This window comes from Streptomyces sp. NPDC031225 (assembly GCF_055570355.1).
The window spans coordinates 204,885-259,487 of record NZ_JBVIHJ010000007.1; the positions used below are offsets into that span (position 1 = coordinate 204,885).

The following is a 54,603-nucleotide window of genomic DNA, read 5'->3' on the forward strand; positions in this document are numbered from 1 at the left end:
CCCGAAAGCCGGCGAGTTCCTCGACTCGTCCGTCGATGTCACCGCGGTCGGTGTGGACATCCTCGCGGACCTCGCGGGGATCCCGGCGGCCGAGTGGGTCGGCAATGTGCCTCTGACAGAGGAACATGCCGAGCGTGTCCGGCAGTTGACCGGGATCACGCTCGACCTGGAGCACTACGACTACTTCCTGGAACCCAGCGCCGGCTGAACCCTTCAGTCGAACCAGCGGTCCCTCGCCAGTTCCTCCGTCCGGGACGGGTCCTCCAGGAGGGCCGCGACCTCGAAGCGCCGGGGCCACTGGCCCGCCGCCCAGGTGAGGCCCGCGGCCACGCCCTCCAGGGTGGCCGCGTGCAGGACGCCGTCGCTGGTGAGGCGCCAGTCGATCTCCACGCCGTCCACGACGAGTTCCTCGTGCTCGACGTACGAGGACGGGGTGTCCGGGCCCAGCAGTACCCGTACCGACTCCGGTACGTCGTGCTCGGTGCCCTCGGAGTCGACGGAACCGGTGACGGACTCGCTGAGTCGGCGGACCTGGAAGAGCTCGGCCAACTCCCCTGCCCGCGACGGGCGTACGGGAAGCAGGGGGACGCCCTGCGTGAAGGGCAGCAGGTCCGGTGAGTCGACGACCACCGCGTCGGCCGCGTCCACGACCTCGACCCGGCCGTCGGTGACCGCCCGCAGCTCGTCCGGCAGGGTGACCTGTTCGGGGTCCAGGTCGGCCAACGCTCCGTAGAGGGCGTGGAGTTGAGCGCCCGTCACCGTGCGGTCGGGGTCGGCGAGGCGGTCGAGGAGCTCCGCCGCGCCGCCAGGCTCCTCCAGGAGCGCCGCCACCGACGTCCGTACGCCCAGGGCCCGCAGCACCTGCTCGTCGTCGAACCCGGTCGCGTCGGCCTCGTCGTACAGGCCGCGCAGGAGGGGGTCCCCCCCGGCCGCCAGCAGACCGGCGGGGCGGCGGCCGTCGAGCACCGGGTTCCCGCGCAGCCACCAGGCGGTGTAGGGCCGTACGACCTCGTGCGTGCCGTCGGGCAGCAGGATGCGGACCTGCTGGGTGATCGCGTCACGCAGCGGCGGCCGGGCGAGCATGGCGAGGGCCTCGGGCCACTTGTCGTCGTCGACCAGGTCGAGATCGCGTACGGCGACCAGTTCGGTGGCGACCGGCGGTACCGGTGTGTCCGGGAAGCGGTCGAGGATGTCCTCGCACCACACGTCCACGGCGTCCAGGAGCCCGGCGTCGTCCGGTTCGGCGAAGTCGCCCTCGCGCGGCTCCAGTTCGTCCGGGTCCAGGACGACGTCGGCGGCACGGACCAGGGCGAAGTTCGCGAGCACACCGCAGGCCGCGAGGGGCTGTTCGCCCCACTTCCCGGCCAGTTCGGCGTCCACGAAGGCGAGTTCGTCCTCGCGCATCACCTGCGCGAACGGGCTCCCGGGGAGCACGAGTTCGCCCGCGGGGACCAGCTCCCCCTCCTCGTCGGGCAGGGCGAGCGCACCCAGCCAGGGCTCCTCGCCTGGCTCCAGGCCCGCGTCCCGGACGAGCGCGAGGACGGTGTCGGCCAGCTCCTCGGCGTCCGGGGTGTCCTGCTCCCAGTCCAGTGCGCCGTCGTCGTCCATGGAGGCGGCCACGGCGGCCCTCACCTGGGGCGTGGTGAGCACCGCGCGCGGCGTCGCGGGCAGCGCGCCCAGCTTCTCCAGGAGCGGGTGGGCGGCGTCCGGGTGGGCGACCTTGAGACCGAGCCGGGCAAGGATCTCGGGGTCGGTCAGGGACCCGTCCGACGGGGGCAGCAGCACCTGCCGGGGCCCGATGGTCGTCCTGCCGTCGGCAAGCGGGACCGGCAGGCCTGAGAGCCGCTCGGGGTCGACGCCGGCGAGGCTGTCGTAGAGCCGCTGCCACCACTCCGGCTCCTTCTCCAGCCCCGCGAGCCGGTCCACGGCGTCGGCCAGCGGGACCCGGGCGACACCCAACGTCCGCAGCTCCACACGCCGTTCGAGACCTGCGGGCAGGAGGGTCGGCAGCACCTCGGCGAGCACCCGCACGGTGTCGGCGCCCGCGCCCTCGACGACCTCGGCCTCGCGGGGCCGCAGCGTCTCGGGCAGGTCCGCGTCGCCGTCGGGCTCCAGCGCGGGCGGGAGAAACGCGGTGCGCGGGAGGCGTTCCAGGATCGCCTGCCGCAGGCCGCCGTCCAGCTCCCCCTTGCCCAGCGGACCGGGCACGAGAGCGATGATGCCGTCGCCCACCGGCCGCCAGCCGGCGAGGAGTTCGGCGTACGTGTCCGCCGCGCGCTGCACGAGGAAGTCGGTGAGCGGGCCGGGCGCCGCGTGCCGGCGGGTGGTGTCCAGCGGGAACGACGCGATCAGCAGCGCGGGCACGCCGAGGGGTTCGTCGCTGGGGGTCGGGGCGTGCACGACGGGGCTGGTGCGGGGGTGGGCCGGAGAGCCGTCGGCGTCGACGGGCACCGCCCAGGTGAGGGACCAGTGCGGCCGCAGCCGTTCCTCGACGGGCCGGTCGGCGAGCAGCTCCGGGGTGAGCGGCCCGTGCGCGGACGCCGTACGCCACCGGGTCGTACCGTCTCGTGAATCCTCCACGACGGTGAGGACGCCGTCGGTGCGGCGGCTGATCGTCCGGGTCGTGTCCGTCTCGATGACGACCTCCTCCAGCCCGGGGAGGGCGAGGAGGAGGGCGTCGTCGACGGCGCTCAGGAGACGCTCGGCGAGGTCGGTGGCGGCCGGGTCGCGCAGGGGGAGGATGACGACGGTGTCGTACGGGTCCGGGGCGGTGCCCTCGGCGGCGAACGGGAGCCGCAGGAGCGGGACATGGCCGTCGCGGCGGCGGATCTCGTCGCCGAGCCCGGGGCTGTGGCGGGCGGTGTCCGCGGCGTGGTCGCGGGCCTCGGCGAGGGACCAGCGGACGCCGCCGTGCCGGCCGATGAGCGCGGGTTCGTCGGTGACGGCGAGCACGGAGGCGAAGCCGACGCCGAAGCGGCCGACCGAACTCACCGCGCCGGCCTCGTCCGCGGAGCCGGTCCGGGGTGCGCGCTTGGCGGAGGCGCGGAGGGTGGAGAGGGACTCGACACCGGTCGCGTCCAGCGGGGCGCCGGTGTTCGCGGCGAAGAGGACACCCTCGCGGAGGGTCAGCCTGAGCCGTCCGGGCACCCCCGCCCTGGCCGCCGCGTCGGCGGCGTTCTGCGCGAGCTCGACGACCAGCCGGTCCCGGTACCCGCCGAGAACGAGGTCCTCCTCGGCGTTGGCGTCCTCCCGGAACCGGGCCGGGCTGGTGGCCCAGGCGTCCAGCACACCTCGCCTGAGCCGGGCGGTCCCGAACGGGTCGGCACCCTCGGCTGCGGGCCGCACGAACTTGCTCACGTTGACTCTCCTCATCGGCGTGACGACGAAGGTACCGCGACGAGGGAAGACGTCGGCTCCGCCCCCGTGGCCCCGCGCCCGGCCGCCGTGGGGAACCCGATTCCCGCGAGCGGCGAAGTACAGGTGAAAGCCCGAGCTTCAGAGCGTTACAGCGACGAAAGGAGCCCCGATGACCGTCGAACCGGGCGTCAGGATGGGGCAGGACAGGGACGCCGCGGTGATCGAACGGTCGTGGGACGAGCCCGAGGCGTTCGCCGTCCTCTTCGACCGCCATGCCGACTCGGTGCACCGTTACGCGGCACGCCGGCTCGGCGCGGAGGCGGCCGAGGACGTGATGGCGGAGACCTTCACCACCGCGTTCCAGCAGCGCTTCCGGTACAACACGGACTCGGCCGACGCCCGTCCGTGGCTGTTCGGTATCGCGACCAACCTCATCGGCCGCCACCGGCGTGCCGAGGCCCGGCGGCTGAAGGCGTTCGGGCGGCTGCCCGCCGCCCCCGGCGGACAGGCCGAGGAGACGGTCGCGGACCGGGTGGCGGCACGGGTCAGCGCGGAGGCCGTGCGCAGCGAACTCGCGGGCGCCCTGGCCCGGTTGCCCGCCCGGCACCGGGATGTGCTGCTGCTGGTCGCCTGGGCCGACCTCGGCTACGAGGAGGTCGCCGCGGCCCTCGGCGTGCCGGTGGGGACGGTCCGGTCGCGGCTGCACAGGGCTCGCAGAAAACTTCGTGAGGCATTGGGCGGATCCGATCCGACCGCTCTTCGAGAGGAATCCGGCAATGAATGAGATCGAGCTCCTGAGGGAGTGGGACGCGGACGCGCCCCCTCTCTCGGACACCGCCCGCGCCCGTGCCCGCTTCCGCCTGTACCAGGCGATGCAGGCCCCCGCCGCACCCGTCGCCGTCGGCCGCCGCCCGCTGCTGCGGGTCGCCGTGGCCGCAGTCGCCGCGGCGGCCGTCACCGCGACCGTGGTGGTCGCCCAGAACACCGGGGACAGCGCGCCCCGGACCCGGACGGTGAGCGCGACCACCGTGCTGCGGGGGGCGGCGGCCGAGGCCCTGCGGACCGAGAAGCCCGTCGCCCCGCGCGACGACCAGTTCATCTACACCAAGGAGGTCATCGAGCGCAGGCCGGTCGGCGGCGGTCCTGTGAAGAGGTACGTCGACGAGAGCTGGAGCTCGGTCGACGGGTCCAAGAAGTCCTACGTCAGCGAACTGGGCACCAAGCAGTGGGTGCCGCCGGCCCAGAAGGGTCAGTACTCCTGGCCGCCGCAGGAGTGGTCGAAGCTGAAGAAGCTGCCCCTCGACCCGGCCAGGCTGACGATCGTCCTGCGCGAGGCGGGCACGAAGCCCGACTTCGGCCGGAAGACCAGGGCCGACGAGTGGCCGATGATCCAGATTTTCCTGTCCGGGCTGCTCCGCCACTCGATCCTGCCCAAGGGCCTGCGCTCCGCGGCGTTCGAGGCGCTCGCCGCCGTCCCCGGGGTCGAGGTGCTGCCGGGCCGGACCGGGTTCAACGGACACACGGCCATCGGCGTCCGGTACGTCGGCCCGCCCGGCACCCCCTGGGAGGACGGCAGGCGGGTGCTGCTCTTCGACGCGAAGAGCTACCAGTACCTGGGGTTGCGTGAGCGGACCACGGTGAAGTTCACGACCCGTGTGGTCGTCCAGTCGCAGTACGTCGTCGACAGCGGCGTGGTGGACCGGGTGTTCCAGCGCCCCTGAGCCGAAGGGCCCTACGAGTGGCCCAGTTCCGCCGCCGCCTCGTCCGCGGTCTCCGGCACCGATCCGGAGTCGCGGGCGGGGCGCAGCGGGAACGGGTCCACTCTGGTCTCGTCGATCACCGGCTGGGCCGGCTGCGGGGGCTTCGGCATGACCGCCGCCTCCGAGTGGCCGCCGCAGCCGTAGGCCAGGGACACCACGCGGCCGTCCGCCGGGGCGAACTCGTTGGCGCACAGACCGAAGGCCTGGCCCAGGGAGCCGCCCAGCGGGACGAGGAAGCCGCAACTGACGCACGGCGCGGGGGCCGCCTGCGCCATCGGGGTCTTCGCCCCGAAGGAGTCCTCCCAGCGGTCGGCCGCGACATGGAGGCCGTAGCGGGACAGAACGCGGGCCCGGCGCATGCCCAGTTCCTCGGCGACCGCGGCGATCGAACCCCGGGACGGGACCACCGGGAGATGCGACGGGCTGCCCGCGGTGAGGTCCGCGTCCTCCGCCTCGGCCAGCTCGGCCATCTCCTCGGAGACGGGCGCGCTCGGCAGCGGCTCGTCCTCACCGGAGTAGCCGGGCTCCAGGCGGAGGTCCTCGGCGTCGGTGGGGAGCAGATCGCCGGGGCCCATGTCACCGGGGCGCAGGCGCTCGCTCCACGGCACCCACTCGGGGGCCAGCAGCGCGTCCGAGCCGGGCAGCAGCACGACCTCGTCCAGGGTGACGGTCTTCGCGCGGGAGGCGCGGGCGACGGTCACCGCCCAGCGCCAGCCCCGGTACCCGAGTTCCTTGCACTCGAAGTAGTGCGTGACGACGCGATCGCCCTCGGAGACCAGGCCCGCGTGCTCACCCACCACTCCGGGCGCGGCGGCCTCCTCGGCTGCGGCGCGTGCGAGGTCGACGGCCTCGGCGCACTGGCGGTCGGGGGTGCGGCTTCGCGTTGTCGCTGCGCTCACAGGTATCGCTTCTCTCCTACGCCGTCACTCGGGTGCGCCGGCCTGAAGGCGGCGGATGCGGACGGAGCGGACCGAAGGGCCGCGTCGACGTCCGCGCCCGATCGCGCTCGGGCGCACCTGCTCCCATCCATTCTGCGGGATGTTTGAGAGGCGCGCGGCCGAGAACGTTCGCCACGGCGCGCTACGCACGCTACCTGTTCGCCGCCGCTCGGCCTACACCGACGTGATGGTTCGTTGCCTCCGACGGCACTTCATATGCGTTCATACGCGCGGTAACCGCGCTACTCACAGCTTTCTCGGGGCACTATTGCGGGGTGGCAGCCGCGAGGACACCCCAGGGAGCCACCGGAATCGGTGGCGGTTCGGGCCGGATGACAGGGTCCGTCCGTGCTGTCGGGCGTGCCCTGCACTTTCCGTTCACCGGTACGGCGCGCGGGATCCGCAAGGCGACCCACGCGCACGGGGCGGGCGAGTCCGGTCTCGGCAAACTGATCGAACTGCACGCGGTCAACGGCGCGGGTGACGTGATGATCACCGTGGCCCTCGCGTCCACGGTGTTCTTCTCCGTCCCCACCGACGAGGCCCGCGGGCGTGTCGCCCTGTACCTCGCGATCACGATGGCGCCCTTCACGGTCCTGGCCCCCGTGATCGGCCCGCTCCTCGACCGCCTCCCGCACGGCCGCCGTGCCGCCATGGCGGGCGCCATGCTCGCCCGGGCGATGCTCGCCCTGATCATCTCCGGGGCGGTCGCCACCGGCAGCCTGGAGCTGTATCCGGCGGCCCTGGGCGTACTGGTCGCCTCCAAGGGGTACGGCGTCGTGAGAAGTGCCGTGGTGCCACGGCTGCTCCCACCACATTTCTCCCTCGTGAAGGCCAACTCCCGGGTCACCCTGGGCGGGCTCCTCGCGACCGGTGTGGCGGCGCCCATCGGGGCGGGGCTGCAGGCCATCGGACCGAGCTGGCCGCTCTACGGCGCGTTCGTGATCTTCATCGGCGGTACGTTCCTGTCCTTCTCCCTGCCGCCGAAGGTCGACTCCGCCAAGGGCGAGGACGTGGCCCTGCTCGCGGCCGACGAGGAGCACCTGCACGGGCCGCACCGAAAGGAGGTCAAGCGGCCCGGACTGCGCACGGTCGGCACCGCCGTCACACACGCCCTCGGCGCGAACGCCGCCCTGCGCTGGCTCTCCGGCTTCCTCACCTTCTTCCTCGCCTTCCTGCTGCGCGAGCACCCCCTGACCGGGGAGAGCGCGGCGGTGTCCCTGGGTCTGGTGGCGGTCTCGGCGGGCGTGGGCAACGCGCTGGGCACGGCGGTCGGGGCGTGGCTCAGATCGAAGGGGCCGGAGATCATCATCCTGACGGTGGTGGCGTTCGTGCTGGGCGCGGCGATCACGGCCGCGATCTTCTTCGGGGCGTTCCTGGTGGCCTGTCTGGCGGCCGTCGCCGGGTTCGCGCAGGCCCTGTCCAAGCTGTCCCTGGACGCGCTGATCCAGCGGGACGTGCCCGAACTGGTCCGCACCTCCGCGTTCGCCCGCTCCGAGACCCTGCTCCAGGTGTCCTGGGTGTTCGGCGGCGCCGTCGGCATCGTGATGCCGCTCAACGGCTACCTCGGCCTGTCCGTGGCCGCCGTCGTCGTCGCCGTGGGCTGGCTGGCCACCGCCAAGGGGCTGCTGAGCTCGTCCCGGCACGGGGGCTCGCCCAAGGCGCGGGTGGCGTGACGGGCGGATCACACCGCGTGTGGCGTAACGAACCGGGCACGCCGGACCCCGCGTAAGGGGACGGCTGTACCCGCCGGATAACCTTCCGCCATGACCACGCTGCCCCGCGGCGAAGCCGCCCCTGTTCACCGCGCTGTGCGACGCCGCCGCGCCGTCGCCGCCGCCGGCCTCGTTTCCGCCGGACTGCTCGTCCTGTCGGCCTGCGACAAGCCGACGCCGCGCGTCACCGTCACGGTCGGTTCGGCCTCGGTGAGCTCCGAGGCCACCTGCTACGACGACGGCAACGACCTCGGCCAGACCAAGGCCGCCAAGTGCGCCCTCCAGAAGGCCGACGTCGAGACGATCAAGGTCAAGCAGGGCCAGACCCTCCGCGTCGGCGTCGACAAGAAGATCGCGGACACCGGCTGGGCCCTGTGGATCAACGGCCAGCAGATGACGTACGTCTACAAGAAGTCGTACTACTCCTTCGACGGCGTCGACCTCTTCGCCCAGCAGCAGGGCCAGGCCCCGCAGAAGACGCTGAACATCAGCATCGTCGAGCAGGACAAGACGACCTCGGGCCAGAGCAAGGCGCACAAGGGCGTCTGGAACTTCAAGCTGGAGAACGCGGACTACTGATCCGCCGCCGCCCATGATGCGCATCCTCGTGGCCACCGCCGTCCCGGCCGAACGGGACGCGGTGGCCCGCGCGTTCACGGGCACGCACCTCACGGTCGACGTCCTCGCCGCCGGTGTCGGGCCCGCCCTCGCCGCCGCCTCCACCGCCACCGCGCTCACCAGGGCCGCCCTGGCAGGCGCTCCCTACGGCCTCGTCGTCTCCGCCGGGATCGCCGGCGGGTTCCTGCCTCACGCGCCGGTCGGGTCGCTCGTCGTCGCCGACGAGATCACCGCGGCCGACCTCGGGGCCGAGACCGCCGACGGGTTCGTGCCGGTGACCGAGCTGGGGTTCGGGACCGTCACCCACCGTCCGCCCGCGGCACTCGTACGGGACGCCGTGGCCGCGACCGGGGCACGGGCCGGGGCCGTGCTCACCGTCTCCACGGTGACCGGTACGGCCGTCAGGGCCGCGGCGCTGCGGGAACGCCACCCCACCGCCCTCGCCGAGGCCATGGAGGGTTTCGGCGTCGCCGAGGCGGCCGGGGCGCACGGGGTGCCCGTGCTGGAGATCCGTGCCGTCTCCAACCCGGTCGGCCCGCGCGACCGGGCCGCCTGGCGCATCGGCGACGCGCTCGCGGCCCTGACGGCGGGATTCGGGAAGCTGGCACCCGTACTGGAGAGTTGGAAGCAGCATGACGACTGAACCCCTGCAGCCCTTGCAGATCGCGTACTCGCCCTGCCCCAACGACACGTTCGTCTTCGACGCTCTCGCGCACGGCCGCGTCCCGGGGGCACCCGCGCTGGACGTGACCTTCGCCGACATCGACATCACCAACGGCATGGCCGAGCGCGGCGAGTTCGACGTCCTGAAGGTGTCGTACGCCGTGCTGCCGTACGTCCTCGACGAGTACGCGCTGCTGCCCTGCGGGGGCGCGCTGGGGCGGGGCTGCGGGCCGCTGGTGCTCACCCGGGACGCCGGGGCGGACCTGACCGGCGGCAGGATCGCCGTGCCGTCCGAGAGGTCGACGGCGTATCTGCTGTTCCGGCTCTGGGCCGCGGACGTCCTCGACGGCGGGGTCGGGGAGATCGTCGTGATGCCGTTCCACGAGATCATGCCCGCCGTGCGGGACGGGAAGGTCGACGCGGGGCTCGTCATCCACGAGGCCCGGTTCACGTACCAGAACTACGGGCTCCACAAGCTCGCGGACATGGGCGAGCACTGGGAGTCGACGACCGGGCTGCCGATTCCGCTGGGCGCGATCATCGCCAAGCGGTCGCTGGGAGCGGAGAGGCTGTCATCGCTCGCCGACTCCATCCGCGCCTCCGTGCGGGCCGCTTGGGACGAGCCCGAGGTTTCCCGGCCTTATGTGATGGCGCATGCGCAGGAGATGGATCCCACTGTCGCCGATCAGCACATCGGTCTGTACGTCAACGAGTTCACCGCGGACCTCGGAGAAGACGGATATGCGGCGATTCGGGGGCTGTTGACCCGCGCGGCCGCAGAAGGCCTTGTCCCGGCTTTGCGACCCGACGCCCTGGCATTTGCCTGACGCATCATTGCGGCCGGCCGCGCAGTTCCGTGAACTCCTTTGGGAGGTTCGGCCATTGAGCCAGTTTCAACATGCCCAGGACCCGGTGGATCAGGAAACCCGCCAACGGGAGTTCCACACACACCGCCAGTGCCGCCGACCACCACACGTCCGGGGTGCCCAGGGCCAGGGACACGTCGAACCACGCGTCGCACACCAGAAGCGCTCCCGTCGCGACGGCCGCCACGACCACCGCCCGGTGGCGGCGCCAGCCGAGTACGGCCGTGGCGGCCATCGCGAGCAGGAGCAGGACGTCGAAGCCGACCCAGGTGGTGCGCCACTGGCGGACCGTGTAGCCGCTGGGCAGCGTGAAGGCCAGCAGGACCGTCCACGGGACGAGCCCCACCGCACACACGGTCAGCAGTTCCAGGGTGTGGCGCCGCTGCCGTCGGATCTGCTCAAGCAGTTGGGGCGACGGCGCCTCGGTCCGTATGTCGCTCATTAGACGTCGAGCTGGTCGGCGACCGCCCTCAGCAGACCGGCGATCTTCCCGCCGGCGACCTTGTCGGGGTAGCGGCCGCGCTCCAGCATCGGCGTGATGTTCTCGAGAAGAGTCGTCAAATCCTGGACAATGGACGCCAGTTCGTCCGGCTTCTTGCGCTGGGCCGCCGCGACCGAGGGCGCGGGTTCCAGAAGAGTCACCGAAAGCGCCTGGTCACCGCGCTGACCGGCGACCACTCCGAACTCCACCTTCTGGCCGGGCTTCAGCGCCTCGACTCCGGCGGGGAGGACCGAGGAATGGACGAAGACGTCACCGCCGTCGTCGCGGGAGAGAAAGCCGAAGCCCTTCTCACTGTTGAACCACTTGACTTTGCCGGTAGGCACGTCTGTCCTCGTCCTCGTACTCGTCGGAAAACTGCATCTGAAACGGCTCTTGATAGCACTGGGGCGGGTCGTCGGGACCCGCCGGTTCCAAGGCTAATGGTGAACGGGCCTGTGACAAGACGTCGCCCGGTTGTTCCTTCGGGCAGGGAACTACCCTGGTCGGGTGCGTGACAAAACCCCATCGAATTCCGCCGCTCCCGGTGACCGACTGATCCGTGCCGGAGCCATCGTCTTCTTCGTCGGCGCGGTGGCCACACTCGTCACCGTGGCCCCGTTTCTGCTCGGAACGACGCCATTTCCGACGTACATGTTCGGATTGAGCATGCTCATGGCCGTCGGCTTCGTGGTGGCCGGCGCGGGAGTGCTGCAATCCGTCGCGGCGGGAAGGCGTCAGGCGCGGGCCGGAACACAGCCCGGACGGTAGTCCGAAAACCACCCGGGGAACTCGGTGAGGTCGCCCAGCACGACATCCGCCCCGGCCTCACTCAGTTCCTCGGCGCTGCACGGGCCCGTGGGCACCGCGACCGAGAGCGCCTCGGCGATCCGCGCCCCGCGCACGTCGCCGATGTGGTCGCCGACGTACACGCTCGCGCCGTGCTCGCGCAGCGCGAGCGCCTTCTGCTCGGCCCACAGGTTGCCGATCACCGCGTCGGGCGCCATGCCCAGGTGCTCCATGTGCAGTTCGGCGTTGGGCTGCCACTTGGCCGTGACGACGATCGCCCGCCCGCCGGCCGCCTGTACGGCCTCGACGGCCTCGCGGGCGCCGGGCATCGCGAGGGTCCCGGTGATGGCGTACGACGGGTAGAGCTCGCGGTAGAGGTCCGACATGGCCGGAATCCGGTCCGCCGGGAACCAGTGCGCCATCTCCTCCTCCAGCGGCGGGCCGAGCCGTGTGACCACCAGGTCGGCGTCGACGTACGCCCCTGTCCGCTCGGACAGCTCCACCCAGCAGGCGCGGATGCCGGGACGGGAGTCGATCAGTGTCATGTCGAGGTCGAATCCGACGGTCGGGGCGGAGATGCTCGCAGAGGCCATATGGGCCATTGTGCCCGGCGGGCGGGGCGGGCGGACAGCGGGTTTTCCGGGCTGCCGGGGGCGTCGGGGCCGGGTTCCGCGTGGCTCACCGTCGCCGTTGCGAGCGCCACACCAGGAACAGCGCCGAGGCCACGGCCGCGCCGCGCACCACCCACGGCCAGGTCTCGGAGACGGCATCGCTCATGTGGCCCTGGGCGATGGGCTCGCCCCAGCGGCCCTCGTTCCTGCCCCACAGCCAGACGAGTCCGGCGGTGAGGGAGAGGCCGGGCAGGATGACGACCGCCCACTTCGTCTCCGCGTCGCTGAGGCGGCGCGAGGCCCAGGCGATGAGCCAGCCCACGACGAGGACGATCAGGTTGCCGAGTACGGCCCCGGCGACGAGGAGGGCCGCGGCGAGCAGGAGAAGGGGGTTGCTCCAGCCGCCCGCGACCGCGCCTTTGGCGCGGGAGAAGGGGCGCCGGCGGACCGGGGCGGCCTCGACGACCGGTTCGACGGCCCGCACGACCCGCTTGCGCTTCCACCAGGCCGTACGCGTGCTCGCCGCCGGAACCTCCGCCGCCCGCTCGACGGCCGGCGCCGGTTTCTCCTCCGGCTTCTCCTTCGGTGGCGGGGGCTTCAGCAGTTCGGGGATCTCCACTCCGCCCACGAAGCCCGGCACGCTGTCGCCGACGCCGAAGGGGCTGCTGTCCACCCGCCACCAGTCGGGCTGCGAGGCGCTGTCGCCGAGTTCGTCCAGGCCGGCCTGATGAGGGCCGAAGGACGTGTCACGGTCGGTGGCGGGAGCGGGCTGCGGCGGCACGGCAGGGCGCGGACCCGGTACGACCTTGCGCAGCCCCTTCCGGCGCCACTCGGTGTCCTGCGACTCGCGGTCCCGCTGTACGGGCATCGAGACGACCGGCGCCTGCGGGGCGCTGCCGGCCGCGCCTCCCGCGGCGGCGACCACCTCGTCGGGGCTGCCCAGTCGCGCGATGATCCGGCGGACGGCGGCGGGCGAGTCCACGGTGACCTCGGCGCGCCGCCGGTCGATCTCGCCCCGCAGCTCCGAGACGAGCCGCATACGGGTGGACGACGGCAACTGCCGCTGCTGCGCGACGTCTCCGACGCGGCTCAGATACTCGTAGACGACCTGGTCGCTCTCGATACCCACGAAGTCCCCTCCGGGGCGGGTGCGTTCGGTACCCCGTGGGACGACGTTAGCGCAGGCGGCTGCCGGGCGGACGGGCCCGGGCGGCCAGGTCGGCCCGCGCGCGCGTGTCCGCGGGACGTTCCGGGCGGCGGGAGCGGTGCCGATGCCGCCGGTCGGGACGCCGTGGGCGCCCCTGGCGCGGTCCGGCACCCGCTACCGTTGGTCGGATGAGCAACCCGGCCGTACCGCCGCGCTCCCTCGCGGAAGCGCTCCGGGCCAGGGACGACGTCTCCCTGGCCGCGCTTCTGCGTGCCCGACCCGACCTCATCACCCCCGTGCCCACGGACCTCACGCAGCTCGCGACCCGGGCCGGGACGCGGGCGTCGGTGGTGCGGGCGCTGGAGCGGCTGGACCGTTTCACGCTGCAGACCGCGGAGGCGCTGGGCGTCGCGTCGGAACCCGCGACGTACGCGGAACTGCTCGCCCTGCTGACCGGGGACGCGGGCGACCCGGCGGTCTCGGCGGCGCTGCCGCACGCCCTGGCGACCCTGCGGGAACAGGCCCTGGTGTGGGGCGACGACGACCGGCTGCGGCTGGTGCGCACGGCCCGTGAACTGCTCGCGCCCTCGCCGCAGCATCCGTCGCCGACGGGGCTCGGTCCGACCGTGCAGGAGGCGACGGCGGGGATGTCCCCGGGCCGCATCCAGGAGATCGTCACGGCGGCGGGGCTCGGTTCGACCCACGACGCGGTGTCGGCGGTGGCGTCGCTGACGGCCCTGTTCACGGACCGGAAGCGGATGTCGGCGCTGCTCGCCGGGCTGGCGGAGGAGTCCCGGGAGGTGCTCTCCCGGCTGGTCTGGGGGCCGCCGTACGGCCAGGTCACCGCCGACCCGGCGCCTCATCTGCGCCGCCTGCTCGCCCTGGGGCTGCTGGTGCCGACGGCGCCCGGGACGGTCGTACTGCCCCGGGAGGTGGCCCTGCATCTGCGCGGCGGCCGGGCGCACCGCGAGGTGGAGCCGCTGCCGCCGGCCGTGGAGCCCGCCGCGGCCCACCGTCCACAGGTTGTGGACGCGGCGGCGGCCGGGCAGGCGTACACCGCGCTGGCGACCGTCGAGGAGCTGCTGAAGGACTGGGACGAGGGCGGGCCCGCGGTGCTGCGAGCGGGCGGCCTCAGTGTCCGCGACCTCAAGCGCACGGCCGTCGCCCTGGACGTGTCGGAGCCGGTCGCCGCGTTCTGGGTCGAGCTGGCGTACGCGGCGGGCCTGCTGGCCTCCGACGGCGAGGCCGACGAACGGTACGCGGCGACCCCGGCCCACGACGAGTGGCTGGAGCAGCCCCCGGCACAGCGCTGGGCGCGGCTGGCGGAGGCCTGGCTGACGGCGACCCGGACGTCGGGGCTGGTCGGCGGCCGGGACGCGAAGGACCGCACGCTGTCGACGCTCGGCCCGGGACTCGACCGCAGTGCGGCGCCCGAGGTACGGCACCGGGTGCTGACGCTGCTGGCGGGACTGCCGCAGGGGGCGTCGCCGTCGCCCGGGTCGGTGCTCGCCCGGCTGCGCTGGGAGCGTCCGCTGCGGGGCCCGCAGCGCGAGGACGACCTGCGGTCCCGGCTCGCCGAGTGGACGCTGAAGGAAGCGGAACTGCTGGGGGTGACGGGGCGCGGCGCACTGTCGGCGCATGGGCGGGCGCTGCTGGGAGCGAGCGCGCCGAAGACGCCGGACGCGGTGCCGGCGGGCCCCGGGGACAAGCTCCCCGTGCATCACCAGCGGCATCATCACCCCGCCGTCGCGGAGCCGCTGTCCCCCGCCGAACAGGCCGCCGCGTCCGCCGCTGCCGCCCGGCTGCTCGCGCCGCTGCTGCCCGAACCGCTGGATCACGTCCTGCTCCAGGCCGACCTGACCGCGGTCGCCCCCGGCCCGCTTGAGCGGCCGCTGGCCGATGTGCTCGGCGTGCTCGCGGACGTGGAGTCGAAGGGCGGGGCGACGGTGTACCGGTTCACGCCCGGGTCGGTACGCCGGGCCCTGGACGCCGGGCAGTCCGCCTCCGACCTGCACGCCTTCCTCGCCGCGCACTCACGGACACCGATCCCGCAGCCGCTGACGTATCTGATCGACGACGTGGCGCGAAAGCACGGCCATCTCCGGGTGGGCGCCGCTTCGGCGTACGTCCGCTGCGACGACGACGCGATGCTCAACGAGATCCTCGCCGACAAGCGAGCCGCCGGCCTGCGGCTGCGCCGCCTGGCCCCGACGGTGCTGGCCGCGCAGGCCGACCCGGCGTCGCTCCTGGACGGTCTGCGTGCGATGGGTTTCGCCCCGGCCGCCGAGTCCGCGGAGGGCGACGTCCTCATCACCCGGGCGCTCGCCCACCGCACCCCGCCGCGCACGGCCCCCGAACCCGTGCCCGACGGTCCCCCGATCCCCGACGCGACGCTCCTGTCGGCCGCGATCCGGGCCGTCCGCGCGGGCGACCTGGCGTCCACGGCCGCGCACCGGCCGACCGACCGGCCCGCACCGGCCACCGGCTCACTCCCCCGCACCGGCTCCGCCGAGACCCTCGCCACCATGCAGGCCGCCGTCCTCACCGGCGAGTCCCTGTGGATCGGCTACGTGAACGCCGAGGGCGCCGCCAGCCAGCGCGTCATCGCGCCCGTCCGCGTCGAGGGCGGCTTCGTGACGGCGTACGACCACACGGCCGACGAGGTCAGGACGTACCCGCTGCACCGGGTCACGGGAGTGGCGGAGCTGGCGGAGGACTGAGGGGGAGCGGGCTCGCCCGATGGGGCACACTGGACGTTTGGCCGTGCCGAAGGGATGTGTACGTAGGTGAACGGTCCTCTCATCGTCCAGTCCGACAAAACCCTGCTGCTGGAGGTCGATCACGAGCAGGCCGACGAGTGCCGTCGGGTCATCGCGCCGTTCGCGGAACTGGAGCGGGCGCCCGAGCACATCCACACCTACCGGGTGACACCGCTGGGGCTGTGGAACGCGCGGGCCGCCGGGCACGACGCCGAGCAGGTGGTGGACGCGCTGGTGCAGTACAGCCGGTACCCGGTGCCGCACGCCCTGCTCGTCGACATCGCCGAGACGATGGACCGCTACGGGCGGCTCACCCTCAGCAAGCACCCCGCGCACGGGCTCGTCCTCACCACCACCGACCGGCCGGTGCTGGAGGAGATCCTGCGCTCGAAGCGGATCGCACCGCTGGTCGGGGCGCGGCTCGACCCGGACACCGTGGTCGTGCACCCCTCCGAGCGCGGGCAGATCAAGCAGACGCTGCTGAAGCTGGGCTGGCCCGCGGAGGACCTCGCCGGGTACGTCGACGGCGAGGCGCACGCGATCGAGCTGGACGAGGACGGATGGGCGCTGCGGCCCTACCAGAAGCAGGCCGTGGAGAACTTCTGGCACGGTGGCAGCGGGGTCGTCGTACTGCCCTGCGGTGCGGGCAAGACGCTCGTCGGCGCCGGGGCCATGGCACAGGCCAAGTCGACCACCCTCATCCTCGTCACCAACACCGTCTCGGCCCGGCAGTGGAAGCACGAGCTCATCAAGCGCACGAGCCTGACCGAGGAGGAGATCGGCGAGTACAGCGGGACGCGCAAGGAGATCCGGCCCGTCACCATCGCCACCTACCAGGTGCTGACGACCCGGCGGAAGGGCGTCTACCCGCACCTCGAACTCTTCGACTCCCGGGACTGGGGGCTGATCCTCTACGACGAGGTGCACCTGCTGCCGGCGCCCGTCTTCAAGTTCACCGCCGATCTGCAGGCCCGGCGGCGGCTGGGGCTGACCGCGACCCTCGTGCGTGAGGACGGCCGGGAGTCGGACGTCTTCTCGCTCATCGGGCCCAAGCGGTTCGACGCGCCGTGGAAGGAGATCGAGGCGCAGGGCTACATCGCGCCCGCGGACTGTGTCGAGGTCCGGGTGAACCTCACGGACTCGGAGCGGCTCGCCTACGCCACCGCCGAGCAGGAGGAGAAGTACCGCTTCTGTGCCACCACCGCGACGAAGCGGAAGGTCACCGAGGCGATCGTGCGGCGCTTCGCCGGGCAGCAGATCCTCGTCATCGGGCAGTACATCGACCAGCTGGACGAACTCGGCGAGCATCTGGGCGCTCCGGTCATCAAGGGCGAGACCTCCAACGCCCAGCGCGAGAAGCTCTTCGGCGCCTTCCGGGAGGGCGAGATCAGCGTGCTCGTGGTGTCCAAGGTCGCGAACTTCTCCATCGACCTGCCGGAGGCGACCGTCGCGGTCCAGGTCTCGGGGACCTTCGGGTCACGGCAGGAGGAGGCGCAGCGGCTGGGCCGGGTGCTGCGGCCCAAGGCCGACGGGCACCAGGCGCACTTCTACTCGGTCGTCGCCCGCGACACCCTCGACCAGGACTTCGCCGCGCACCGCCAGCGGTTCCTGGCGGAGCAGGGGTACGCCTACCGGATCATGGACGCGGACGAGCTGTTGGCGGAGGGCTGAGGGGCGAGGCCCCGGGGGCCAGGGGCCGGGAGCCAGGGGCGAGAGGTCGGGCTACCTGCGGCGGACGCCGGCTTCCTCGCCGTACTCGCCGAGTATGACCACGTCGAAGGCGGCGCCCGCGAAGACGCGGATCGCGCGGAGGGCGTTGCCGAGGCGGTGGGTGCCGTGGCGGTCCGAGAGGGGCGTCGCCCCGGACGGGCGACCGGGCGCTGGGGTGAAGGTCGCTGCACTCATGTCTCCATGGTGGCTTGCGGGGCATAAGGAGGGCATCGGCCCCAGGTAGCTCTTTCCTGTGCTACCTGAGTACTCCTTCGGGTGGAGCGTCCCCCACCGCGTGGAGGGGGGAACCCTTAGGGGGCCGTGCGGGCCCGCAAGCCGTCCGGGGAAATTCGTTGGCTTCCTGCCGCCCCGCCCCTCTACAATCTCCGCTCTTGCCCGCCTCCCTCCCGGAGTGCCGCCGACCGGACGGAAACCGGCCGGTACTGCGCTGCCGACCACCCGGCAGCCGCCCACCCCGCAGCACCTTCGGAGGCACCCCCTTGTCCAGGCCGTCCACGCCCGCGCCCGTAGCCGACGACCCCCTCGCCCGCGAACGCTCCCACCTGGCCGGCTCCCGTGCCGCGCTGCGCGCCATGCGCGAGGACGCCGAGTCGCTGGACATCAAGGACGTCACCGCGAACTGGGTCAACGCCGAGGTCCTGGCCCGCCAGATCGGCGAACGCATCAAGGCCCTGGCCGACCTCAGCGACACCCCGCTGTTCTTCGGCCGCCTCGACTACCTGCACTCCCCCGGCGTCGACCTGGCCGAGGGCGCGGACGGCGAGCGCTTCTACATCGGGCGCCGGCACGTCCACGACCACGACGGCGACCCGATGGTGATCGACTGGCGGGCGCCGGTCTCGCAGCCGTTCTACCGGGCGTCCAAGAAGGACCCGCTGGACGTCGGGCTGCGCCGCCGTTTCGGCTACACGCGCGGCGAGATCACGGCGTACGAGGACGAGCACCTGTCCGATCCCGACGAGGCCGCCGCCACCAGCAAGCTGCTCCAGCAGGAGATCGAGCGCCCGCGCGTCGGCCCGATGCGGGACATCGTGGCGACCATCCAGCCCGAGCAGGACGAGATCGTACGGTCCGGGCTCGGTGGCACGGTGTGCGTGCAGGGCGGTCCCGGGACCGGGAAGACCGCCGTCGGCCTGCACCGGGTCGCCTACCTGCTCTACGCCCACCGCGACCGGCTCGCCCGCACCGGCACCCTCGTCATCGGACCGAACAAGTCCTTCCTGCACTACATCGAGCAGGTGCTGCCCGCGCTGGGCGAGTTGGCGGTCAGGCAGGCCACCGTCGACGACCTCGTGGCGCACGTCGAGGTGAGCGGCTCCGACGACGCGGCCGCGGCGGTCCTCAAGGGCGACGCGAGGATGGCGGAGGTCCTGAAACGGGCCGTGTACTCGCACGTGACGATGCCCACCGAGCCGGTGATGGTCGTGCGCGGCTCACGCAGGTGGCGGGTCCCGGCGTACGAGATCGAGGGCATCGTCCGGGAGCTGCTCGACCGGGACATCCGTTACGGCGCCGCCCGCGAGGCCCTTCCGCAGCGCATCGCGCACGTCGTACTGGTGCAGATGGAGCGGTCCGGGGAGGCGCCGGACGACCGGGTGCAGGACGCGGTGGCCCGCAACGCGGCGGTGAAGGCGGCCGTCAAGGCGATCTGGCCGCCGGTGGATCCGGTGAAGCTGGTGTTCCGCCTGCTGACGGACGCGGAGTTCCTCGCCGCGCACGCGGAGGGGATCCTCGACGAGGACGAGCAGAAGACGATCCTCTGGGCGAAGCCGGTCAGGAGCGTGAAGTCGGCCAAGTGGTCGGCCGCGGACGCGGTGTTGGTCGACGAGACGAGGGACGTCGTGGAGCGCACGCACTCCCTGGGTCATGTGGTCCTCGACGAGGCGCAGGACCTGTCCCCCATGCAGTACCGCGCGGTCGGCCGCCGCTGCTCGACCGGTTCGGCGACCGTCCTCGGCGACCTGGCGCAGGGCACCACGCCCTGGGCGACGCGGAGTTGGGACGAGGCGCTGGCCCACCTCGGCAAGTCCGACGGCGTGATCGAGGAGCTGACGGCGGGTTTCCGCGTGCCGACGGACGTCATCACGTACGCCTCCCGTCTCCTCCCGCACATCGCACCGGGCCTGACCCCGGTCGCGTCGGTCCGTGAGAACCCCGGGTTCTTCGACGTCCGCGGGATCGGCGGCGCTGGTGAAGTGGTCGCCGCGTGCGAGGAGTTGCTGCGCAACGAGGGTTCGACCGGTCTCATCGCCGCCGACGCCCACATCCCGGAGCTGGCGTCGGCGCTGACGGCGGCGGGGATCGGCTTCCTGGCTCCCGGCGAGGAGACCACGGCCGAGACCCGGCTGACCCTGGTGCCCGCCTCCCTCGCCAAGGGCCTTGAGTACGACTACGTCGTACTGGACGAACCGCAGGCCGTGGTGGACGGCGAACCGGACGAACGCACGGGGCTGCGGCGGCTGTACGTGGCACTGACCCGGGCGGTGTCGGGCCTGATCGTGACGCACACGGCCCCGCTGCCCGTACAGCTCGCCGGGTAGGGTGCTGATCCGTTCCGTCATGTCCCCCCGGAGAGGCCCCCGTTGAGCACGCCGCCGCCCTCACACCCTGCCTACCAGCCGACTTCGGGGGCGAATCCGTACCAGCAGGCTCCCGGGCCGGGACCGTACCAGCAGGCTCCGGGGCCGTACCCGTACCCGTACCCGTACCAGCAGGCGCAGGTCCCGGGGCCGCCGTATCAGCAGATGGCCGCTCCCGGACCGTATCCGCCGGTGGCCGTCTGCCAGATGTGCGGGGCGACGCCCGCCGCTCCGGTGACGGTCCGTGGCCATCAGGGAATGCTGGTGGTGATGCGGTTCCTGAAACGCGAGGGGCTGTTCTGCCGTACGTGCTCGCTGGCGAGCTTCCGGGACATGCAGGCGGACACCATGGTGCTGGGCTGGTGGGGGCCGTTGTCGCTGGTCATCACCCCCTTCGTCCTGCTGTCCAACCTCAGCGCCCTGTCCGGCATCCGGCGCATTCCCGAGCCGGTCACGGCTGGGTTCCGGCCGCCGCTCGATCCTGGCAAGCCGGTGTTCAAGCGGCCGGCCGGCATCCTGGCGCTGATCCCGGTGGGATTGCTGGGCCTGGCGGTGTTCGCGTTCACTGCGCTTCTGCTCGTCGGCCTGGTGGTCGGGGGGAGTGACACTGCCGACCACCCGACGCTCACGGTCGGCTCGTGCGCCCGCAACGACACGGCCTGGCCGGAACAGCATCTCGAGCCGGAGTCCTGCGACTCCTCCGACGCGGAACTCCGTGTCACCGCCCCGGCGGACGGCGCCTGTCCGGCCGGGGGCTACGTCGCCTACCCGGAGTACAGCGAGGACGGCAGCACATCGCTGTGTCTGCGGCCTCTGAAGGGCCAGGCGCAGTGACCCGCGGACCACGCCGGCGTCGCGTGACCCGCGGACCACGCCGGCGTCGCGGGGCTCGGCCGCACTGATCCGCGCCGTCCCGTGGAGCCGGCCTGATCCGCCTGCGGGGGCGGAGTTGGCGAAGCGAGTGGTCGGCGAGGTGGCGTCGGAGACGCTGACCGGTGTGGTGGTCCCCCGGCCTGTCCGTCTCGACGACCGGCCCTAACCGCGCACTTCGTCCACCACCCGCCGCCACTCCCGTACCGCCTCCGCCGACACCGGTGCCTCCCAGCCGCCCGGCCTCGCCGCCCCGCCGATGTGGAAGGCGTCGATCCCGGCCGCCCGCAGCCCCGGCACATGGTCGAGCCGTAGACCTCCACCCACCAGAAGCTGTGGCTCGTACCCCGGCTCCCCCGCCCGCGCCGCCTCCTCGAGCAGTACGGGAAGCCCCTCGTCGACCCCGGCGGTCGAGCCCGCCGTGAGGTACGTGTCCAGGCCGGGCAGGTCCGCGAGCTGCTTGCGCAGGGCGTCCCGGTCCGCCGCGTGGTCGATGGCGCGGTGGAAGGTCCAGCGGCATCCGTCCAGCACCTCGACGACCCGTTCCACGGCGGCCAGATCCACCTCACCGGAGGCGTCCAGGAAGCCGAGCACGAACTCCTCCGCCCCGGCCCCCCGCAGCTCCCGTGCCGACCGGACCACCCGAGACACGTCCCCCGCCCCGAACCCGTCCGACAACCGCAGCATCACCCGCACCGAGATGTCCACGGCGGCCCGGATCGCGGTGACCGTGGCAACCGTCGGCGTCAGGCCGTCCGCCGCCATGTCGGTGACCAGTTCCAGCCGGTCCGCGCCTCCGGCCTGGGCGGCGACGGCGTCCTCGGTGCCGAGGGCGATCACCTCCAGGACTGCACGCTTGCTCATGGGACCCCATTCGTCGACGGTCTTGCGCGGCTACAGGTCTAGTCCAATTCAAGAATACGCCGGTACGGGGTCCGCTTCACCAGCGCGTCCCAGCCGAATGTTCGGCTCCCCGCCTCCGCCGTCGCGCGGGACAATGAAGTCATGGCCGACCTCGACGACCTCCGCGTCCGTTTCGCCCACGCCCTGGAGAACGCCCGGTCCGGGTCCGACGGCCCCGACCCGGCGCCGTACGCCGACGACCTCCTCCGCCGCTGGCACGAGCCGCAGCGGCGGTACCACACCCTCACCCACCTCACGGCGGTCCTGGACCACGTCGACGTGCTGGAGACGTACGCCGACGATCCGGACGTGGTGCGTCTCGCCGCGTGGTTCCACGACGCCGTCTACCTCCCGGACCGCTCCGAGAACGAGGACCGCTCCGCCCGCCTCGCCGAACGCGCCCTGCCCGAAGCCGGGGTCTCCCCGCAGCGGACGGCCGAGGTCGCCCGCCTCGTCCGCCTCACCACCACCCACGCCCCCGCCGACGACGACCGCGACGGCCAGGTCCTCTGCGACGCCGACCTCGCGATCCTCGCCGCCCCGCCCGCCGCGTACGCCGCCTACACGGCCGCCGTACGCGAGGAGTACGGCTTCGTCCCGACCGACGCCTTCCGCGAGGGCCGGTCCGCGATCCTGCGCCAACTGCTCGATCTGCCCCGGCTGTTCAGGACGCCGTACGGGGAGCGGGAGTGGGAGGCGACGGCCCGCTACAACCTCGCTTCGGAGCTGGAAATGCTGTCGCTCTGAGGCGCCCGGCGCCTTAGCCTGCCCGCATGGCAGACATGGGCGGGGACTTGGCCGGAGAACGGGTGACGGAGGCCGTCGCGGACGCGGTGGCGGTACTGCGGAAGGCGGCGGACCGGGACTGGGGCACGGTACGGGCCGGCCGGGTGGAGTGGAACTGTCTGAAGACGGCAGAGCACATCGCGAGCGATCTCATCGCGTACGCCGGGCAGTTGGCGGGCCGGGCGCAGGACAGATACGTCCCCTTCGAGATCCGCCTGGAGGACGACAGCGACGCCGGGGACGCCCTCCAGGTGATCGAGACGGCGGGCACGCTCTTCGCGGCGACGCTCCGCACCACCCCGCGCGAGGTCCGCGCCTTCCACCCGTACCCCTTCCGCAGCGCGAACCGCGAGGGTTTCGCCGCGATGGGCGTCGCCGAGGTGCTGCTGCACACGTACGACATCGCGGAGGGCCTGGGCCTGGCGTACGGGCCCCCCGCCCGGCTCCCCGAGTACGTGCTGACCAGGATCTTCCCCGACGTCCAGCCCGGCCCCGACGCCTGGCGCACCCTCCTGTGGGCCACCGGCCGCGGCGAGCTGCCCGGCCGCGCCCCGCGCACGGAGTGGCGCTGGAGCAACAACCTCGTCCTGCCCACCGAACGGCTCACCCTCCAGGGCGTCACCCCTGCGGCCGCCGCCGACCTGGCCACGGGCGGCGACGGCGGTTTCGCGTGGGTCGAGGACGGTCCCTTCGAGGGCACCCGCGAGGCCGCCGGCATGACCACCAAGGCCTACGAAGCCGGCGTCCACCGCCCGGAGTTCGGCCTGTTCGTCCTCGTACGGCGAGAGGACGGCCGCGCGGTCGGCGGCATGGGCTTCCACGGCGTCCCCGACGAGGACGGCCGCGCCGAGGTCGGCTACGACCTCGCCGAGAGCGCCCGCGGCCACGGCTACGCCACCGAGGCCCTGCACGCGCTGAGCGAGTGGGCCCTGGCCCGCGACGACGTCCGCAGCCTCTGCGCGACCATCGAGCCCGACAACGCGGCCTCCCAGCGCGTGATCGCCCGCGCCGGCTTCACCCGGGCGACCGTGGAGGAGGAGCAGGCCTACGAGGAGTCGGAACCGGGCCTACGCCTGTACGTCCGCCCCGCCAGGACCGGCTGACCCCCGACACCATCCCACCGGGCTGACGGCGTCCGCGCCGCTCCCGCCGACCCCTACCGCCCCTACCGCCCCTTCGGCCGCCGCAGCCCCGACGCCACGAGCAGGCGTACGACCTCACGGCTGGTGACCTCGACCGCGCCCGCCGCCACCACGTCGGCGTAGCGGTGGGAGGGTATGTCGTAGTGGTCGCGTTCGAAGGCGCGTCGGGGGACGCCCAGCCCGTCGGCGAACAGGTGGAGTTCGTCGAAGGAGACGTCGCTGACGAGGTGGGACCACATGCGGCCGTGGCCCGGCCAGGTCGGGGGGTCGATGTACACGGTCACGTGGCGGACGTCCCGCCCGTCGCGGTGCCCAGCGAGCCGACCGCCGCGACCTTCACGCCCGCCTTGTGGCACACCCAGTGCGGGTCGGGGCCGAGCTCCGGCTCCACCTCCAGGGCGTGCGGGTCGCCGGAGCCGCACACCGGGCACAGGGGCCAGCGGCCGTACCGCTCCAGGAGCGCGTCCTGGACGTCCTGGGCGACCAGTCCCGCCACGTACTCCGCACCGTCGGGCCACTGCTCCACCCACCACCGCCGCTGTACGACGGAGTCCTCGACCATCGACACCACGTCCGCCGCGGCGACCTCGCTCGCGGCCAGGTCGGCGAGCACGAGGGCGCGTGCCGCGTGCAGCGCCTGTTCCAGGGGGCTGATCGGAGCGCCGGGCGTGTCGGGGGTGTCGGGGGTGTCGGAGGGATCCATGCACCCATTGTGCGCAGGCTTGACCCCGGTACCGAGCCGAAAATATCTTTCATATGTGACCCAGGAAGTGAAGGAAATTTTCGGCAGCGCTCTCGCCTCGAAGGTGCGCACGCTGGGTCCGTCCATGACCCGCTCCATGCAGCGGGTCGCGGAGGCCGTGGCGAAGGACCCCGCGGGGTGTGCCGCGCTCACCGTCACCGGCCTGGCGGAACTGACCGGGACGAGCGAGGCGACCGTCGTACGGACGGCCCGGCTGCTGGGCTATCCCGGCTACCGCGACCTCCGGCTCGCCCTCGCCGGGCTCGCCGCGCAGCAGCAGTCCGGGCGGTCGCCCGCGATCACCACCGACATAGCGGTGGACGATCCGATCGCCGACGTCGTGGCGAAACTCGCGTACGACGAGCAGCAGACCCTCGCGGACACGGCGGCCGGGCTGGACACCGCGCAGCTGGGCGCGGCGGTCGCCGCGACGGCCGTCGCCCGGCGTATCGACGTGTACGGGGTCGGCGCCTCCGGTCTCGTCGCCCAGGACCTCACGCAGAAGCTGCTGCGGATAGGGCGGATAGCGCAGGCGCACAGCGATCCGCACCTGGCCGTGACGAACGCCGTGCAGCTGCGCACGGGGGACGTGGCGATCGCCATCACGCACTCGGGGTCCACGGGGGACGTCATCGAGCCCCTGCGGGTCGCCTTCGAGCACGGTGCCACGACGGTGGCGATCACCGGCCGTCCCGGCGGTGCGGTGGCCCAGTACGCCGATCATGTGCTGACCACGTCCACGGCCCGGGAGAGCGAACTGCGGCCCGCGGCGATGTCGTCCCGGACCAGTCAACTGCTGGTGGTGGACTGCCTGTTCGTGGGCGTGGCGCAGCGGACGTACGAGACGGCGGCGCCGGCGCTGGCCGCGTCGTACGAGGCGCTGGCGCACAGGCACCGCAGGTAGACACGAGTTTCCCGGCAGCCGTCAGTCACGCAGAAAGAGCCGCTCCACCATGACCTCCACCTCCGACCCCCGTGATCTGCAAGCCCAGTTGGAGACCCTGACCACCGAGTCCTTCCGGCCCGAGCTCGCCGACGTCGACCGGTTGCCGACCCTCGACATCGCCCGGCTGATGAACGGCGAGGACGCCACCGTCCCCGCGGCCGTCGCGCGGCGGCTGCCCGAGATCGCCGCCGCCATCGACGCCCTCGCCGAGCGCATGGCCCGCGGCGGGCGGCTGATCTACGCCGGGGCCGGTACCGCGGGGCGGCTCGGGGTGCTGGACGCCTCCGAGTGCCCGCCGACCTTCAACACCGACCCCGCGCAGGTCGTGGGCGTGATCGCGGGCGGCCCCGAGGCCTTGGTCACCTCGGTCGAAGGGGCCGAGGACTCCGCGGAGCTGGCGCGGGCCGACCTGGACGGGCTCGCGGTGAGCGCCGTGGACTGCGTGGTCGGGGTGTCCGCGTCCGGTCGTACGCCCTATGCCGTGGGGGCGGTCGAACACGCCCGCGCACAGGGGGCGTTGACCGTCGGCCTGTCCTGCAACGCCGGCAGCGCACTGGCCGCGGCCGCCGAGCACGGCATCGAGGTGGTCGTGGGCCCCGAGCTGCTCACCGGTTCGACCCGGCTCAAGGCCGGTACCGCCCAGAAGCTCGTCCTCAACATGCTGTCGACGATCACGATGATCCGCCTCGGCAAGACCTACGGGAACCTGATGGTCGACGTACGCGCCTCGAACGAGAAGCTGCGCGCCCGGTCCCGCCGGATCGTCGCCCTCGCCACCGGCGCCGACGACGGGGAGGTCGAGCGCGCCCTGGCCGCCACCGGCGGCGAGGTGAAGAACGCGATCCTGACCATTCTGGCCGACGTGGACGGCCCGACGGCCGCCCGCCTCCTGGAGGAGACGGGCGGCCATCTGCGGGCCGCACTGGCGGCCACGACTCGCTGAGGGGCGGGTCAGCCCACGCTCACCGAGTACGAGCTGGTGCTCAGCTTGCCCTTGCCGGTGAAGACCTCGGTGCCCGCCTCGACGCTGGTCAGGTACGAGGTGTTCGCCATCAGCCGCTTCTGGACCAGGGTGTTGGCCAGCGCGGTGAGGTCGGTCGTCGCGCTGTTGGTGTTGGCGACGCGGACGAACGAGTAGACGTTCCAGCTGCTGGTGACCTTGCCGCTGCTGTCCTTGTTGACGATCTTTCCGACGTAGAGGTCCCAGGTGGAACCGGCGGCGGTCACCCTCTCGCGCTTCGTGCCGAGCGGTCCCGCGCCGTTCTGGTGGTTGAGCCAGACCATCATTTCGTCGTGGGGCTGGTCCTGCCAGTCCGGGTTGGACTTGGTGTGGAACCACACGTCGTAGGCGACGTTCATCACCGTGGGCGTGTTCTGGGTGATGTTGAACGCCCACGAACTGGTCACCTTGCGGCCGCTGTTCAGGCGGATCGGCAGCTTGGTGTTGCTCTGCTTCCAGCCCCAGTGCCAGCCCAGCACGATGCTCCCGTAGGCCTTCACGCTGGTCTTGTCGCCCGTCCAGTCGAAGGACGTCTCCCAGTTGGCCTTGCCGCTGCGGTAGGAGTTGAGCCAGGTGCACTGCTTGCCGGAGGCGTTCTTGGCGCCCCAGACGTTGTTGTTGAGGTAGTACGGCGGAATGCTGACGGTGTTGAACGCCGTACAGCTGTCCTTGGCCACGGCGGGCGCGGGGGCGGGGGCCGAGGTGGCCGTCGCGGTCTGCGAGGCCAGCAGCAGGGGCACCGCCGCGAGAGCGGTCACCAGGAGTTTCCGGCGATGGTTCATGGGGCGGTTCCTTACCTGTAGGTGACGTCCGTGGACCGGTAGACGCAGTTCCTGCCGTCCGGCCCGGATCCGGTCTTCGCGGGCTCACCGGACGTCGTGCCGCGGAACTTCTGACAGATCACGATCTTGCGGGCGGAGTCACCGACGACGGCGATTCGTGACAGGCGCGCGGTGTCCCCGTACGGCGTGGCGTTGATGCCGACGACATCGAGGCCGGGTGCCTTGACGGTGACGTTGTCCACCACGACGTGACGGGTGTACTGCGTCCGGCACACGCCGCAGGAGCGGTAGAGCTTGCCGAAGTCGGACACCTCGAAGTTGCGGATGACGAACGTGCCGGGCCCGTTGTGCTGGAACACCTTGTCGGCGGCCTTGCGGGCACCGCCTCCGTCGACGGTCATCGTCTGGTTGGCGCGGGTGCCCTTGAAGGTGGCCGCGTCCTCGCCGACGTCCTCCCACCACACGTTCTTGAGCGTGCAGGTGCCGCGGCAGTGGATGCCGTCGGCGGCCGGGGAACCGATGATCACGTTGGAGACCGTGGCGCCGTCCGCCAGCTCCAGGATCGGGTCCTGGCCCTCGCCCTGACCGCCGCCGCCGAGGGCGCCGGTGCCGACGAAGCGGGTGAAGTCGAAGTTCTTGTTGCCGCTGACCGGCTTGGTCTTGGAGACCTTCTCGACGCGCTTGGCGGTGGGCCACGCTGCGGTCGGCCGCGCCTGCGCGGACCGCGACGACACGGTGGTCGAGGCCGTCGACGACACGGCGGACGCGGACGCGCCCGTGGTCAGGGGTGCGGTGCTCAGTACGGCGGTGGCGGCCAGGGCGATGCCCGCGGCACGCAGCGAACGGATCCGGATCATGCGGCCGTCACCGCCTCAGGACACGATATGGGCGCGGCCGTCTCCGGCCGGGACTGTGCCTGCGCCGCGGTGGGCGACAGGGTCACCAGCGCCGCGGCCGCGAGTGCGGTCAGCGGCGCGAGCGTGCGTGTGCGGATGGTCATGGACGCATCTTCACCAAACCCGCCGAATATTTGCATTTCGGACGGGCCGAACGGTGGTCGCTCTGCGTCACCGACCGGCCGACCATACAAGGGTGTAGCGCCAGAAGAGACGGCGCCGCAGCCGGGCGCCGGGCAGCACACGGCCGACCTCCCGGACCAGCTCCGTGTACGGCATATCGGGCTGCCGGGTCACGGCGGTCATCGCGACGGGACGCGCCGCCGTTCGTCCCCGGTGCTTGAGCCACCCGGTGATCGCGTTGAGCGGGACGGAGGCGAGACCGAGCAACTGCTGGACACGGGTGTCCTCCTCGGCCACACCCACGATCACCAGGGTTCCGCCGGGGGCCAGTTGACGACGGAAGTGGGCGAGGGCCCCGGCCAGGGGGAGGTGGTGGAGCACGGCGACGCAGGTGATGACGTCGTAGGGCCCCTCGCCGTACGACATCACGTCCGCGACGGAGAAGGTGACGGGGAGGCCGGGGTCGGTCAACTCCCGTGCCTCGCCGATGATCCGCCCGTCACTGTCGATGCCGTGCACGTGTGCCGCGCGGGTCGCCAGCAGCCGGACGAGATTCCCCGAACCACATCCCACGTCCAGGGCCCGGTCGAATCGTGCGGGCAACTGCCGTAGCAGCCAAGGGTGGAAGTGGTCGTTGTGGGACCAGGGGTGGGCGTCGCTGAAGCGGGCGAGGGTGTCCAGGAGAGGCATGGTTCATTTCAACAGGGCATGCGCCCCTCCCGGTTGACCTTGCGCACCCTCGCCCTCAGCACGTCGGCCTGCGGCGCGGCCCCGAGGGACTGCGGTGGGCAGTCCCACTCCCGGCCGCCACCGAGGGGCCTGAGCTGCACTCGTCCGCCGAGGTGCCCCATCACCTCCCCCACCCGTCCGTCCCGCGCATCGACGGCGTACGACCCCACCGGCGGCCTCTCCCCGCGCAGGACGGACGCCAGCCGCTCCGCCGTGCGTACGTTGCAGCGCCCCAGGTCGACCAGCGGGAAGGGCTCGTCACCGGCCCCGGTGAGCGGGTCCACGGCGAGGGACGGCAGCACGACCCCGACGCCGACGAGGGCCTCCCGCAGGGACTCCAGGACTTCTTGGGTGGACCGCACGCTTCCTCCATCGGCACGCTGGGTTGGTGATTCACGACACAGCGTGGCGGTCACGGCTCTAACCTGGCCAGACGGAGCGTCCCAACAACCTCGTCCGGTGGATCGGGAGTCACGCATGGCAGGACCGAAGGATCTGGACCCGTCATCGTCACCCAGAGCTTTGCTGGGAGCGGAACTGCGGCACGCACGGGAGAAGTCGGTCCTGAGCCAGGAGGAACTGGGTCAACGGCTGTTCGTGAGCGGGTCGTTCGTGGGGCAGTTGGAGGCGGGGACGCGGAGGATGCAGCCGGATGTCGCGCGACAGCTGGACGAGGTTCTCGGGACGGAGGACTTCTTCCAGCGGAACTGTGGGGCGTCGGCGAAGTCGAAGTATCCCGAGCACTTCGCCGAGGCTGCGGAGGCGGAGGCCGGGGCGACGGAGATCAGGGAGTATGTGCAGCTCCTGATCCCCGGGCTGCTCCAGACGCCCGCATACGCACGGGCCGTGTGCCGCGCGTATCAGCCGACAGCCAACGAAGAGCAGATCGAAGAGCTGGTGGCAGCCCGGCTGGAGCGCGCCCGGGTCCTCGGCGATCCAACAGCACCTCTGTTGTGGGCGGTGATTGACGAGGCGGCGCTGCGTCGGGCGGTGGGCGGGCGCGAGGTGATGGCGGAGGCGCTGCGCCACCTCGCCGGGCTGGCCCGGCGCGGTCGGGCCATCGTGCAGGTGCTCCCTTTCGAGGCGGGAGCACATGCCGCGATGGAAGGCTCCCTCAAGTTGATGGATTTCGAGGACGCACCTCCACTGGTCTACTTCGAGGGCGTCGGCACTGGTCGGCTGGAGGACGATCCGGCCATCATCAGACACCAGCGCTTCACCTATCAGCTCCTCACTGCCTACGCCCTCTCCCCGCAGAACTCCCTGGCTCTCATCGAGGCGATGGCGCAGGATTACGCCCATGAGGAACACCCCTGAGTCCTGGCGCAAGTCCAGCTACAGCGGCGGCAGCGGCGGCAACTGCCTCGAAGCAGCCCTCGGCCACCCCACCGCCGTCCCCGTCCGTGACTCCAAGAACCCCCGAGGCCCGAAGCTCATGTTCCGGCCGGAGGCATGGTCGGCGTTCGTACAAGCCGTCGCGGCCCAAGAGGTCAGGATCTGACCTACATTCCTCCTAGCGTGTGGCTTGTCGACGGAACCTGAATCCACGGAGGGCCCCACCATGACCACTGCCACGAAGACCACCCTGCCCACAGGCGAGCGCGCCGACCTGCTGGAGGCGCTGGCCAAGCAGCGGCACTTCTTGCGCTTCACCACCCGTGACCTCACCGACGAGCAGGCCGGGCAGCGGACCACCGTCAGCGAACTGTGCCTCGGCGGCCTGATCAAGCACGTCACGTCTGTGGAACGAAACTGGGTGCGTTTCATTCAGGACGGGCCGTCGTCGATGGGCGACTTCACCGCCATGACCGAGGACGACTGGGCCCGGCGGGCGGACGAGTTCCGGATGCTCCCCGGCGAGACCCTGGCCGGCGTGCTGGCCGCCTACGCGGAGACGGCCGACCGGACGGACGAACTCGTCGCCGCTCTGCCCGACCTGGACGCCGCCCACCCGCTGCCCAAGGCCCCGTGGTTCGAGGCCGGAGCGAAGTGGTCGGCCCGCAGGGTGCTGCTGCACATCGTCGCCGAGACCGCTCAGCACGCGGGCCACGCCGACATCGTCCGGGAGGCCCTGGACGGCGCCAAGAGCATGGGCTGACCCACCGACCGGACCGGCCCGAAGCTCAAGTCCCGAGCTCCGAGATCCGTTTTCAAGGATTGGTTGGAGGGCCTCAACCCACCCACCCACCCTGCGAGTTGACTCGATGCGTCCGGCTTGCCACGTAGCGTCACGATCGTCTAGCGTGCCCGCATAACGAACAGCCCCCGCCCGGTGCTACCAACACCTGCGGGGGCTTGACCGCCGAGATCTACCCAAGGGATCCCGTGGCTGACGCCAAGCTTAGTCCTGCCTTCCTGCCCGCGCACGCGACCCCGCACCCCATGGCGAACCCGGGGTACGGCAAACGCAGCACCCCCGGCCAACTCGCCCGCACCGCGCACGACTTCGCCCACCTGCCGCCCCGCGAAGCCGCCATCGCCGCGTACATCGACCGCCTGTCCGAGGGCGCCGACATCTCCGTAAAGACGCTGGCCAAGCAGCTGCCGTACGGCCAATGCGCTCTCGGCACCGCGCTCAACCGCCTCCAACAGGCGGGGCACTTGCGCCGGGGGCGCGAGCGCGTGGACTCCGAGTCCGGCAGTTCCCGCTGGATCACTCGATCGTGGTTCTCGCGTACCGCGCAGGACGATGACTGGTGGGCCGCCTTCACGCGGGGGGACGTACCCGAGGAGGCCGCGGCCCGCCCCCGCCCCACCCGCTCCCGCGCCCACATCCTCCTGGCGGCCCTGGGCCGTACGGCCCCCGCGCTGTCCCTCTCCGAGGCCGAGTGCGCCGCCCTCGCCCCGCTCCTGGCGGACTGGTTCGCGCGCGGCGCCACCGACACGGCCGTGATCCGCGCCCTGAGCGACGGCCTGCCCTCGCCCGTCCACCACGCGGCAGCCCTCGTCCGCTCCCGCCTGACCAGCAAACTCCCACCGGAACCAGAGCCGGAGCCCGCACCCCGCCCACCTCGCCCACCCCGCCGGGTCCTGGAGTGCGCCGAGTGCGGAGTGCCGGGCCGCCCGGAGGCCCTGCCAGGGGGCGTGTGCAGCGGCTGCCGGGACGGACGCACTCCCCCGCGCCCCATCACACTCCCGCCCGCCCCCGTGATCCACACCCTCGCGGACGAGATCCGGGCTGCGATGTCCCTCAAGCGAGAGGAAAGGACACCCGTATGACCGCTCTGCGGTCCGGCGTCACCACCCCGGGGCACGATGGGAAGGAGGGGCGAAGACATGACCCCTGGCACCACTGACCGTCCGCAGATGTCCGTCGAGGACTTCGACGAGCTCGTCCGCCGGGCTCCCCGGGAGCTGCGGAACAGTCTGGAGTTCCTCGGCGGAAGGCTGTGCGTACGGCACGGCCCGTTGGACGTCGAGGAGTTCGAGGAACTCGCCGCTGCCGCTCCGGAAACCGTTCGGCTCGAATACGTCAGCGGGAAGTAGTAGTAAAGGCCATGCCGGACGGCAACCACGGCGAGATCTTCATGTGGCTGCTGCGTCAGTGCATGCAGCAACGTCCCGAGCTGAATCTCATGCCTGAACGAGGAGTCAAGGCCGAGGCGTATCGCAAGGGCCGTGCCCGTACAAACGGGTTCCTCGCACCGGTGGGCCATTTCCGCGGTGACGGCGAGTGGTCCGATGCCGACGGCGCCCTCATGGCCGTGGAGATCACCTCCCCCGACCGCGACACCAACCAGCGCGACCGCATCGACAAACCCGTCGGCTACGCGGAGGCCGACATCCCCGTCTACCTGCTCGTCGACCGCGACAACCACACCGTCGTGGTCCACAGCGAGCCCAAGGACGGTCGGTACCAGCAGTCACCCTCGTACCCTTGGGGTTCCACCATCCAGCTCCCTTCGCCCGTCGACATCACCCTCGACACCGAAGAACTCAAGGACTACGCGGACTGACGCCATGAACCACGCCCAGCTCACCGCCCTAGGCCGCGCCCTCCGTCTCCTCGGCGAGCACGGGGAGGCCCTCGCCGGCGACACCTCCGACGCCAAGCTGTACGAGGTCAAGGCCGACCTAAGGCGGGCCGTGGAGTTGCTGGAGGACAGCGTCAACGCCGCCGCCCCCACCACCCGCTGCGCCGAGCACCCCAACGGCCCGGTCGACGAGAACGCCCACGACCTGTGCCTGCTGTGCGAGACGCGCCGCAGGGCGGCCCGGCGTACGCAGATCAACGGCCCCGGCGCGCAGCCCCGGTCCGCCGCTGCCGCCCCCTCCCGATACGGCGTCCGCGAGGACCGCCCCCAGCCGCAGCAGCGCTGGCTGCCGGAGCAGTGGACGGGCCAGGAGTGGCAGCTGTGCGGGACACCGAGGCGGGACCGCCACGAGGCCGAGCTGTTCATCACCGCCCAGCGCCGCGGCCCGCACGCGGCGATGGCGTACCGCCTCGTCCACGAGTTCACCGACTACGAGGTCCTGCGCGTGTGGGGCACCCCGGTGAGGGTGGACATCGAGCCGCTGGGGAACCTTTAGTCAGGGCGTCGCCCGCCGATACCGCCGTTACTGCCACCGCGAGCTGGTTGCGATGGCCCGCAGTTGAGCGAGTGTCAGGATCGGTGTGGTTCGGGTCGAGGGAGCGTTCCGGCTCGGTTCCTGCCACTGCATGAGGGTGACGTAGAGCCCGTCAGGACGCAGGACGTTCACCGTCTCGTGCCCGGGGTCCGTCGGTGGTGCCTGCCGGGACTGGACCAGGCTGCCGTCGGGCAGGGGTGTCGCGCCGGCGAAGACGTGGTTGCGGATCGCAGTGGCGGAGGTCAGCCGGGAGACGTGCACCTCGAGCAGCGAGGTGCCGTGGCCGTCGTCCACCAACAGCTGCCCGGACTTCCTGCCGCCGGGCGGGCTCGAATGCGTCAGGCCGTCCGGCAGCAGCGCGGTCAGGGTGGCGAGGGCGCGGTCGGCGGGCAGTGCGCCGGTGAAGGTCGGCTTCGGGGTGGCGGATGCCGCGGCGGAGCCGCTCGGGGCTGAGGCCGCCGGGCTGGAGCGCGGGTGGTCGCCTGCTCGCCCGTCGGACAGCAGTCCCGGAACGGTTGTCGCGCCGAACCCGACCAGCGCGAGTGCGACTGCCCCGCTCACGCCGACGGCCGTGACACGGCGGCGACGCCTGCGACGGCCGTTGCGGATTCCGGCCTGCACAAGTGACGGGGTGCTGGGCGGCTCGAAGGTCAGGACGCTGGCACGGAGGGCTTCGGTGAAGTCTTCTTCGATGGGCATGGCGGATCACCGCGTTTCGGGGTCGGTGAAGAGGGAGGGGTGGGTGCGGTGGCACCGGGGTCAGGGGCTGACGAGCTCTGACAGGTCGTGGCCCAGAAGGTCCCGGATCCGGGCGAGCGCGCGCATGCTCTGGTTGCGTACCGCGCCCGGCCGGACCTGAAGGATCGAGGCGGTCTGCTCGACGCTGCGGTCCTCCCAGTAGCGCAGGAGCAGCACGGCCCGGTCCCGGGCGGAGAGCCGGCTGAGCGCGTCGAGCAACGTGAGCCGCAGCGTGGCGTCGTGCTCGGTGGCGGCACCGGAGTCCGGCAGGGTGTCGGTGGGCTGCTCCGAGCTGCTGCGTCGGCGCCGGTAGGACAGGTAGGTCCGTACGAGCACCGTGTGGGTGTAGGCCGCCGGGTCGTCCACCTGCGCGATCCTGCGCCAGTTGGCATACATCCGGCCCAGCGTGTCCTGCACCAGGTCCTCCGCGAGGTGCACGTCACCGCTGGTGAGCACACACGCGGAGCGGAACAGAGGTGCGGATCGCGCAGCGGCGAACGCCATGAATTCCTCTTCGTACCGGCGCTTCATCCGAGATCCTGTTCGTCGTCCACACTCTGAAGACGCTGTGGCCGACGCGTTACGTCCCACCCCTGGAAGCAGAAGTCCGGCTGCTTCACGGGCGAACCTGTCTTTGGCGATGACGGCGGCCCTGAGACGTCCTCAGCTGACCGCTCGCCGCGCGTGAACGCTCCCGCCCCTCCGGTGGCTACTGGGCACAGTGGGTCGGAGTCACGACACCGGGGCCTGCTTCAGCAGCGGCAGTGCCGGGAAGTCGTACCCCTCCCACAGGCGGCGCGTCACTTCCTCCGGGTACGGGCGTACCTGCGGCTTGACGTCCAGGACCTGGGTCAGGCGGTCCTCGGCGTCGTACGCGGGCCATCCCGGGTTCCCGGTCCGCGCGAACGCCGTCCACGCCGACTGGAAGAGCGCGGTCAGCTCCTTCGCCTCTTCCGGGACGCCGCTTCCCGCGAACAGCAGCTTGCCGAGGTCGGCGTCGTACGTGCCGAACAGCAGCGGGATGTCCAGGCCGTGGCACGCGCCGAGCGCGCCGCCGAACCCCGGTGCGGGCCAGGTCAGTTCGTAGAGGTGGGCCCGGCCGCCACCGGCGGTCTGCGCCTCGGCCAGCCGCAGGGAGGGCACGTTGAACAGCCAGTCCGTCTGTACGCGTTCGTGGAGTTCGCTCGGTGTGGCGTCCGGGAAGGCCTCGCGGTAGGAACGTTCGCCGTCCGGGCCGGGCGCGAACATCCGCAGCGCCGACGCCGCCTGCTCCTCGGTGATCTTGCCCTGCCGGTCGGCCAGGACGAGGAAGAGCCGGTACTCGTCCCGGTTGTGCCCGACGAGCAGTTCCACGTCCCGGGCCGCGCCCGCCGCCAGCGCCTCCCAGGGCGTGCACGGCAGCACGTCGCCGTCGACAACCGGCGAGAAGGGCGTGACGGTGGGCACCACCCGGCCCCACCGGTCGTCGTACTCCCGCATCCGCAGGCTCAACCGCTCGCCCACCGCGGGGAGTTGACGAGGGTCCACGACGGACAGCGCGGCGGCCGTGGGCGCCAGGCCCGCCTCCTTGCCGATCTCCACCGCGATGTCCCGGGCGAGTTCGGCGGAGAAGTACGTGCAGGGCACGCTCTGTGCGACGGCCCGCCGGAACAGTCCCCGCGCGCCCGGCATCGCCAGCAGCGAGGCGACGGACCCCGCGCCCGCCGACTCCCCGAATACCGTGACCTGCCCGGGGTCCCCGCCGAACGCCGTGATGTTGTCCCGTACCCACTCCAGCGCGGCCACCTGGTCCAGCAGCCCCCGGTTCGCGGGCGCCCCCTCCAGCAGGACGAACCCCTCGATGCCCACGCGGTAGTTGAGCGTGACGACGACCATGTCGCCGGCGCGGGCGAGGTGCTGGGCGTCGTAGCCGGGGCTGCCCGTGTGACCCAGCTTGTAGGCGCCGCCGTAGATCCACACCATGACCGGCCGGCGGGCCGACGGGTCCGCGTCGGGGGTCCAGACGTTGACCGTCAGCCAGTCGTCGCCGACGGGTGCTGCGAGCTCTCCGGCGCGCCCCTGGAAGCCCGCCTCCTGCGGGGGCGGCGGCCCGAACGCGTACGCCTCCCGGGTCCCCTCCCAGCCCTTGACGGGCCGTGGCGCCTGGAACCGCGCCTCGCCCACCGGCGGTTCTGCGAACGGGATGCCCCGGAAGACCACGAGCCCGTCCTCGGCGCGTCCGCGCACGGTACCGGCTGCGGTCCGTACGTCGAGGTTCCCGGCTGACGTCATCGTCGAACTCCTCCTGGTTGACTCACACAGAGAACTCGGACCGGGGCGGCCCGTGCCTCTCCACCACTTCCCGGGTCCGCTGCTCGTCCAGCTCGTACACGGTCTGGTGCGCCCGCGGGTCCCGCGCGTGGAGGGTGTGGAACAGCGGGCTCGTCGGCCCGCCCAGCTCCACCAGCGAGGCCGAGGCGCCGCGCACCGCCCGCTCGGTGCCGTACGGCGTCGTCAGGTCGATGCGGTTGACCACCCCTGGCGTGACCCACACCGGCACCGACTCCAGCATCCCGAACAGCTGGAGATGGAAGTGGCCGGTCAGGACGACCCGTACGTCACTCCCCCGGATCGCCGCCGCCAGTTCCCCGGGGTTGAGCAGCCCGAAGACCGGCTGGGTCACGGACAGGCCGAGGCTGAGGGGCGGATGGTGGAAGGCGAGGATCGTGCCATGCTCGGCCGGGGTCCTCAACACCTCGCGCAACCAAGCCAGTTGGTCCTCGCTGATCCGTCCGTAGACCTTCCCCGGCACGAGCGAGTCCAGTGTGACGAAGCGGTATCCGTCGACCGTGCTCACCGCGGCCCGCTCCGAGGCCCCGGTCTCCAGCACCGTCTGCGGCTCCGTGTGCCCGCTGCCCAGCACCTTGCCGAAGGACTCGCGCTCGTCGTGGTTGCCGGTCGTGTAGAAGACGGCAGCGCCCAGCGGCCGGGCGAAGTCGCCGACGAGCTCCCGCACCGCCGTATAGGCCTCCACCTCACCGTCGTCGGCGATGTCCCCGGTGACGACGACCGCGTCGACGTCCCGCACATGCCGCAGCTCGGCGAGCATCAGCCGCAGCGAGTCGGTGGCGTTGACGCCGCTCCTGTTCGGCGCGTCGACGCGCTCCACGTGCGTGTCCGAGAGATGAAGAATCCGCATGTTCCGCCACGCTAGCCGGAGTTGACCACCACAGCCAGGCCGCCGCGTCCGGCCGGCGGGAGGCGGGCGCAACTCCACCGCCTCACGTCGGCCGGACAACCGATCCGTCAGCTCAGCGACTTCAGCGCCGAGGCGTCGTACGGCTGGAGCTCGTCGACGCGCCCCGCGAGGACCTTCGCCGCCCACTGCGGGTCCTGCAGCAGCGCCCGGCCGATGGCGACCATGTCGAACTCCTCGCGCTCCAGGGCGTCGAGGAGGTCGTCGATGCCCTTGAGCGGGGCGCCCTCGCCGGCGAAGCCGCGCAGGAAGTCGCCGTCGAGGCCGACCGAGCCCACGGTGATGGTGGTCCGGCCCGTCAGCTTCTTCGTCCAGCCCGCGAGGTTGAGGTCGGAACCCTCGAACTCCGGGATCCAGTAACGGCGCGTGGAGGCGTGGAACGCGTCGACACCGGCCGCGGCGAGCGGGGCGAGGATCGCCTCCAGCTCCTGCGGCGTCTCGGCGAGCCGCGCCCGGTAGGCCTCCTGCTTCCACTGCGAGTACCGGAAGATGATCGGGAACTGGGCCGACACCGTCTCCCGTACGGCCGCCACGATCTCCGCCGCGAACTTCGTACGGGCGACGGGGTCACCGCCGTACGCGTCGCCGCGGCGGTTGGTGCCCGCCCACAGGAACTGGTCGAGGAGGTAGCCGTGGGCGCCGTGCAGCTCCACGCCGTCGAAGCCGATGCGCTCGGCGGCGGCCGCGGCCTCGGCGAACGCGCCGATGACGTCGTCCAGGTCGCGCTGGGTCATCGCCTTGCCGGTGGGCTCCTCGGCGCCGAGCCGCAGGCCGGAGGGACCGACGGCGGGGGCGTCGGCGTAGGGCGGCTGCCCCTGTTCACGCACCATGCCGATGTGCCACAGCTGCGGGACGATGGTGCCGCCCGCCGCATGTACGTCCTCGGCGACCTTGGCCCAGCCCGCCAGCTGCTCCTCGCCGTGGAACCGCGGGACGCTGTCGCTCTGGCCGGCCGAGTCGTGGCCGACGTACGTGCCCTCGGTGACGATCAGGCCGACTCCGGCGGCCGCGCGGCGGGAGTAGTACGACGCCACGTCGTCGCCGGGGACGCCGCCCGGGGAGAACATCCGGGTCATGGGCGCCATGGCGATGCGGTTCGGGACGGTCAGGCCGTTGATCGCGACCGGCCGGGAGAGGATCTCGGCGGCACGGGAGGCGGCTCCGGAGGCAGCGGGGGAGGCGGCCGGGGATGTGGCGGGGGCGGTCACGCGAGGCACTCCTGGGGGACGGCGACGGGTGGGATACTCATCGGTATGTGCAACGTACATACGCGGCAACAACCGCGTACAGCGCACACATCCCACTGAGCCGCGCAATCCCCTGTGATCCTGGCCACCGACATGGCAGAAGCCCGCCCCACAGATCGTGGGACGGGCTTCATGTCGAGCGCCGGGCAGGCCTTGCACCTGCATCTCCCCGCAGGAAGCGGGACGTCTTTCCTTGGACCACCAACGCGTAGTCGGGCGACGGGAGTTCACGTCGACCGGCTCTGGATCAAGCATACCGCAGGAAAACACCGGGGGCGGCCACCCCCTGTCTCCAGGAAGTGCCGCCCCCGGCAAGGACGTTGACCAACCGTCGGGCCTTACGGCCCGGGTCGATCAGAAGTCCATGTCACCGCCGGGCATACCGCCACCGGCAGGCGCGGCGGACTTCTCCGGCTTGTCGGCGATGACGGCCTCGGTGGTGAGGAAGAGCGCGGCGATGGAGGCCGCGTTCTGCAGGGCGGAGCGCGTGACCTTCGCCGGGTCGATGATGCCCTCGGCGATCATGTCGACGTACTCACCGGTCGCGGCGTTCAGGCCGTGGCCGATCGGGAGGTTGCGGACCTTCTCGACGATGACGCCGCCTTCGAGACCACCGTTGACGGCGATCTGCTTGAGCGGGGCCTCCAGGGCGAGCCGCACGGCGTTGGCGCCGGTCGCCTCGTCACCGGACAGGTCCAGCTTCTCGAAGACGCTGGAGGCCTGGATGAGCGCCACGCCGCCACCGGCGACGATGCCCTCTTCGACGGCCGCCTTGGCGTTGCGCACGGCGTCCTCGATGCGGTGCTTGCGCTCCTTGAGCTCGACCTCGGTCGCGGCACCGGCCTTGATGACGGCGACGCCACCGGCGAGCTTCGCCAGGCGCTCCTGGAGCTTCTCGCGGTCGTAGTCCGAGTCGCTGTTCTCGATCTCGGCGCGGATCTGGTTGACCCGGCCCTGAACCTGCTCGGAGGAGCCGGCACCGTCGACGATGGTGGTCTCGTCCTTGGTGATGACGACCTTGCGGGCACGGCCCAGGAGGTCGATGGAGGTGTTCTCGAGCTTGAGACCGACCTCCTCGGAGATGACCTCGCCACCGGTGAGGATGGCGATGTCGTTCAGCATCGCCTTGCGGCGGTCGCCGAAGCCCGGGGCCTTGACGGCGACGGACTTGAAGGTGCCGCGGATCTTGTTGACGACCAGGGTCGACAGGGCCTCGCCCTCGACGTCCTCGGCGATGATCAGCAGCGGCTTGCCCGACTGCATGACCTTCTCCAGGAGCGGGAGCAGGTCCTTGACGGAGCCGATCTTGGAGTTGGCGATCAGGATGTAGGGGTCGTCGAGCGACGCCTCCATCCGCTCCATGTCGGTGGCGAAGTACGCCGAGATGTAGCCCTTGTCGAAGCGCATACCCTCGGTGAGCTCGAGCTCGAGACCGAAGGTCTGGGACTCCTCGACGGTGATGACGCCTTCCTTGCCGACCTTGTCCATCGCCTCGGCGATGAGCTCGCCGATCTGGGTGTCGGCGGCGGAGATGGAGGCCGTGGAGGCGATCTGCTCCTTGGTCTCGACATCCTTGGCCTGCTCAAGGAGAGCGGCGGAGACGGCCTCGACGGCCTTCTCGATACCGCGCTTGAGGGCCATCGGGTTGGCACCGGCGGCTACGTTGCGCAGGCCTTCCTTGACGAGGGCCTGGGCGAGCACGGTCGCGGTGGTCGTACCGTCACCGGCGACGTCGTCCGTCTTCTTGGCGACTTCCTTGACCAGCTCGGCGCCGATCTTCTCGTACGGGTCCTCGAGCTCGATCTCCTTGGCGATGGAGACACCATCGTTGGTGATCGTGGGGGCGCCCCACTTCTTCTCGAGGACGACGTTGCGGCCCTTGGGGCCGAGCGTCACCTTGACGGCGTCCGCGAGCTGGTTCATGCCGCGCTCGAGGCCGCGCCGCGCCTCCTCGTCGAACGCGATGATCTTGGCCATGTGAAGTGGTCCCTCCAGGACTGGGGGTGATTCCTTCGGACCGCGCCCGCGCCCGCGACGGACGGCTCGCCTGCCGCGTGGGTTCCTTCCCCACCCGGCTTGCGGGCCTCACCGACCCGGTCCTTCGTTGTCACTCTCACCTTCAGAGTGCTAACGCCAATGATTAGCACTCGGCATGGTCGAGTGCAAGCGGCTGTCGAAGACCGGACACGGGTTGCCTGCGGCGGGCGGGCGGGGTGGGACGCCGTTCGCCTGCGGCCCGGCGGGGGTCGATCGCGCAGTTCCCCGCGCCCCTGGGGGCTGCAGGCAGCCGTACCGCGATGGGCCGCCGACCACCCTGGCGGGCCGGGTGCAGGCCCGGTGGGGGCTGGTCGCGCAGTTCCCAGTGCCCCTGAGTGGGAACCGTGAACGCGGGGAACGCACCAGGGGGTGGGACGGTCCGCCGACAGGCGGGTGCGGGCCGGTGGGGGCTGGTCGCGCAGTTCCCCGCGCCCCTGGGTGGGGACGGTGTACGGACCTTTGGACGCGCACAGCCACCCCGCGCCCCTGGGTAGGGACGGTGGACGCACCTTTAGACGCGCACGGCCCCCGCACGCCGGAGCGCGCGACACGATGTGCCCGCAGCCGCCGACGGCGTGAAGGGGGCGGGGTGGGGGGGTGTCCGCCCGCAGCGGCCGGCGTCCGGTACCGGGTGCTGTTCAAGGGGGCGAGCCGCCGGACCGAGGACGGACACCCCCCACCCCGCACCCGACCCACCCACCGAACCCGAAGCGATTAGGGGCGCGGGGAACTGCGCAAAGAACGCCCGCCCCCACCGAACCCGCGCATGCCAGAGGGCCCGTACCCATGACTCCCCAGGGGTACGAGCCCTCCGATTGAAGAACGAAGAACGACGCTGTTGTTACCCGGCGCGTGCTTCAGCCTGTCGCGAGACGGACCATGTCCGCCTGCGGCCCCTTCTGGCCTTGCGAGATCTCGAATTCGACCCGCTGGCCCTCTTCAAGGGTGCGGTAGCCGTCCATCTGAATCGCGCTGTAGTGGACGAATACATCCGCACCACCGTCGACCGCGATGAAGCCGTACCCCTTCTCCGCGTTGAACCACTTGACGGTGCCCTGAGCCATGCCTAACTCCCCTATTACTGGCCCTTGCACGGACCCGCACTTCGCGGGTCCGGGTCAGACCTCACCCCCCACATGGTTGGGGGCGTGCGCCGGAACGCGTCGACCGCGGCTGAATGTATCTGTCCAACTGCCGTCTGCAACAGGTCAATCGGACGAGAATTCTGGACGGAAGGGGTCCGGAATGTAGCGAGAATTCGCCTGAATTCGGGGCAAGTCGGGCCCCATAAAGTACGCATAAGGCACATAAGACGCACACACTTTGGCTACTTCTCATCGCCTGCGAAGCAAGAGCTCATATGCGTGCGGCATGAAGAGAGCCGCAGCTTCCCCAACTGTACCGCGCTCAACCATAGAGAATTGCCCCCTCCGCTTCTCTCGCGGAGAGGGCAATCAGATGAACACTCGGTCATTACCATTACCGACGGTAATGACCGGTCATACGGTCACCCTCCGGCGACGGCCGGAATGATGGAGACGCCGGCCCCGTCGGGCGTGGTCGTCTCAAGGCCCTGCTCGAACCGCACGTCGTCGTCGTTCACGTACACGTTGACGAACCGCCGCAGCTTGCCCTGGTCGTCCAGGACCCGGGCCGCGATACCGGTGTGGTTCTTCTCCAGATCCGCGATGACCTCGGCGAGGGTCGCACCCTCGGCCTGGACCTCGGCCTGTCCGCCGGTGTAGGTGCGCAGGATGGTGGGGATACGGACGGAAACACTCATGCTCTAGACCTCCGGTCAGGTGGCGCACCCAGGGGCGCGGGGAACTGCACGACTGTGCGACGACGCGACTACGCGACTACGCGAGACCAGCCTCGCGGAACGAGTCCAGGTTGGGACGGATCGTGGCGGTGAGCCCCGTACCCGCGACCGCGTCCAGCGTCTTCAGACCGTCACCGGTGTTCAGCACGACAGTCGTCAGCGAGGGATCCAGCAGACCGTTCTCGATCAGCTTCTTCGTCACACCCACGGTCACGCCACCGGCCGTCTCCGCGAAGATGCCCTCGGTCCGCGCCAGCAGCTTGATCGCGTCCACGACCTGCTCGTCGTTCACGTCCTCCACCGCACCGCCGGTGCGGCGCGCGATGTCCAGCACGTAGGGGCCGTCCGCCGGGTTCCCGATGGCGAGGGACTTGGCGATGGTGTTGGGCTTCTGCGGCCGTACGACGTCGTGGCCCGCCTTGTACGCGACGGACACCGGCGAGCATCCCTCGGCCTGCGCGCCGAAGATCTTGTACGGCCGGTCCTCGACGAGCCCGAGCTTGATCAGCTCCTGGAGCCCCTTGTCGATCTTGGTGAGCTGCGAGCCGGAGGCGATGGGGACCACGAGCTGGTCGGGCAGCCGCCACCCGAGCTGCTCGCAGATCTCGTACGCCAGGGTCTTGGACCCCTCCGCGTAGTACGGCCGCAGGTTGACGTTGACGAAGCCCCAGCCCTCGCCGGCCGGGTCGCCGATCAGTTCGGAGCAGAAGCGGTTCACGTCGTCGTAGTTGCCCTCGATGCCGACGAGCTCGCCGCCGTAGATCGCGGCCATGACGACCTTGCCCTGCTCCAGGTCGTGCGGGATGAACACGCAGGAGCGGAAGCCTGCCCGCGCCGCGGCGGCGCCGACCGCACCGGCGAGGTTGCCGGTGGAGGAGCAGGAGAGGGTGGTGAAACCGAAGGCGCGAGCGGCCTCGATGGCCTGGGCGACGACGCGGTCCTTGAAGGAGTGCGTCGGGTTGCCGGAGTCGTCCTTGATGTACAGGCCGCCGGTGACGCCGAGCTCGCGGGCGAGGTTGTCGGCCTTGACGAGGTGGGTCCAGCCGGGGTTGATGTTGGGCTTGTCCGCCACGTCCGCGGGGACGGGCAGCAGCGGTGCGTAACGCCAGATGTTCGCGGGTCCCGCCTCGATCTGCTTGCGGAGCTCCTCGGTTTCGTAGGCCGAGAAGTCGTACGCGATCTCGAGCGGGCCGAAACACTCCTCGCAGGCGAAGACCGGGCCGAGCGGCACGCGGTGACCGCACTCGCGGCAGCTGAGAGCCGCGGCGGGGCCGAGGTCTACGGTGGTTTCGGTGGTGCTTGCAACAGTCTGCGCAGCCATGGAGGCGAGGCCCTTTCCTCATCTTCCTCACGACGCACTTCGCCGTGAGACGGATTTGGCACCTTCCCGAATCGGGAGCCTCGCGGGACGATCATCAACGATCGCTACGAGAACCGACTGGAGGGTTGCCGGGGCTTCATCGGGCCGTATCCCTCTGCCCCTCTGGATGAGCGGTATGAAGTTGTGAACGGCGGGCCATCCCGGACATGCGATGGTCATCCGCGTTGTTCAAGACTGTAACCGACGACCTGGACAGTTGAGAGGGTCGTCCGAACCGCGAGATGACTACATCCATCAGCCGCTTCCGCGGCGGGCACGCAGAGGAGCCGCGCACTGTGCTGAACGAAGTCGAGCGCTGGCTGGCCACCCGTTCCTGGTCCGTGACCGATCGCCCGCTCCACAGGATCATGGCAGCGAAACGGGGCACGGGCCGCACGGTCAGCGTTGTTCTGCCCGCGCTCAACGAGGAGGAGACGGTCGGTGACATCGTCTCCGTGATCCGTCACGACCTCATGCAGCAGGTTCCGCTGGTCGACGAGATCGTCGTCGTCGACTCGGGATCGACGGACCGCACGTCCGAGGTGGCCGCCGCGGCCGGCGCGAGGGTCGTCCACCGCGACGACATCCTCCCGCGCATCCCGGCCGTGCCCGGCAAGGGCGAGGTGCTGTGGCGCTCCCTCCTCGCCACCAGCGGGGACATCGTCTGTTTCATCGACGCCGACCTGAAGGAGTTCTCCTCGGACTTCGTCTCCGGCATCGTCGGTCCGCTGCTCACCGATCCCGGGGTCGACCTGGTCAAGGGCATGTACGACCGTCCCCTGGGCGGCGCCGCCGGACAGGGTGGCCGGGTCACCGAGCTCATGGCGCGCCCGCTGCTGAACATGCACTGGCCGCAGCTGGCCGGTTTCGTGCAGCCGCTGGGCGGCGAGTACGCGGCCCGCCGCAGCCTCCTGGAACAGCTCCCGTTCCCCGTCGGCTACGGCGTCGAGCTCGGCATGCTGGTCGACGCCCTGCATCTGGTGGGCCTGGACGCCCTCGCCCAGGTCGACGTCGGTGTGCGCAAGCACCGCCACCAGGACGGCCAGGCCCTGGGCCGGATGTCCGCCGCGATCTACCGCACCGCCCAGCTCCGGCTGGCCCGCGGCCATATGATCCGGCCCTCCCTCACCCAGTTCGAGCGGGGCCGGGACGGCTTCGAACCGCGTACGTACTCCGTGGACACGGAGGAACGGCCGCCGATGGTGGAGATCGCGGAGTACGCGAAGCGGAAGGTCGCGTGACCGGAGCACGCGTTCCGTATACGGCTCCCCACTGAGCGCAACCGTACGTTTGAGCGGTTCCGGACCGGGCTAGGTTGAGGCGTATGGCTTCCACGCACGGCGCTGCTCACCAGGTGCTGGTCGCGTCCAATCGCGGCCCGGTCTCGTACGAAATGGGCGAGGACGGCTCGCTGAACGCAAAACGCGGCGGCGGCGGGCTCGTCTCCGGTCTGTCGGCGATCGGGCCGGACGCGGGCGCACTGTGGGTGTGCTCGGCACTGTCCGACGGCGACCGCGAGGCGGTACGGCAGGGGGTGGGCGAGGACGGCGTCCGGATGCTCGCGATCCCGGCCGACGTGCACGCCGACGCGTACAACGGCATCGCGAACTCGGTGCTGTGGTTCGTCCACCACCTCCTCTACCAGACCCCGCTGGAGCCGGTCTTCGACGCGGAGTTCCGGCGGCAGTGGGCGTCGTACGAGACGTACAACCGCGCCTTCGCTCAGGCGCTCGCCGAGGAGGCGGCGCAGGGGGCTGCGGTCCTGGTGCAGGACTACCACCTGTGTCTGGTGCCGGGGATGCTGCGGGAGCTGCGCCCCGACCTGCGCATCGCCCACTTCTCGCACACGCCGTGGGCGCCGGTGGACTACTTCCGGATGCTGCCGGACGACATCGCGTCCCAGCTGCTGCGGGGCATGCTGGGCGCCGACCGGCTCGGTTTCCTCACCCGCCGCTGGGCGGACGCCTTCACGGCCTGCGCCACGGAGTTCACGGGCGGCCTCGGGGACACGGAGATCGGCGTGCACGGCCTGGGCGCGGACGCGGACTTCCTGCGCGAGCGGGCGCACCAGCAGGACGTGCACGAGCGGATGGTGGCGCTGCGCGAGGAGATCGGCGAGGGCCGCAGGACGATCGTGCGGGTGGACCGGACCGAGCTGTCGAAGAACATCGTGCGGGGAATGCTCGCCTACCGGCGGCTGCTGGAGTCACGGCCCGAGTGGCGTGAGCGGGTCGTGCACGTGGCGTTCGCGTACCCCTCCCGACAGGACCTCGCCGTGTACCGGGACTACACGGCCGAGGTGCAGCGGGTGGCGGACGAGATCAACGACGTTTTCGGCACGCCCGGCTGGACCCCGGTCGTGCTGCACGTCAAGGACGACTTCGCACGGTCCCTCGCCGCGTACCGGCTGGCGGACGTGGCGCTGGTCAACCCGATCCGGGACGGCATGAACCTGGTCGCGAAGGAGGTGCCGGTGGTCTCCGACGAGGGGTGCGCGCTGGTGCTGTCGCGGGAGGCGGGGGCGTACGAGGAACTGGGTGAGGACGCGATCGTGGTCAACCCGTACGACGTGGAGCAGACGGCGACGGCACTGCACGAGGCCCTGACGATGCCTGCGGGCGAACGGGCCGAACACGCGAAGAGGCTCGCCGCGGCGGCGACGGCACTGCCACCGGCGCAGTGGTTCCTGGACCAGCTGAACGCGCTGAACGGATGAGCATGAGCCTGCCGACGCCCAGCACCGCCGCCGGCCGGGACGGCCTCCGGGCCCTCCTCGCGGACCCCGGCAGGGCGGTGATCGGCCTCGACTTCGACGGAACGCTCGCGCCGATCGTCGCGGACCCGGAGCAGGCGCGGGCCCACCCGGAGGCGGTCTCGGCCCTCGCGGCCCTGGCCCCGAAGGTGGCGTCCGTCGCGGTCGTCACCGGCCGCCCGGCCGAGGTCGCGGTCCGCTACGGCGGCTTCGCGGACGTCCCCGGCCTGGAGCACCTGACCGTGCTCGGCCACTACGGCGCGGAGCGCTGGGACGCGGCGACGGGCAAGGTCACGGCCCCGGAACCGCACCCGGGCGTGGCCGCGGTCCGCGCCGCACTGCCGTCCCTCCTCGACGGCACCGGCGCGTGGATCGAGGAGAAGGGCGGCCGGGCGGTGGCCGTCCACACCCGCCGGGCCCCGGACCCCCAGGCGACCTTCGACACCCTCCGCGCCCCCCTCACCGCGCTGGCCACCGCACACGGCCTGATCGTCGAGCCCGGCCGCCTGGTCCTGGAACTGCGTCCCCCAGGCATGGACAAGGGAGTGGCACTCCTGACCCACGTCCGCGACCTGTCCGCCGGCTCCGTCCTCTACGCCGGCGACGACCTGGGCGACCTCCCGGCCTTCACCGCGGTGGACGCCCTCCGCGGCACGGGCACCCCGGGCCTCCTGGTGTGCAGCGGCAGCGACGAAGTGACGGAACTGAGAAAGCGCGCGGACCTGGTGGTGGACGGCCCGGGGGGTGTGGTGGCCCTGCTGAACACTCTGGCGGAACACCTCGGGTAATCCAGCCCCTCCGGCGTTTGAGGAGCGGGGGTCCAGGGGGCGGAGCCCCTTGGAACGGACGGGACGGGTAGGGGCGGCGGGGGCGAGAAAAAGCCCCTACCGCTCCGACCGCCGAGCGTCCCGCACCCTCCGCAGCCGATTCACCGTCACCGGATCGAAGGCCAGAGCCCGCGCATCATCCAGCAACGCGTTCAGCAGCTGGTAGTAGCGAACCGGCGCCAGCCCCAGCTCCTCCCGTATCGCCCGCTCCTTCGCACCGGGCCCGGCGAAGCCACGACGCTCCAGCGCGAGAACGTCCCGCTCCCTACGGTCCAGCTCCGGATGCTCCATGCCGAAAACCGTAACCCCCGCCACTGACAGTGACTACGGCTACTCCGCGTTCTGCGCGGTCAGCTGGAGCGCGCGCAGCACCTCGGCAGGACTCCCGTCCGGACCGACCGCGGACCCGATCCGCTTCTTGACGGCCGCGCTGACCGAGGCCCAGGACGTCTTCCCGACGGGAGGCAGCTCGGAGTCGGGCAGGGCGTCGAGGAAGGGCTTGAGGTCGGCGTCCGCGGAGTCCCCGCTCATGGCCGAGGACGCGGAGTTGGTGACCGGCAGCAGGTCGTACTTCCGCGAGAAGGCGAGCACGTTCTTCTCGCTGTAGACGAAGTCGAGGAAGTCGCCCACCTGTTCGGCGTGCCCGTTCTTCTTGAACGCCATCATCCAGTCGGCCACGCCCATGGAGTTCTTGGTTGGCCCATCGACGCCCGGCATGGGCACCATGCCGAACTTCACCCCCTTCGCGGCGGCGATCTTCATCAGCGCGGGGTGTCCGTTGAGCATCCCGACGTCCCCGGCGGCGAACGCCGAGAACGCCGTGGCCCGGTTCAGGTTCTCGGGCGCGACGGGGCCGGTCAGCCCCTTGCCGACGAGGTCGTCCTTGAGCCAGGTCAGCGTCGCGAGGTTCTCGTCGGAGTCGATGCCGTACGTCCCGACGGAGTTGACGTATCCGCCGCCTCCGCTCAGCAGCCACTGCATGGTCTCGGCCTGCGCCTCCTCCGGCCCGAGGGGCAGCGCGTACGGGTATTTCACCCCGGCGGCCTTCAGCGCCTCGGCGTCGGCGGCGAGCTGCTTCCACGTCTTCGGCGGGGTGAGCCCGGCGTCGGCGAAGAGGGTCTTGTTGTAGAAGAGCAGCCGGGTGGAGGCGGCGAACGGCATCCCGTACTGGATCCCGTTGATCTGCCCCGCGGAGCCGAGCTGTCCGGCGAAGTCGGCCTGTTCCCGGATGCCGATCAGGTCGTCGGCCTTGTACAGCAGTTTCTTGTCGGCGTAGTCGGCGTACGCGCCGATCTGCGCCATGTCGGGTGCCTTCCCGGCGTCGACCAGCTCCCTGACCTTGCGGTCGACGTCGGTCCAGGAGTAGACGCTGACGTCGATCCGCACGCCGTCGTGCTTGGCCTCGTACTCCTTGACGAGCTCGTCCCAGTACTTCTGGGAGCTGTCGGCCGGGCTGTCGCCGTAGTCGGCGGCGACCAGCTTCAGCGTCACCTCGTCCGGTCCGCCGCCCAGTCCGCAGCCGCCCAGGACCGCCGTCATGCCCAGTGCGGACACCGCCGCGATCGTTTCCGTCCTACGCCGCCGCACCGACAACCGCCCCACACTCATGTTCGAAACTTTTCGAAAAGTCATACATATCTCCGCCCTCAGGTCTACACCACGTGAGTGGACTAGACCTCTTGCGGGTCAACGGGTCACACTGTCCCCGTGAGACATGTCATCGCCCTCGACGTGGGCGGCACCGGGATGAAAGCGGCCCTGATCGGCGCGGACGGCGCGCTGCTGCACCAGGCCCGCCGCGCGACCGGCCGTGAGCGCGGACCGGACGCCGTGATCGACGGCATACTCGGCTTCGCCGCCGAGCTGCGCGCGTACGGCGCCGAGCACTTCGGTGCCCCCGCCCTCGCGGCGGGCGTCGCCGTCCCCGGCATCGTCGACGAGGAACAGGGCATCGCGGTCTACTCCGCCAACCTGGGCTGGGGGGACCTCCCGCTGCGCGCCCTGCTCGCCGACCGCCTCGGCGGCGTCCCCGTCGCCCTCGGCCACGACGTCCGCACCGGCGGCCTCGCGGAGGGCCGCATCGGCGCGGGCCGGGGCGCCGACCGCTTCCTCTTCGTCCCCCTGGGCACCGGCATCGCGGGGGCGATCGGCATCGCGGGGCGGGTCGAGGCGGGCGCCCACGGTTTCGCGGGCGAGATCGGCCACATCGTCGTACGCCCGAACGGCCTGCCCTGCCCGTGCGGGCAGCGGGGCTGCCTGGAGCGGTACGCGTCCGCGGCGGCCGTGTCGCAGGCCTGGGCCTCGGCCACCGGGACCCCGGAGGCGGACGCGGCGGACTGCGCGAAGGCGGTGGAGGCCGAGGACCCGAAGGCCCTAAAGGTCTGGCACGACGCCGTGGCCGGCCTGGCGGACGGCCTGGTCACCGCCCTCACCCTCCTGGACCCCCGCACCCTGATCATCGGCGGCGGCCTCGCGGAGGCGGGGGACACCCTGTTCACACCACTGCGGGAGGCGGTCCGAAGCCGGGTCACCTTCCAGAAACTCCCGGCGATCGTCCCAGCGGCCCTGGGCGACACGGCGGGCTGCCTGGGCGCGGGCCTGCTGGCCTGGGATCTCCTGAACAAGACCGACGGTACGGAGGTAACTCCCTGATGGCAGCCCACTCAGGGGCGCGGGACAGCGCTGAATCTGCGGCTACCGCCGCGCGAGCGCGACCAGCCACGGCGCTCCCGCACCCCGCGACGGCCGGAACCCCCCTGGTGCTCTCCGGTGCCGACGTGGTCCTGCCCACAGGAACCGTCAAGAACGGCCAAGTCGTCATCGAGGGCACGCGAATCACCGGAACCGCCCCGGAGAACGCCCAAGTCATCGACGTAACCAACCACTGGCTCGTCCCAGGCTTCGTGGACCTCCACAACCACGGCGGCGGCGGCGCCTCGTTCACGTCGGGCACTCCCGAGGAGATCCTCAAGGGAATCCACACCCACCGCCTCCACGGCACCACCACCCTCGTCGCCTCCACCGTCACCGGCGACATGGACTTCCTCGCCCAGCGGGCCGGCCTGCTGAGCGAACTCGCCGAGCAGGGCGACGTCGCCGGCATCCACTTCGAGGGCCCGTTCATCTCCCCCTGCCGCAAGGGCGCGCACGCGGAGGCACTGCTGCGCGACCCCGACCCCGCGGAGGTCCGCAAGCTGATCGACGCGGCGCGCGGACAGGCCAGGATGGTCACGCTCGCCACCGAACTCCCCGGCGGCATCGACTCGGTACGGCTTCTCGCCGAACACGGTGTCATCGCGGCGATCGGGCACACGGACGCGACGTACGAGCAGACGGTGGAGGCCATCGACGCGGGCGCGACCGTCGCCACCCACCTCTTCAACGCGATGCCGCCCCTGGGCCACCGCGCCCCGGGCCCCATCGCCGCCCTCCTGGAGGACGAGCGGATCACGGTCGAGCTCATCAACGACGGCACGCATCTGCACCCGGCCGCACTGCAGTTGGCGTTCCACCGCGCGCGGGCGGACCGTGTGGCGTTCATCACGGACGCGATGGACGCGGCCGGCTTCGGCGACGGGCGTTACATGCTCGGCCCGCTGGAGGTCGAGGTCAGTGAAGGCGTCGCCCGCCTGGTCGAGGGAGGCTCGATCGCGGGCTCCACGCTCACCCTGGACCGCGCCTTCAAGCGGGCGGTGACCGTGGACCGGCTCCCGGTGCGGGACGTCGTCGCCGCGATCTCCGCGAACCCGGCCCGGCTGCTCGGCATGGCCGACCGCATCGGTTCGCTGGAGCCGGGCAAGGACGCCGACCTGGTCCTTCTCGACCGTCAATTCGACCTCAAAGGCGTCATGCGCCGGGGTGAATGGGTGGTCGGTCCACAACTGGGCTGATGTGTCCCGCTGTTGGGGGCGGCGGTGTCCTGGGACACTGAACGGGCTCATTCGTCTGTGGGGGAGGTCGGCCCAGGTGATCCTCACGGTCACGCTGAACACCGCTCTCGACATCACCTACCGCGTACCGGTGTTGTTGCCGCACACCAGCCACCGGGTCACCGAGGTCGCCGAACGTCCGGGCGGCAAGGGGCTGAACGTGGCCCGGGTGCTCGCGGCGCTCGGCCACGAGGTGACCGTCACCGGCTTCACGGGCGGCGCGACGGGCCGCATCGTCCAGGAGCAACTCGCAGCCGTACCGGGCCTGGTGGACGCCCTCGTCCCGGTCAGCGGCCCGACCCGGCGCACGATCGCCGTGGTGGACGAACGCTCCGGCGACACCACCCAGCTCAACGAGGCGGGCCCGACGGTGACATCGGCCGAGTGGTCGGCCTTCCAGGAGGCGTACGAGGATCTCGTCCCGTCCGTCACGGCGGTGGCCCTGTGCGGGAGTCTGCCGCCGGGGGTGCCGGTGGGGGCGTACGCGGGCCTGGTCCGGGCGGCCAGGACGGCCGGGGTGCCGGTGCTCCTGGACACCAGCGGGGAGGCACTGCGCCGCGGGGTCGCCGCCCGCCCCGACATCATCAAGCCGAACGCCGACGAACTGGCCGAACTGACCGGCTCCCACGAGCCGTTGCGCGCGACGCGGGACGCCCGCCGCAGGGGCGCGCAGTCCGTGATCGCGTCCCTGGGCAAGGAGGGCCTCCTCGCCGCGACCCCCGAGGGCCGCTGGCGTGCCGCTCCCCCGACCCCGGTCCACGGCAATCCGACGGGCGCCGGCGACTCGGCGGTGGCGGGCCTGCTGTCGGGTCTGGCGGAGCGGCTGCCCTGGCCGGACCGGCTGTCCCGGGCGGTCGCCCTGTCCGCCGCGACCGTACTGGCCCCGGTGGCGGGCGAGTTCGACCGCGCGGCCTACGAGGAACTGCTGGGACGGGTCACGGTGACGAAGGAGGCCGACGCGGCCTGAAACCGTCCTTGGCCGAGAAAAACTCTTTCCCCCCATGTCGACCGGGTGATCAGATCATCACTTGTCCGCTACATGACCAAGAGCGGAAGACATAAGGGGAACCTCAAGCATGCTCAAGAAAAGTCTGACCATGGTGGCTCTGACCGGCGCGTTGCTCGGCGGCGCCCTTGCCACACCGGCAGCGGCGGCCGACCCCAAGACCTGTCCGCAGGGAAAGTTCTGCGGATGGTCGGGGAAGGACAGGACCGGGACCAGGACGGTCTACTCCGAAAGGCCCGGCTGCTACCCTCTCGACCACATTGCCAAGTCCCTCTCGAACCAGACTTCTTACACTCTGGTTTTCTGGAAGGCCACCCTCGGCTGTGCCACCGGCACCAAGCTGGTCACTCTGAAGCCAGGCACCTACTCGGACAACCCTGGCAGCGCCAACTCGGTTGAGATCTACGGCTGAGGTGCGCCAAAAGCGCTCGCCCTGAAGTTCACGATGTTCGACAGCCGCCGGGAGCCAGCGCCTCCGGCGGCTTTCGGGCCTCTGCCTACGCCTCTACTGGTCGACGTTCTCCGTGACGGAGAACTGGTCGAGCAGGGCGTTGCACTGGTTGCCCTGCTCGCACGAAAGCTGAACCGTGTTGGTGCCCTTGTTCAGGGAGACCTGGGCCCAGGTGGTCTGCCAGCCCTTTTCCCAGTCGCCCTTGGGAAGCCCGCCGAAGTTCTTCATGTTCAGCGGTCGGGCGGCGTCCTTCCCGTTGATCGTCAGCGTCCCGTCGGCGTCGACGCCGGGGATGCTGTAGCGGACGTAGAGCCGATAGGTGCCGGCCTTCTGGATGCCGTTGACAGTCCAGGTGACCGAGGCGCCGACCTGGTTGAAGCCCTGTACGTAGACGCCGCCGTCGGCCTTGGCACCCTTCACGTCGGACGCGAGACTCGCGCCGCCCGCCAGGCGCATCGTCTTCGTGTCCGCCTTCGGGAGCTCGGCCTTGTCCGACGACGATGCCGACGCACTCGGCTCGGAGCTCTGTGACGCACTCGGAGTCGCAGCCGCGTTGTCGCTGCTGTCGTCCTTCTTGTCGCCGCCCATCATCGCGACGCCGATGCCGATGACCACCGCGGCGACCACCGCGATCGCGCCGATCAGCAGGCCCTTGGTGTTGGGGCCGCTGCCCCGGCCGCCGCCACCGCTGTAGCCGGGCATGGGCTGCTGGCTGGTGGGGGCGCCGCCCGGGAAGGTCTCGGGGGCCGCGTAGTGGGCGGCTGCGGGCTGACCGTAGGTGCCCTGCTGCTGCGGGACCTGGCCGTACGGGCCGTTCGGCGCGGCCGGTGCCTGCTGCTGGCCGTACTGCCGCTGGCCGACCGAACGCGACCGGTTGGCGGAGTTCGGGTAGCCGTAGCCGTAGCCGCCGCCGGACGGCGGCTGGGCGCCGTTGGCCTGGCCGTCGGCGTAGAGGTAGCCGAACGGGTCTTCGTCCTCGGGCGTGCTCGCGCCGTTGTTGCCGGACGTCATCCCTTGGTACTCCTCAGCAGGTGCGGATCGGATGCGATACGTGCAGTCGGAATGGCGAGCCTACCCGCTTCTGATGGCCCAAACGGGTGACTCGGATCGCATCGGCTCGCTGACCTGGGGATCAACCCGCGCGTCTGTGCTGTTTGGGACGAGATCGTTTCTCGATGTACATCCGCTCGTCGGCGGACTTCAGCACTTCGTCCGCGGTCATGCCGCAGTGCGCCCAGCCGATGCCGAAGCTGGCACCGACCCGGACGGCCCGTCCTTCGGCGCGGATGGGCTGGATTATCTCGTTGCGAAGACGTACGGCGAGGTCAGCTGCGTCGGCCTTGCCGAGCCCGTTGGCGAGGATCACGAACTCGTCGCCGCCGAGCCGGGCCACGGTGTCGCCGTCGCGCACGCACTGGGACAGCCGTCTGGCGACCTCGATGAGCACCGCGTCACCCGCGTTGTGCCCGAACCGGTCGTTGATCGACTTGAAGCCGTCGAGGTCGCAGAAGAGCACCGCGAGCCCCTTGGTGCCGTCGTCGCGCTCCCCCTGGGGGGCGACGGTGTGCACATGGTGGTCGAAGCCGTCGTACACCTCGGCGGCGCCGCCTGGGAAGTCGAAGCCGTGGCCGTTCGCGTCGAAGGCCGGGTGCCCGAAGGCGGCGTCCACGGACTCCAGCTCCCCCGCGTGGGTGGAGCGC

56 protein-coding genes, 1 pseudogene and 1 riboswitch (2 of these 58 running past the window's edge) are annotated in these 54,603 nt (G+C 71.4%); of the genes and pseudogenes, 29 read left to right on the forward strand and 28 right to left on the reverse strand.

Going from position 1 to position 54,603, the window contains the following annotated elements; genetic code table 11:
- Positions 1-208 carry the 3' portion of a DUF7683 domain-containing protein gene (locus tag ACZ48Z_RS14540; RefSeq protein WP_468736168.1) on the forward strand. 29 nt of this gene lie to the left of the window's left edge, so only the last 208 of its 237 coding nucleotides appear in the window; the start codon falls outside the window, past its left edge; its stop codon occupies positions 206-208.
- Positions 209-213: 5 nt separating this feature from the next.
- On the opposite strand, the gene ACZ48Z_RS14545 is transcribed toward ACZ48Z_RS14540, so the two are convergent.
- Positions 214-3,357, reverse strand: a complete 3,144-nt coding sequence (locus ACZ48Z_RS14545; RefSeq protein ID WP_468736169.1) for a sacsin N-terminal ATP-binding-like domain-containing protein — start codon at positions 3,355-3,357, stop codon at positions 214-216.
- 169 nt (positions 3,358-3,526) lie between these two features.
- On the opposite strand from ACZ48Z_RS14545, the gene ACZ48Z_RS14550 reads away from it, so the two are divergent.
- Both ACZ48Z_RS14550 and ACZ48Z_RS14555 read left to right on the forward strand, forming a co-directional pair.
- Positions 3,527-4,141 (forward strand): RNA polymerase sigma factor, encoded by a 615-nt coding sequence (locus ACZ48Z_RS14550; protein WP_468736170.1) that lies wholly within the window; start codon positions 3,527-3,529, stop codon positions 4,139-4,141.
- Entirely contained in the window at positions 4,134-5,078 is a 945-nt protein-coding gene (locus tag ACZ48Z_RS14555) for a CU044_5270 family protein (RefSeq protein ID WP_468736171.1), read from the forward strand. The genes ACZ48Z_RS14550 and ACZ48Z_RS14555 overlap by 8 nt, the downstream gene beginning before the upstream one ends.
- Positions 5,079-5,089: 11 nt before the next feature.
- Here ACZ48Z_RS14555 and ACZ48Z_RS14560 read toward each other — a convergent pair whose 3' ends face one another.
- The gene (locus ACZ48Z_RS14560) at positions 5,090-6,016 is read right to left on the reverse strand and encodes a DUF3027 domain-containing protein (protein WP_468736172.1); all 927 of its coding nucleotides are present in this window, start codon (positions 6,014-6,016) and stop codon (positions 5,090-5,092) included.
- Between the two features lie 371 nt (positions 6,017-6,387).
- Here ACZ48Z_RS14560 and ACZ48Z_RS14565 point away from each other — a divergent pair, with 371 nt between their 5' ends.
- The 4 genes from ACZ48Z_RS14565 (at position 6,388) to ACZ48Z_RS14580 (ending at position 9,878) form a co-directional block, all read left to right on the forward strand.
- Positions 6,388-7,731 carry an MFS transporter gene (locus ACZ48Z_RS14565; protein WP_468736173.1) on the forward strand — a complete coding sequence of 448 codons (1,344 nt, stop codon included), beginning with the start codon at positions 6,388-6,390 and terminating at the stop codon, positions 7,729-7,731.
- 90 nt (positions 7,732-7,821) lie between these two features.
- The gene (locus ACZ48Z_RS14570) at positions 7,822-8,349 is read left to right on the forward strand and encodes a hypothetical protein (protein WP_468736174.1); all 528 of its coding nucleotides are present in this window, start codon (positions 7,822-7,824) and stop codon (positions 8,347-8,349) included.
- Between the two features lie 16 nt (positions 8,350-8,365).
- Positions 8,366-9,031, forward strand: coding sequence for a futalosine hydrolase (locus ACZ48Z_RS14575; RefSeq protein WP_468736341.1), 666 nt, complete (start codon positions 8,366-8,368; stop codon positions 9,029-9,031).
- Entirely contained in the window at positions 9,021-9,878 is an 858-nt protein-coding gene (locus ACZ48Z_RS14580) for a 1,4-dihydroxy-6-naphthoate synthase (RefSeq protein ID WP_468736175.1), read from the forward strand. The genes ACZ48Z_RS14575 and ACZ48Z_RS14580 overlap by 11 nt, the downstream gene beginning before the upstream one ends.
- A gap of 4 nt (positions 9,879-9,882) precedes the next feature.
- Here the strand turns inward: ACZ48Z_RS14580 and ACZ48Z_RS14585 are convergent, their stop codons facing one another.
- The gene (locus tag ACZ48Z_RS14585; protein WP_468736176.1) at positions 9,883-10,359 is read right to left on the reverse strand and encodes a hypothetical protein; all 477 of its coding nucleotides are present in this window, start codon (positions 10,357-10,359) and stop codon (positions 9,883-9,885) included.
- Positions 10,359-10,742: a cold-shock protein gene (locus ACZ48Z_RS14590; protein WP_468736177.1), complete on the reverse strand. Its 384-nt coding sequence runs from the start codon at positions 10,740-10,742 to the stop codon at positions 10,359-10,361. Before ACZ48Z_RS14590 ends, ACZ48Z_RS14585 begins: the two co-directional genes overlap by 1 nt.
- A 163-nt stretch (positions 10,743-10,905) precedes the next feature.
- Here ACZ48Z_RS14590 and ACZ48Z_RS14595 point away from each other — a divergent pair, with 163 nt between their 5' ends.
- A complete protein-coding gene (locus ACZ48Z_RS14595) occupies positions 10,906-11,166 on the forward strand; it encodes a hypothetical protein (protein WP_468736178.1) in 261 nt (86 codons plus the stop codon).
- On the opposite strand, the gene ACZ48Z_RS14600 is transcribed toward ACZ48Z_RS14595, so the two are convergent.
- The gene (locus ACZ48Z_RS14600; protein WP_468736179.1) at positions 11,133-11,777 is read right to left on the reverse strand and encodes an HAD family hydrolase; all 645 of its coding nucleotides are present in this window, start codon (positions 11,775-11,777) and stop codon (positions 11,133-11,135) included. The two genes, ACZ48Z_RS14595 and ACZ48Z_RS14600, sit on opposite strands and share 34 nt — an antisense overlap.
- Before the next feature lie 85 nt (positions 11,778-11,862).
- Complete coding sequence (locus ACZ48Z_RS14605) at positions 11,863-12,924, reverse strand: hypothetical protein (protein WP_468736180.1); 1,062 nt, start codon at positions 12,922-12,924, stop codon at positions 11,863-11,865.
- Between the two features lie 206 nt (positions 12,925-13,130).
- On the opposite strand from ACZ48Z_RS14605, the gene ACZ48Z_RS14610 reads away from it, so the two are divergent.
- On the forward strand, positions 13,131-15,662 hold the full coding sequence (locus ACZ48Z_RS14610) for a helicase-associated domain-containing protein (RefSeq protein WP_468736181.1): 2,532 nt from the start codon (positions 13,131-13,133) through the stop codon (positions 15,660-15,662).
- A gap of 66 nt (positions 15,663-15,728) precedes the next feature.
- A complete protein-coding gene (locus ACZ48Z_RS14615) occupies positions 15,729-17,372 on the forward strand; it encodes a DNA repair helicase XPB (RefSeq protein ID WP_468736182.1) in 1,644 nt (547 codons plus the stop codon).
- Between the two features lie 51 nt (positions 17,373-17,423).
- Here ACZ48Z_RS14615 and ACZ48Z_RS14620 read toward each other — a convergent pair whose 3' ends face one another.
- A complete protein-coding gene (locus ACZ48Z_RS14620) occupies positions 17,424-17,606 on the reverse strand; it encodes a hypothetical protein (protein WP_468736183.1) in 183 nt (60 codons plus the stop codon).
- 305 nt (positions 17,607-17,911) lie between these two features.
- On the opposite strand from ACZ48Z_RS14620, the gene ACZ48Z_RS14625 reads away from it, so the two are divergent.
- Entirely contained in the window at positions 17,912-19,972 is a 2,061-nt protein-coding gene (locus ACZ48Z_RS14625; protein ID WP_468736184.1) for a HelD family protein, read from the forward strand.
- A gap of 204 nt (positions 19,973-20,176) precedes the next feature.
- Positions 20,177-20,845, forward strand: coding sequence for an LppU/SCO3897 family protein (locus tag ACZ48Z_RS14630; protein WP_468736185.1), 669 nt, complete (start codon positions 20,177-20,179; stop codon positions 20,843-20,845).
- 201 nt (positions 20,846-21,046) lie between these two features.
- On the opposite strand, the gene ACZ48Z_RS14635 is transcribed toward ACZ48Z_RS14630, so the two are convergent.
- On the reverse strand, positions 21,047-21,745 hold the full coding sequence (locus tag ACZ48Z_RS14635; protein ID WP_468736186.1) for a copper homeostasis protein CutC: 699 nt from the start codon (positions 21,743-21,745) through the stop codon (positions 21,047-21,049).
- A gap of 141 nt (positions 21,746-21,886) precedes the next feature.
- Between ACZ48Z_RS14635 and ACZ48Z_RS14640 the strand changes: the two genes are divergently transcribed.
- The gene (locus tag ACZ48Z_RS14640) at positions 21,887-22,531 is read left to right on the forward strand and encodes an HD domain-containing protein (RefSeq protein WP_468736187.1); all 645 of its coding nucleotides are present in this window, start codon (positions 21,887-21,889) and stop codon (positions 22,529-22,531) included.
- A 35-nt stretch (positions 22,532-22,566) separates the two neighbouring features.
- On the forward strand, positions 22,567-23,673 hold the full coding sequence (locus ACZ48Z_RS14645; protein ID WP_468736342.1) for a GNAT family N-acetyltransferase: 1,107 nt from the start codon (positions 22,567-22,569) through the stop codon (positions 23,671-23,673).
- 62 nt (positions 23,674-23,735) lie between these two features.
- Here ACZ48Z_RS14645 and ACZ48Z_RS14650 read toward each other — a convergent pair whose 3' ends face one another.
- Positions 23,736-23,996: a DUF4031 domain-containing protein gene (locus ACZ48Z_RS14650; protein WP_468736188.1), complete on the reverse strand. Its 261-nt coding sequence runs from the start codon at positions 23,994-23,996 to the stop codon at positions 23,736-23,738.
- Positions 23,993-24,415, reverse strand: a complete 423-nt coding sequence (locus tag ACZ48Z_RS14655) for a hypothetical protein (RefSeq protein WP_468736189.1) — start codon at positions 24,413-24,415, stop codon at positions 23,993-23,995. Before ACZ48Z_RS14655 ends, ACZ48Z_RS14650 begins: the two co-directional genes overlap by 4 nt.
- A 55-nt stretch (positions 24,416-24,470) precedes the next feature.
- Between ACZ48Z_RS14655 and ACZ48Z_RS14660 the strand changes: the two genes are divergently transcribed.
- Positions 24,471-25,358, forward strand: coding sequence for a MurR/RpiR family transcriptional regulator (locus ACZ48Z_RS14660; RefSeq protein WP_468736190.1), 888 nt, complete (start codon positions 24,471-24,473; stop codon positions 25,356-25,358).
- 49 nt (positions 25,359-25,407) lie between these two features.
- On the forward strand, positions 25,408-26,343 hold the full coding sequence (murQ, locus tag ACZ48Z_RS14665) for an N-acetylmuramic acid 6-phosphate etherase (RefSeq protein ID WP_468736191.1): 936 nt from the start codon (positions 25,408-25,410) through the stop codon (positions 26,341-26,343).
- Positions 26,344-26,351: 8 nt separating this feature from the next.
- Here murQ and ACZ48Z_RS14670 read toward each other — a convergent pair whose 3' ends face one another.
- The 5 genes from ACZ48Z_RS14670 to ACZ48Z_RS14690 all read right to left on the reverse strand — a co-directional run bounded on the left by ACZ48Z_RS14670 (position 26,352) and on the right by ACZ48Z_RS14690 (position 29,292).
- Complete coding sequence (locus ACZ48Z_RS14670; RefSeq protein ID WP_468736192.1) at positions 26,352-27,182, reverse strand: GH12 family glycosyl hydrolase domain-containing protein; 831 nt, start codon at positions 27,180-27,182, stop codon at positions 26,352-26,354.
- Positions 27,183-27,193: 11 nt separating this feature from the next.
- Positions 27,194-28,039, reverse strand: coding sequence for a pectate lyase (locus ACZ48Z_RS14675; protein WP_468736193.1), 846 nt, complete (start codon positions 28,037-28,039; stop codon positions 27,194-27,196).
- Positions 28,036-28,182 (reverse strand): hypothetical protein, encoded by a 147-nt coding sequence (locus ACZ48Z_RS14680; protein ID WP_468736194.1) that lies wholly within the window; start codon positions 28,180-28,182, stop codon positions 28,036-28,038. Before ACZ48Z_RS14680 ends, ACZ48Z_RS14675 begins: the two co-directional genes overlap by 4 nt.
- A gap of 67 nt (positions 28,183-28,249) precedes the next feature.
- A complete protein-coding gene (locus ACZ48Z_RS14685) occupies positions 28,250-28,891 on the reverse strand; it encodes a class I SAM-dependent methyltransferase (protein WP_468736195.1) in 642 nt (213 codons plus the stop codon).
- Positions 28,892-28,899: 8 nt separating this feature from the next.
- Positions 28,900-29,292 carry a hypothetical protein gene (locus ACZ48Z_RS14690; RefSeq protein WP_468736196.1) on the reverse strand — a complete coding sequence of 131 codons (393 nt, stop codon included), beginning with the start codon at positions 29,290-29,292 and terminating at the stop codon, positions 28,900-28,902.
- 115 nt (positions 29,293-29,407) lie between these two features.
- Between ACZ48Z_RS14690 and ACZ48Z_RS14695 the strand changes: the two genes are divergently transcribed.
- From ACZ48Z_RS14695 to ACZ48Z_RS14720, 6 genes and pseudogenes are all read left to right on the forward strand, one after another.
- Positions 29,408-30,247, forward strand: a complete 840-nt coding sequence (locus ACZ48Z_RS14695) for a helix-turn-helix domain-containing protein (RefSeq protein ID WP_468736197.1) — start codon at positions 29,408-29,410, stop codon at positions 30,245-30,247.
- A complete protein-coding gene (locus tag ACZ48Z_RS14700) occupies positions 30,231-30,431 on the forward strand; it encodes a DUF397 domain-containing protein (RefSeq protein WP_468736198.1) in 201 nt (66 codons plus the stop codon). Before ACZ48Z_RS14695 ends, ACZ48Z_RS14700 begins: the two co-directional genes overlap by 17 nt.
- Before the next feature lie 60 nt (positions 30,432-30,491).
- Positions 30,492-31,028: a DinB family protein gene (locus tag ACZ48Z_RS14705; protein WP_468736199.1), complete on the forward strand. Its 537-nt coding sequence runs from the start codon at positions 30,492-30,494 to the stop codon at positions 31,026-31,028.
- A 284-nt stretch (positions 31,029-31,312) separates the two neighbouring features.
- Positions 31,313-32,149 carry a hypothetical protein gene (locus ACZ48Z_RS14710; protein WP_468736200.1) on the forward strand — a complete coding sequence of 279 codons (837 nt, stop codon included), beginning with the start codon at positions 31,313-31,315 and terminating at the stop codon, positions 32,147-32,149.
- A gap of 87 nt (positions 32,150-32,236) precedes the next feature.
- Positions 32,237-32,886 (forward strand): annotated as a pseudogene (locus ACZ48Z_RS14715) (Uma2 family endonuclease).
- 4 nt (positions 32,887-32,890) lie between these two features.
- On the forward strand, positions 32,891-33,460 hold the full coding sequence (locus ACZ48Z_RS14720) for a hypothetical protein (RefSeq protein WP_468736201.1): 570 nt from the start codon (positions 32,891-32,893) through the stop codon (positions 33,458-33,460).
- Positions 33,461-33,487: 27 nt separating this feature from the next.
- Here ACZ48Z_RS14720 and ACZ48Z_RS14725 read toward each other — a convergent pair whose 3' ends face one another.
- The 9 genes from ACZ48Z_RS14725 to thrC all read right to left on the reverse strand — a co-directional run bounded on the left by ACZ48Z_RS14725 (position 33,488) and on the right by thrC (position 43,899).
- Positions 33,488-34,198 carry a hypothetical protein gene (locus ACZ48Z_RS14725; protein WP_468736202.1) on the reverse strand — a complete coding sequence of 237 codons (711 nt, stop codon included), beginning with the start codon at positions 34,196-34,198 and terminating at the stop codon, positions 33,488-33,490.
- 60 nt (positions 34,199-34,258) lie between these two features.
- Positions 34,259-34,768, reverse strand: a complete 510-nt coding sequence (locus ACZ48Z_RS14730; RefSeq protein ID WP_468736203.1) for a SigE family RNA polymerase sigma factor — start codon at positions 34,766-34,768, stop codon at positions 34,259-34,261.
- 201 nt (positions 34,769-34,969) lie between these two features.
- On the reverse strand, positions 34,970-36,508 hold the full coding sequence (locus ACZ48Z_RS14735) for a carboxylesterase/lipase family protein (RefSeq protein WP_468736204.1): 1,539 nt from the start codon (positions 36,506-36,508) through the stop codon (positions 34,970-34,972).
- Positions 36,509-36,530: 22 nt separating this feature from the next.
- A complete protein-coding gene (locus ACZ48Z_RS14740; RefSeq protein WP_468736205.1) occupies positions 36,531-37,415 on the reverse strand; it encodes a metallophosphoesterase family protein in 885 nt (294 codons plus the stop codon).
- 107 nt (positions 37,416-37,522) lie between these two features.
- Positions 37,523-38,680, reverse strand: a complete 1,158-nt coding sequence (locus ACZ48Z_RS14745) for an NADH:flavin oxidoreductase (protein ID WP_468736206.1) — start codon at positions 38,678-38,680, stop codon at positions 37,523-37,525.
- 393 nt (positions 38,681-39,073) lie between these two features.
- Positions 39,074-40,696: a chaperonin GroEL gene (gene groL, locus ACZ48Z_RS14750; protein WP_468736207.1), complete on the reverse strand. Its 1,623-nt coding sequence runs from the start codon at positions 40,694-40,696 to the stop codon at positions 39,074-39,076.
- 917 nt (positions 40,697-41,613) lie between these two features.
- Positions 41,614-41,820 (reverse strand): cold-shock protein, encoded by a 207-nt coding sequence (locus ACZ48Z_RS14755; protein ID WP_007382895.1) that lies wholly within the window; start codon positions 41,818-41,820, stop codon positions 41,614-41,616.
- Between the two features lie 443 nt (positions 41,821-42,263).
- Complete coding sequence (locus ACZ48Z_RS14760; protein WP_468736208.1) at positions 42,264-42,539, reverse strand: MoaD/ThiS family protein; 276 nt, start codon at positions 42,537-42,539, stop codon at positions 42,264-42,266.
- Between the two features lie 76 nt (positions 42,540-42,615).
- A complete protein-coding gene (gene thrC / locus ACZ48Z_RS14765; RefSeq protein ID WP_468736209.1) occupies positions 42,616-43,899 on the reverse strand; it encodes a threonine synthase in 1,284 nt (427 codons plus the stop codon).
- A 15-nt stretch (positions 43,900-43,914) separates the two neighbouring features.
- Positions 43,915-44,072: riboswitch (SAM riboswitch) on the reverse strand.
- A 162-nt stretch (positions 44,073-44,234) separates the two neighbouring features.
- Between thrC and ACZ48Z_RS14770 the strand changes: the two genes are divergently transcribed.
- The 3 genes from ACZ48Z_RS14770 (at position 44,235) to otsB (ending at position 47,478) form a co-directional block, all read left to right on the forward strand.
- Entirely contained in the window at positions 44,235-45,179 is a 945-nt protein-coding gene (locus ACZ48Z_RS14770; RefSeq protein ID WP_468736210.1) for a glucosyl-3-phosphoglycerate synthase, read from the forward strand.
- An 83-nt stretch (positions 45,180-45,262) separates the two neighbouring features.
- Positions 45,263-46,654: an alpha,alpha-trehalose-phosphate synthase (UDP-forming) gene (locus tag ACZ48Z_RS14775; RefSeq protein WP_468736211.1), complete on the forward strand. Its 1,392-nt coding sequence runs from the start codon at positions 45,263-45,265 to the stop codon at positions 46,652-46,654.
- On the forward strand, positions 46,651-47,478 hold the full coding sequence (gene otsB / locus ACZ48Z_RS14780) for a trehalose-phosphatase (protein ID WP_468736212.1): 828 nt from the start codon (positions 46,651-46,653) through the stop codon (positions 47,476-47,478). Before ACZ48Z_RS14775 ends, otsB begins: the two co-directional genes overlap by 4 nt.
- A gap of 96 nt (positions 47,479-47,574) precedes the next feature.
- Here the strand turns inward: otsB and ACZ48Z_RS14785 are convergent, their stop codons facing one another.
- Together ACZ48Z_RS14785 and ACZ48Z_RS14790 are read right to left on the reverse strand one after the other, a co-directional pair.
- Positions 47,575-47,808 carry a DUF3263 domain-containing protein gene (locus tag ACZ48Z_RS14785; protein WP_468736213.1) on the reverse strand — a complete coding sequence of 78 codons (234 nt, stop codon included), beginning with the start codon at positions 47,806-47,808 and terminating at the stop codon, positions 47,575-47,577.
- Between the two features lie 39 nt (positions 47,809-47,847).
- Entirely contained in the window at positions 47,848-49,125 is a 1,278-nt protein-coding gene (locus tag ACZ48Z_RS14790) for an ABC transporter substrate-binding protein (RefSeq protein ID WP_468736214.1), read from the reverse strand.
- Between the two features lie 99 nt (positions 49,126-49,224).
- On the opposite strand from ACZ48Z_RS14790, the gene ACZ48Z_RS14795 reads away from it, so the two are divergent.
- The 4 genes from ACZ48Z_RS14795 (at position 49,225) to ACZ48Z_RS14810 (ending at position 52,864) form a co-directional block, all read left to right on the forward strand.
- Positions 49,225-50,169: an ROK family protein gene (locus ACZ48Z_RS14795; protein WP_468736215.1), complete on the forward strand. Its 945-nt coding sequence runs from the start codon at positions 49,225-49,227 to the stop codon at positions 50,167-50,169.
- Complete coding sequence (nagA, locus tag ACZ48Z_RS14800) at positions 50,169-51,407, forward strand: N-acetylglucosamine-6-phosphate deacetylase (RefSeq protein WP_468736216.1); 1,239 nt, start codon at positions 50,169-50,171, stop codon at positions 51,405-51,407. The genes ACZ48Z_RS14795 and nagA overlap by 1 nt, the downstream gene beginning before the upstream one ends.
- A 76-nt stretch (positions 51,408-51,483) precedes the next feature.
- Positions 51,484-52,413 carry a 1-phosphofructokinase family hexose kinase gene (locus tag ACZ48Z_RS14805; RefSeq protein ID WP_468736217.1) on the forward strand — a complete coding sequence of 310 codons (930 nt, stop codon included), beginning with the start codon at positions 51,484-51,486 and terminating at the stop codon, positions 52,411-52,413.
- 109 nt (positions 52,414-52,522) lie between these two features.
- On the forward strand, positions 52,523-52,864 hold the full coding sequence (locus tag ACZ48Z_RS14810) for a peptidase inhibitor family I36 protein (protein WP_468736218.1): 342 nt from the start codon (positions 52,523-52,525) through the stop codon (positions 52,862-52,864).
- Positions 52,865-52,957: 93 nt separating this feature from the next.
- Here the strand turns inward: ACZ48Z_RS14810 and ACZ48Z_RS14815 are convergent, their stop codons facing one another.
- Together ACZ48Z_RS14815 and cdgB are read right to left on the reverse strand one after the other, a co-directional pair.
- The gene (locus tag ACZ48Z_RS14815) at positions 52,958-53,914 is read right to left on the reverse strand and encodes a carbohydrate-binding protein (RefSeq protein ID WP_468736219.1); all 957 of its coding nucleotides are present in this window, start codon (positions 53,912-53,914) and stop codon (positions 52,958-52,960) included.
- 121 nt (positions 53,915-54,035) lie between these two features.
- Positions 54,036-54,603: the final stretch of a diguanylate cyclase CdgB gene (gene cdgB, locus ACZ48Z_RS14820; RefSeq protein WP_468736220.1), read on the reverse strand. The gene runs 1,091 nt beyond the window's last position; only the last 568 of its 1,659 coding nucleotides appear in the window; the start codon falls outside the window, past its right edge; it ends in the stop codon at positions 54,036-54,038.

Excerpts from the sequence above, each read along its gene's own strand:
- ACZ48Z_RS14610 (WP_468736181.1), top strand. The coding sequence starts at position 13,131 with ATGAGCAACCCGGCCGTACCGCCGCGCTCCCTCGCGGAAGCGCTCCGG.
- ACZ48Z_RS14645 (WP_468736342.1), top strand. The coding sequence starts at position 22,567 with ATGGGCGGGGACTTGGCCGGAGAACGGGTGACGGAGGCCGTCGCGGAC.
- ACZ48Z_RS14700 (WP_468736198.1), top strand. The coding sequence starts at position 30,231 with ATGAGGAACACCCCTGAGTCCTGGCGCAAGTCCAGCTACAGCGGCGGC.
- ACZ48Z_RS14620 (WP_468736183.1), bottom strand. The coding sequence starts at position 17,606 with ATGAGTGCAGCGACCTTCACCCCAGCGCCCGGTCGCCCGTCCGGGGCG.
- ACZ48Z_RS14640 (WP_468736187.1), top strand. The coding sequence starts at position 21,887 with ATGGCCGACCTCGACGACCTCCGCGTCCGTTTCGCCCACGCCCTGGAG.
- otsB (WP_468736212.1), top strand. The coding sequence starts at position 46,651 with ATGAGCATGAGCCTGCCGACGCCCAGCACCGCCGCCGGCCGGGACGGC.
- ACZ48Z_RS14635 (WP_468736186.1), bottom strand. The coding sequence starts at position 21,745 with ATGAGCAAGCGTGCAGTCCTGGAGGTGATCGCCCTCGGCACCGAGGAC.
- ACZ48Z_RS14730 (WP_468736203.1), bottom strand. The coding sequence starts at position 34,768 with ATGAAGCGCCGGTACGAAGAGGAATTCATGGCGTTCGCCGCTGCGCGA.
- murQ (WP_468736191.1), top strand. The coding sequence starts at position 25,408 with ATGACCTCCACCTCCGACCCCCGTGATCTGCAAGCCCAGTTGGAGACC.
- ACZ48Z_RS14585 (WP_468736176.1), bottom strand. The coding sequence starts at position 10,359 with ATGAGCGACATACGGACCGAGGCGCCGTCGCCCCAACTGCTTGAGCAG.
- ACZ48Z_RS14695 (WP_468736197.1), top strand. The coding sequence starts at position 29,408 with ATGGCAGGACCGAAGGATCTGGACCCGTCATCGTCACCCAGAGCTTTG.
- ACZ48Z_RS14550 (WP_468736170.1), top strand. The coding sequence starts at position 3,527 with ATGACCGTCGAACCGGGCGTCAGGATGGGGCAGGACAGGGACGCCGCG.
- ACZ48Z_RS14720 (WP_468736201.1), top strand. The coding sequence starts at position 32,891 with ATGAACCACGCCCAGCTCACCGCCCTAGGCCGCGCCCTCCGTCTCCTC.
- ACZ48Z_RS14790 (WP_468736214.1), bottom strand. The coding sequence starts at position 49,125 with ATGAGTGTGGGGCGGTTGTCGGTGCGGCGGCGTAGGACGGAAACGATC.
- ACZ48Z_RS14725 (WP_468736202.1), bottom strand. The coding sequence starts at position 34,198 with ATGCCCATCGAAGAAGACTTCACCGAAGCCCTCCGTGCCAGCGTCCTG.
- ACZ48Z_RS14785 (WP_468736213.1), bottom strand. The coding sequence starts at position 47,808 with ATGGAGCATCCGGAGCTGGACCGTAGGGAGCGGGACGTTCTCGCGCTG.
- ACZ48Z_RS14680 (WP_468736194.1), bottom strand. The coding sequence starts at position 28,182 with ATGACCATCCGCACACGCACGCTCGCGCCGCTGACCGCACTCGCGGCC.
- ACZ48Z_RS14705 (WP_468736199.1), top strand. The coding sequence starts at position 30,492 with ATGACCACTGCCACGAAGACCACCCTGCCCACAGGCGAGCGCGCCGAC.
- ACZ48Z_RS14760 (WP_468736208.1), bottom strand. The coding sequence starts at position 42,539 with ATGAGTGTTTCCGTCCGTATCCCCACCATCCTGCGCACCTACACCGGC.
- ACZ48Z_RS14655 (WP_468736189.1), bottom strand. The coding sequence starts at position 24,415 with ATGGATCCCTCCGACACCCCCGACACCCCCGACACGCCCGGCGCTCCG.
- nagA (WP_468736216.1), top strand. The coding sequence starts at position 50,169 with ATGGCAGCCCACTCAGGGGCGCGGGACAGCGCTGAATCTGCGGCTACC.
- ACZ48Z_RS14630 (WP_468736185.1), top strand. The coding sequence starts at position 20,177 with ATGGCCGCTCCCGGACCGTATCCGCCGGTGGCCGTCTGCCAGATGTGC.
- ACZ48Z_RS14815 (WP_468736219.1), bottom strand. The coding sequence starts at position 53,914 with ATGACGTCCGGCAACAACGGCGCGAGCACGCCCGAGGACGAAGACCCG.
- ACZ48Z_RS14710 (WP_468736200.1), top strand. The coding sequence starts at position 31,313 with ATGGCGAACCCGGGGTACGGCAAACGCAGCACCCCCGGCCAACTCGCC.
- ACZ48Z_RS14740 (WP_468736205.1), bottom strand. The coding sequence starts at position 37,415 with ATGCGGATTCTTCATCTCTCGGACACGCACGTGGAGCGCGTCGACGCG.
- ACZ48Z_RS14575 (WP_468736341.1), top strand. The coding sequence starts at position 8,366 with ATGCGCATCCTCGTGGCCACCGCCGTCCCGGCCGAACGGGACGCGGTG.
- thrC (WP_468736209.1), bottom strand. The coding sequence starts at position 43,899 with ATGGCTGCGCAGACTGTTGCAAGCACCACCGAAACCACCGTAGACCTC.
- ACZ48Z_RS14685 (WP_468736195.1), bottom strand. The coding sequence starts at position 28,891 with ATGCCTCTCCTGGACACCCTCGCCCGCTTCAGCGACGCCCACCCCTGG.
- ACZ48Z_RS14580 (WP_468736175.1), top strand. The coding sequence starts at position 9,021 with ATGACGACTGAACCCCTGCAGCCCTTGCAGATCGCGTACTCGCCCTGC.
- ACZ48Z_RS14555 (WP_468736171.1), top strand. The coding sequence starts at position 4,134 with ATGAATGAGATCGAGCTCCTGAGGGAGTGGGACGCGGACGCGCCCCCT.
- ACZ48Z_RS14775 (WP_468736211.1), top strand. The coding sequence starts at position 45,263 with ATGGCTTCCACGCACGGCGCTGCTCACCAGGTGCTGGTCGCGTCCAAT.
- ACZ48Z_RS14570 (WP_468736174.1), top strand. The coding sequence starts at position 7,822 with ATGACCACGCTGCCCCGCGGCGAAGCCGCCCCTGTTCACCGCGCTGTG.
- ACZ48Z_RS14735 (WP_468736204.1), bottom strand. The coding sequence starts at position 36,508 with ATGACGTCAGCCGGGAACCTCGACGTACGGACCGCAGCCGGTACCGTG.
- ACZ48Z_RS14600 (WP_468736179.1), bottom strand. The coding sequence starts at position 11,777 with ATGGCCTCTGCGAGCATCTCCGCCCCGACCGTCGGATTCGACCTCGAC.
- groL (WP_468736207.1), bottom strand. The coding sequence starts at position 40,696 with ATGGCCAAGATCATCGCGTTCGACGAGGAGGCGCGGCGCGGCCTCGAG.
- ACZ48Z_RS14675 (WP_468736193.1), bottom strand. The coding sequence starts at position 28,039 with ATGATCCGGATCCGTTCGCTGCGTGCCGCGGGCATCGCCCTGGCCGCC.
- ACZ48Z_RS14810 (WP_468736218.1), top strand. The coding sequence starts at position 52,523 with ATGCTCAAGAAAAGTCTGACCATGGTGGCTCTGACCGGCGCGTTGCTC.
- ACZ48Z_RS14565 (WP_468736173.1), top strand. The coding sequence starts at position 6,388 with ATGACAGGGTCCGTCCGTGCTGTCGGGCGTGCCCTGCACTTTCCGTTC.
- ACZ48Z_RS14755 (WP_007382895.1), bottom strand. The coding sequence starts at position 41,820 with ATGGCTCAGGGCACCGTCAAGTGGTTCAACGCGGAGAAGGGGTACGGC.
- ACZ48Z_RS14670 (WP_468736192.1), bottom strand. The coding sequence starts at position 27,182 with ATGAACCATCGCCGGAAACTCCTGGTGACCGCTCTCGCGGCGGTGCCC.